Raw genomic sequence first — 57,671 nt, forward strand, 5'->3', positions numbered from 1 at the left:
TTTAATATATCTTCCACCATACTCCCCTCACTTAAATCCAATTGAACAAATTTGGAGACAAATGAAAAGAGAAATAAAACATTATTATCTTGAATCAAAAGAATTTTTACATGAATTAACTATAAAAACCTATGAAGAATCTATTTTAGATACAAAAGTTTATGACAAATGGTTTGAAACATATATACCAAAAGTTTGGTAATTAACTATAATAATATCAAAATAAAAATATATAAATTTTCATAAAATATCCCCAAATAACCATAAAAAGCCTTTTTAACCGAAATAGCAACATTTCAAAATAATATGGTAAAAATTTAACGGAACAAGTCATCAAATTATCAAAAAATGAAAAGCTAAAAACTGTCTCATGCATTAAATGTCCGGATTCTGTTTAGAATGCAATAGTGACAGGTTGCATTGACATTATCCATATGCTTTTCCTTAACCGGACAGAAATACTCCCCATTTATTTCTACAACTTTCAAATTTCCGGGAAATTCGCTTCCAACATGATGTATCGGCTCTTCTGTGATGTATGTTACATATACCATATAATAGTTTATATTAAATAACTGATTTTATGTTACAACAACTTGGCGGATTACAATAATAAGTGAAACTAGCGCATTTAACATTAAAAAAAAGAAAAAATTAACTATTTAAATTTAAATAGTTATTAAATTTTGAATATACATTTTTTTCGAATTTGGCCAGCCTAGATTTAACTTTTAATGCTCTGAATAATAATTCTCTCACCCAATCGACTAAAGAACAGGCAACAAATATTCCCAATCCAATAAGAATGACTCCAATAACCAACGAAATAGGATCCATACTAGCTAAAAATTCAAATCTGCCATCAAAATAGAAATGCGCTAATGACATGTTATTATGTATCAGATAAACACCAAAACAAACTGGAGTAAAGAATTTAATAACAGATATGACTGATGATTTAGTAATATTTATATTCTTGAAGACACAGAAGAGTGCAATACCACCTACAAAGTATAATGCAGATGAATAACAGTTAAATGAATATAAAGCAAAACCCGGTTCTATTAAACCTACTGATTCAAGCACGAATCTAATTGCCCAAGACAATAACATGCACACAATATAAATTAAAGCCCATTTGTAAGTTTTAAACTTTTTAAATATTTCATATTTATGTATAATGCCTCCAGTATAATATAAAACTACAAACCACAAAATACTGTATCCCTGATTGAGATTTAATGCCTGATCCTGATTTAAAATTGTCGGCAATAGTGAAAATATAATAAATAAAGTTAAAAATACTGTCAAATCCTGTTTTTTATCAAAATGTTTTAATCCCAAGTTTACAAATGGGGAAAGTAAAAACATACCTACATATGCGGAGAAGAACCAATATCTACTGAATTGACCTTTAGTGAAAAAGGTAGGAATAATTGATTTCCAATAGTGCTCCAAACCAATTTCATTAGGAACCATGAATTTAAGAGCAATAATAATAATTATTGAATAGAATAAAACTTCCGCCCACAATGTTAATAAGTGATAATATTTAGTTTCCTTACCATAATAAACATAACCCGTAATTAAAACAAAACAATTGACAGCAACCAATAAAAATGACTCTAATAGCCATGCAGATTCATACTGAATAGAAAAAGGAACTGCTGCAGCAAGTATACCTCCCTGACCAAGTATATGAACCATTGGAACCATCAACATAGATACAATTCGCAATAAATCAATCGCATAGTCTCTTTGACTTTTAACAATGTTCAAAATCCAACCTCCTTTTTTAAAAAATATAAAAATTATATTTAAATATTTATATTATTCTATATATGGCCAACCACTTAAATAATTAATATGAAATGTAGAAAAATACTCTGTAAAATAAGAATGATCAACATTAATAGACAGTTAAGAACAACTCACCAAAAATCTGGTGGTACCTATCAAAAACATCCGAAGACCACATTCATTTCCACAGTTCATTTTTGAAAATAGATAATTCATTAAACATTAGGGTTCTGTTTAGCAATGCAATAGTGACAGGTTGCATTGACATTATCCATATGTTTTTCCTTAACCGGACAGAAATACTCCCCATTTATCTCTACAACTTTCAGATTTCCGGGAAATTCGCTTCCAACATGGTGTATCGGCTCTTCTGTGATGTATGTTACATACAATGAAATGACGGCATAAACTAATGGAAATTTATCTCCTTCAAAACCAGGCAATGCCTCTTTTTCAAACATTCTCTCAAGAATTGGAAACGTTTCATCAAAAGACTCTTTATCAATCTCTGAATCATCATAATCCTCTAAAGCTATAAGTTCTTTAATGCGCAATATGAAATTTTTGATATAGATTTCCAGGAAGTGTTCACGATACTCTTCATCGAGATATTCCCCTTCTTTTCGCATGCGTTGTGAAAGTTCCATTAAGTCATAGACGCTAATTGTATTTGCGTATTTTTTAAGTATGTCCATCAATTCACTTTTTTTAATAGTATTCTGTGAGGACAATTCTTTTAACTCTATCAGAATGTCTTCAGATTCCATAGTATTTATATTACTTTTCATTAATTAAAAATATTTTTTGAAAGCATCACTAATTTTCATGGAATACAGTTAAAAGTAGTAATGATTAATGGAACATCGTAATCCGATTCTGTAAAAAATCATGAATTGAATTTTCATTACCGATTTCATAATTATCCCCATTATATTGAATGCACCTATAAAAAAGATTATTCAATATATTGAAAAGTATGGAAAATTATAATTTTAAACTTAAGCAATCCTCTTAAACTGGAAGTTATCTATCAAAAATAGCTAAAGGCTACCATCATTTTGACATTATCTTCAATTACATAACAGGTTTTATGAAATCCTTAGAATAATCAACGAAAGTTACAGTTTTTTCAAATACCTCACGGGCAAGCTCTTCTGTGAAAATATCCAGATTCACTCTGAAAAATTCAGTATGCAGCTCTTTAGTCTTACAGTAGAATCTGAATAACTCCCTATCAAACAAATCAGTATCAACAAAATTGATTTTAAACAGATATATCAGTCCCTCATGAGTTTTGCATTCAATGTTTTTAGATATTAATAATGCTTTAATAACTGAAAACATAGCTAAAAAACAGGAAAGGACAATAAAATCATAATCTTCAATTTCAAAACAAATATCACATACATCCAGATGACTATCCGCTTTTTTAAACCATGCATTGATTATCATAATATCACCAAATTATGTGTGGACTTCCTGATTTTTATAGGCGCTTAAAAGAGGATGTGCCTTTAAGACATATTTCTCACAGCCATCATAACTCGCTCTTTCAAACCAGGTATATTCATCAATGATCAACTGAATATCTTCAAAATTGGAGCTGCCCCATCCATTATCATATTCAACATCCAACTTTTCTTTAACACCTTCAGATGTTATTATTTCCCCCTTAAAAAGAACAGTCACATCATCTAAATCTAAATCATACTTATTTAAAATAGAAATTGTTTCATCCAACAAGTTTTTTGAATTATCAGTTTTAACTAACCACATAATATCACCATGATTAATTAAACCTTAAACTCTAAAAATATACAATTCAAGTAATGGTTAAGGTTTGAATTAATTAATATTCATATTTAAGAGCAAGTACTAAAAAAAATGGGAGAGTTACGTAAAAATCGGCCAAAGTAATTTTAGAACGATTAAACTAATTTTTCAAGATATTCTTTAAGATAAGGAATATCATTTTGAATAGTTTCCCAAACAATCTCATCAATAACTTTTTCATAATGATGAGCATGAATAATTCTCATACCTACGATTTCACTCCATGGAATTTCAGAATGAGCATCTAAAAATTCATCAGATAATCTTTTAACATAATCACCAATTTGCATTATGATAAATGAACATGTATTCTGATAATGAATATTTGACATGAATATTTCTTCATCATTGCCAAAATACTCAACTGTATCCTGCATCATATTACAATATTCAATGAGTTTTTTTAACAGCTTTCTCATCTTTCTTGTTCATATAATAAGACCTCATCATTTCTGATTGATGAAAGAAATTCTTTATTTGAACTGCCCTTACTAATTAAATCGACATGACAACCAAATTCCTTTTCCAAATCATTAACTAATGACACATATTGAATTAAACCATTTAAATTTCCTTTATCCATTACGAAATCCAAATCGCTATCTTCATCAGCAGTACCTTTAGCATAGGAACCAAAAAGGCTAAAACTAATTACTCCATACTCACGAACAATAGGAATAACTCTTTTTTTAATTTCTTCAATTGTATATGTCATTTCAATCAATGATTAAAAAAATTCTTTGGTTAATTAAATATAAAGTGAAGTAATTTATAATATGAAATTAAATATTATTAAATCTTTTGAAAGTGCATAATTGTGAACACACCATTTATATAAAAAAGAAAATAATTAATATTCATGGCCTGTTAAGAGTAACCCACCTTCTGTTTTAACAGCATTCATCTTAGCGAACTACCTTGCCTACAACAGTGATCATCAGCAACTTTGCTCTTGCATCTTATGGGATAGCCGTTTCACCGATTCTTTTAATGTCCTCAATTAAATATCATCGTCAACCATTAAAAGCCGTGTCGTTTCTGCTCCATTGCCATGCTTCTCAGCATACATCTTTCAATGCCATAATCTGTGTGATGGGCGGAGTTTCCTTAGTTAAAATAACCAGCAGCTGTCTTTAACTTGCCATGAAAATTATAATTAAAAGTAGCAGGGCCTAGATTTGAACTAGGGATCTCAGGGTTATGAGCCCTGCGGGATCACCAGACTACCCCACCCTGCTATAAAAACAAATTAACATAAATATTTTGTTTAAGATAATATATAAAACTTTCGATAAAATGAAAAATTGAAGATAAAATCAGATATATTCAACTTTAAGAATATTTGAATTAATGAAATTGAATATTACGAATTAATATTCTGGCCAGCAATTACACAATCCTTACTTAGCCCTAAAAAAATAGTGAAAAAAATAAGAGAATTATTTTTCTAAAGCTTCAATTCTCTTATCGATATCATTAAGTTTTTCTTCAGTAGCTTCTTGGAACTCTTTGGATGATTTTTTAAATTCCTGATAATCTTTATCAAGAGCATCAACGGATTTGGTGGTTTCATTGAATTTTGCTTCAAGGTCTTCCAAATCATTAGTTGTTGCAAGTGACCAATCCTTAATCAATTCATCACTTTTCTCATCCAAGAATGCGTCAAGTTTACTGGAAAAAGCATCGGTATTGATGCCGGACATGTCAATGTCGCTTAATTTGACTTTAATCCTTTTGGTCATTGATTCGGATTCTTTTTCTTTTTCCAAATCGTTGTAGTCATTATTTTTACTTATAACTTCACTCATGTGAGCATCAGCATTTGTAGGAACATAACTTTTAAGTTTGTTCATGGTTGCCGGAGTGTTTAACAAGTAATAATAAACTAAAACCAAAATAGCTATTACCAAGATAATTATTGCAACGATTTCTATAATTTCCATAATAACACCTATTTCTGCTTATTGAGTTTTTTCTCCTTAGCTTCGATTTCTTTAAGCATCTTTTCTAACTTTTTCTGTTCGGTTTGTGCTTCCAATCTTGCTAATCTTTCATTTATCTCACTGTGTAAGTATCCGATTTCGTTTCTTACATCAGTGGTTGATTGTCTGATTGCTTTTAGAGAATCCTGTTGGTCTTGTGGTAAAGGAATAGGATTGTCCATTAATCTTTTGGATTCAATGTCTTTTTCTACCATAGACATTTTTTTAAGTTGGATTTCTTTATCAAGCATTTCAACAGATGTTTTAGCTTGAGCGACTTTTCTCCATTGGAAAACAATGATAATAACAACTAATGCAAGAATAATTACCAAAATTAATATAAACGTTTGATCCGGAATAGTCGGAATAGTCATATCCATAATTTGCCTCCACTTAATCTAATATGATAATATATAAATCTTATTAAATATAACATTTATTATTGATAAGTGATAATTATGATTGATTCTTATATACGAGCCGGAAAAATAGTATCTAAAATTCGCTCAGATGCATCAGAAATGATAAAGGAAGGATGTTTAGTCCTGGATTTGGTAGAATATGTTGAAGGAGAAATTTTAAAACAAGGCGCAGGAATCGCATTTCCCTGCAATGTGTCAATCAATGAAGTTGCAGCACATTATACCTCCCCAATAAACGATAAAACAGTTATACATGCTGGAGATATGGTAAAACTAGATTTGGGAGCAGAAGTTGATGGGTGTATTGCTGACTCTGCAGTGACCATACTTGCCGAAGGAAACATTGATGAAAATTACTCCCAGGATGAGATAAACCTCCATGAGGAAATAATTGAAGCCTCAGCAGCAGGTCTTGAAGCTGCAATAGCGACTGTAAGGGCAGGAGTTGAAGTTGGAAAAATCGGAGCAGCAGTTCATGAAGCAATTCAGGACTTTAACTTAAACCCGATATTCAACCTGACCGGACACAGCCTGGAACAGTACAATCTGCATGCGGGAATTTCAATTCCAAATTACGACAATCATGATCCATACGTTTTAGATGAAGGCCAGGCAATAGCTATTGAACCTTTTGCAACAAACGGTGTAGGTTATGTTAATGATGCACCCGCCCATTACATATTTTCATATATGGCAAATAAACCATTCAGAATGAAATCCACACAAAAGGTACTTAACTATATTCAAAACAACAATCAGTACCTGCCTTTCTCAGGAAGATGGATTACAGAAAAATTCGGAGAAAGACGTGGAAACATTGCTCTAAAACAGTTATCAGAAGCAATGGCAATTTATCCTTATGCCCCTCTGAAAGAGAAAAAGGGTTACTTTGTTTCCCAAAAGGAACACACAGTAATTGTAGAAAAAGAGGGCTGTACAGTTACAACACTTTAAAAAAATCAGTCACCATAGATATTGCATTAGATTGAACCGTGATGAATTCAATCTAAGCTTATATCTAACATTACTCTCATAGAAATTAAAAATTTCACAATTATTTTTATGTTAAAAATAGAATATAAAGCTTTTTGAAAGTGAGCGCTTACATACCCACCATAAATCATTAAAAAAAAGAAAAAAAGGAAAGAAGATTAGTAAATAGTAGGGATACGTACTCCCATTTTAGCTCTTCTTTCACGTTCTGCAGTGTTTTTGTCTTTTTTACCTTTAGCTAATTTTTCAAGTAAAGGAAGACCAGGTTTTACATCATCCATTGGTTTGGTTTCAATTAAACCAGCATCAACAGCTGCTTTAAAGATACTGTCACCGTCATCAGTTCTGGTTAAAACAGTTGACCAACCGTCAGGAGAACCTACAGAACCGGTAGATACGTCAGCCCATTCAGCAACGTAATCTTGACATACGTTACATCCAGCTTGTTCATATCCGTGAGTGTCTTTAATAGCTAATCCTTTGTCTTCACCGTCTTTGGTTAACCAGAATTTACCTTTACCGATGTCCATTTTAGTAGCATCAGTTAAAGAGTCAAATCCTAATTTAGCAGTTGCGAAAGTGTCAAGAGAAGCCATAGGGAAGTTTTCCATACAGTAGATACCGATGATTAAGTTTACTTTATCGGTAACGAATCTTGTGAATGGGTAAGCTTTAGCTTTTCTTAAACCTTGTACTTGACATGGAGTTGCAACTACACCGACTTTTTCAAGACCGTTTTGACGTACAGCGTCTTTTAATGCAGATAAAGTTGGGGACATTGAGTATTTGGTTCCAGCAGCTGCAATAACTTCATCGGAAGAAGTTACAACTGTAGGAATTGGTCTCCAATCTTCATCAGGAGTTCCAGCAACAACAGCACCTTCAATGATTCCTTCATCGATTGCGTAACATAATAATGCTGAAACAATTCCTCCATCTTGTGATACGTCTAATATTTTTTGTTCAGTAGACCTTGCAGAAAATGCTTCTTTGTAAGTACCTAATGGCATATCTATTCCTCCTAAAGTCCTGTTTCCTTTTTAATTCTTCCTTCAGGTAACCAAGATCTAGGACACATTACGTAACAAGTTCCACACTTAATACATCTGTCTCTGTCACAGCTAGGTCTACCTTCGGAATAGCCCATTGCCCTTGTTGGACAAGCTAGACCACAAGTTCCACATCCAGAACATAATCCTTGGCGGACTACGTTGGTTAATACATCACAACCACATCCAGCGTTGCATGCAGCTAAATCCATTGCAGGTTTTAAGTAATCTAAATCGCCTTCGCATATTGCGACAACGGTTTTTGCAATCATTTCAGGAGCTACAGGACAACCAGGAAGTGCAGCATCAACTTTTACTAAAGAGCTGATAGGTAAGAATGATTCATGTTTAGGTTGTGCTTGTTGGCCACCACGTGCGTAGGTTGTGAAACAACCTGTAAGTGCACAGGAACCGAATGCAACAATTAAACCTGATTTTTCTCTTGCTTCTAAGAGTTCGTGAACACTGTGTTCATCTTGTAAACAAACAGATCCTTCAATTAAACATACATCCATTTCTGGCATTTCTTCAGCGAAAGTTCCGTGAATCCATTTATCAACTAAAGTTTGTCCGTAAACAATATCAACCATATCGGTTAAAACGGTTGCTAAAATGTCATAGTTTTCGGTTAATGACATTGCATCACCAGTACAACCACTTAAGTGTATGTAACCGATACGTGGTTTTGCTGAAGCAGCTTTAGTTTCTGCAGGAGCTTCTGCTTTTACTTCTTCTTTAACAGGAGCAGCTTCAACTTTTTTCTCTGCTTTTGGTGCTTCATCTGATCCACCGAAAGCTTTTTTCAATTTATCAAACATTATTTTACCCCAATTTCATTTAAAATAATATCTATAGCTTTAGGAACTGCCTTTTCAACGGGTTCTGTTAAACCCATATCAACATCCGGAGTTGGAATTTCTTTTGGTTTGCATCCCACAACAACAACCTCACATTTTTCAGAAATCTTTTGAAGAGGTTCTTCAACAGTCATTCCGTGAGGATTATCATATTTTGCTATTTGCATTACATTAGGATCAAAGACCTCGATAGTTCCAGGTTCTGCATTAAACTCCACAACATCTATAACTATTAACTTTTTCCAGTCATATTGTTCATATAAAGGAAAGAAGTTAGATGGAGCTGCAGTCCCGCCGTCAACAAATTGAACACCATCAGGTAATGAAATAGCTTCAAATTTTTTCTGAATCTGACTTAATATATCTTTATCGAACTCATCCTCCACATAGGATGTTACGATAGGATCATAATAATCATTTTTGTCATCGAAATATTTTTGCAAAAGATTTATGAGAATAGGACCGAATCCATCGTCCTTAAATAAGATGTTCCCACATCCAACAACAATAATATCCGAATCGTAAGGCATTAAAATTATCCTCCAAACTTAGATTTTCACCATTTCATCTTTAAGAATGGATTTATCTTCATCGTCAACTACCATTACGTGAGTAGCACATGATAAACATGGGTCGTAAGCTCTGATAACATGTGGACCAAACTCGTGGTGGAATCCTTCTGTAGCAGGACCCATTGTTGGAATGTTCCAAGTAGTTGGTACAATTGCTGAGTAGAATGCGGTTTTACCTTCAACAACTTTTGCCATGTGTACATCAGTTCCCCTAGGACCTTCGATAACACCAAATCCAAGTTCACCGGTTCCTCTTTTATCGTAACTGACATTAGCAGGTGCTGCAGGATCGATTGCATCTAATGCTTCTAAACAAGCATTGTAGTTTTTCATCATTTCATCTGCACGTGCAACGTGTTGTGCGACTACACCTTTGTCTTTGAAACCTGCGAATTTTTCCATTCTTGCTCTAGGACCAGTTTCAACATTTACACCTTCCCATAATGGAATTACTGAACATGCTCTGGTACCGATTTCAGCATCATCATACCAAGCTTCTGGTAATACTTCGGAGAATTTGCTCATGTCAAATTCGTTGGTACCGTAGGTTGCATCAGCAGCCATTAATGGTTGATTAACTACACCTAAATCATTAGGTAAACCTGCTTCGAGAACACAGTTTTTGATAAATTCAATGTGTGCTTCGAGTTTTGGTTTGAATGCAGTCATTCTTTCGATTAATCTTTCTTTGGTGAATGGAGTAATGTTTCTTGCCATACCACCAACTCTTATATCAGATGGGTGAATACCTTCACCAGCTATCATATCAACAACATACTGTACAGTTTTTCTTACTTCACTTACACTGTTAACTGCATCTGCGAATTTGTCCTCAGGGACAACGTCAGGTGCAACTAAGAAGTGGTGAATTGCTGCACTGTTAATACCGTGTGCTGCTGCGACAGCTTTTCTTAACAATTTACCTGCTTTAGGAATTTCAATACCTAATGCCATGTCCATTGCTTCAGCAGAAGCCAAAGTGTGTGGAATTGGACATACTCCACAAATTCTTTGACAAAGAACAGGTGCGGTTTCAGGAGCTTTGCTAAGAACCATCTTTTCTAAACCCCTTACAGGAGTTATACTAAAATACATACCTTTTGTAACAATCCCTTCGTCGTCAACTTCCATAACCAATTCGGCATGGCCTTCTTGACGAGTTGTAGGAGATATAACTACTCTATCTGTCAAATATGTCACCTTCTTTCGTATTAAAAATTTGTTAATTGAATTAACGATATATATATTTCTTCGAATGTATTAATAAGTGATACTGTCTGACTTAAATAGTAAAGTATAAATAATAAAAAATCAAAGCCGTCTGCGACGAGTAAAATCATTATAAATCGTGTAGAATATTATTAATTTTAAAAATAGTAGTAAAAATTTTAGGTTATACTAAAATAATATAGAAGTAAACCGATATGGAAAATAAGGAAAAAAAACAACGTTAGTAAAATACTTTAATATCGATAGAAAAATAGTTAAAAAATACTAAAAGTAATAAAAAGTATTAATAAGAAAAACAAAGCAATTATAAAAAGTAATAATTAAAATAAAGTAATAAAAAAAGGTAAAAATAAATGAAAAAAGTAATAACAATTATTTTATTTCATTTAATATTAAACGGACTGTTTCAGGAATCGCTTTTTCAACCTCTTCAGTCAGTCCCATATCAACATCGGGAGTCGGAATCTCACCAGGTTTACATCCCACGATAACAACTTCACACTTTTCAGACAGTTCATGAAGAGGTTCCTCTACAGACCATGTGTGAACATTTTCATATTTGTCCCTAGGCATATCGAATGGAGAAAATGTTTTAACGGTTCCAGGCTCAGCGTCAAACTCAACTACATCAACGACAATAACCTTTTCCCAGTATTCATCAGGAAGTGAAAAGATAAAATGAGTTGCGCCGTTTCCCGCATCAATGAATTTTACCTCACCGGTCAAGTCAACGTCACGGACAATGTCTTCAACTTCATCAAGCACCTCTTTAGAAAAGTCATTTTCAATATATGAAATCACCATGGGATCAAAATCATCTTCAGTCTCATTTTCAAAATATTTTTCAAGTAAATTTACAACAATAGGTCCGAACCCATCATCTTTAAAAAGAATGTTTCCGCAACCAACAACAATAGTTTTAGCATGATAAGGCATGAAAAATCCTCCTAAAAATTATTTCAATATAGTAAATTATTTATAGCATTAATATTAAAATTTTTGTATTAACTTAACATTTAAGTATTTAAATAAACAAATATTCAATTAATTGTAGAAATTAAAAAAAACTATGGAGGTGCACCCATGGACAAAGCAAATTTAATTATTTCTATCATTGTTGTATTATGTATTGCAACAGCAGTTGCAGCTTATGGAATCATAAATAATCAAGATGCAATATTTTCAGACTTAGCCAGTATGGACTCAGGTTCTGGAAGTAACGGAAATGGTATCGGAAATAATACATCCAGTACTTCAAACCCTGCTTCTAGTGGAACTGGTTCAGGTTCTAGCGGATCAGGTTCTGGCTCCGGCTCTGGTTCTGGTTCAGGAAGCGGTGGATCCGGAGGGGGATCTGGCGGAGGATCCGGTGGTGGATCCGGAAGTGGTACTTATCACAGTTCATCCCAAATTAGAGCTATAGCACAAGACCACATTGGAGTATCCGGTTGTTATGCTGGAACACCATACTATTCCAACGGTTATTGGTATGTTACTATTTACAACAGTACTGATGACAGTGTTGTAGATGGTTTAGAAATTAATGATAGAACAGGTGCTGTAGGTAGAGCATAATTTTAAATTTACCTACAATTTTTTATTTTTTATTTTACTTTTTAATGAAACAACAAGAAACTAATTTTTTAGAAAACAATAACTAAAAAATAAATAATAGATTTTTAAAAAATATTACTATGAGTGAAAATAAAAAAAAATACAAAGGGACATACTTTATTTCTTCAATTTCATTAACATCTGCTGTTGTTGAATATGGAATATCCTCAATTTTTATTTTATCTTTACTCTATGTATTACACTTTTCAACACCATTAGCATCACAGACTTATGCTTATTATTATGGATTAGCATACCTTTTACCTATTTTAATAGGATATCTTTCTGATAAATACCTAAGCAAGTCCCGTGCTTTAACAATAGGATTCGTTGTAATGATATTGAGTCAGTTCATCCTATCTTTTTCAACATCCCTATATCAGCCAAGCAATATTGAATATAACAGTTATTTCTTCAGTATTCAAAACGTTACATACTCTTTGGGATTGTTATTCCTTGCAGTGGGAGCAGGATTTACCAATCTTTCAATTACCCACATAATAAATTCGATTAATGACAAGGAATCATCAGTTCATGCATTTTCCCTTTATTACCCTATCCTGAATTTGGGAGTTATGCTTGGAGCAATTCTGATGAGCGTAATTATCGGTGAGGAAAATTATCATATGTATAAATGGACTTATCTGCTGTTCGGAATTATCCTGATAATTGGACTGATTGTATTTCATATGCTTAAAAATAAATATCTGGTTGATAATGAAGGCAAATTAATGAAAGACGAACATTCAAAGAATTCCATATGGAAAGAAAGCAACAAACTCCTTGAAAAAGTATCCTCAAAAAGCATTTTAGAAATTGAAAATCTGAATTTGAAAGAAAGATTTTTACTATTCAATAAATCGTTGGATAAAATAGAAAAAGACAGACTGACCGTATTTTTAATATTTTTATTAATCATTATTTTCTACAGGATTGCATATTCTCAAACCAGCATATCCATGGTCTTTTTCATTGATATCTTTGTTGAAAGGAATCTGTATTACTTTGAAGTGCCTGTCCAATTGTTTTTTATGCTCAACCCATTGTTTATTATGCTTTTAAGTCCGATACTTATAAAATTCAACAATATGATAAATGAAAGAAATATCGAATTCGGATTTATTAACAGGACAATAGTTGCATTGTTGGTTATAGTTTTATGTTTTGGAATGTTAAGTGCCTTAGGATATTATTTAGACATAGGAGGCACAGATAAAATCAGCATAATTTGGATTCCGATTGTTGAGCTCCTAGTTGCAATATCTGAATTGCTCTTTTCAATAGCAGGCTACTCTTTAGTCGGTGATTTGGCGCCTGAAAAATATTATTCACTCTTCTTCGGATTGTTTTTAGCAACACGTTCCATTTCCATGTATCTATCAGGCAAATTATCAATTTTATTCCCGACAAATGTAACTCCAGCATACTACATGAATATTCCTATTAACGGACTGATGAACTATTTCCTCATTATCGTGACCATGACTTTAATTGCAGTCGTGATACTCTTTTCTTTAAGAAAAATGCTTAGAAGAAAAATGCATCTTGACAAGCTCATCCAATAATTTCATCTAATTTTTCCTTATCCAACATCTGAAGCAATATTTTAGCGTATAATTTGGCAAAATTAATTCCTGTATCGCTTGCGAACTTATCCGTTTGTTTTACATGGATTACATAACCGTCGTCCAGATCGTTGATTATGCAGAAAAATTCTGAAAAGGCATCGATAATGTCATCTTTTACAACAGTGACATCTCCAATATTGGATACGTCATTCAAATCAAAATTATATTCGAAGAGCACATCATTGTTTAAAGCAAATTCCTGAGCAATAAATCTATACGGATAAACACTATTCAACATTGAATTTATGGTTAAATCTGAGAAATAGCTTAAATAATCTTTAATATTGTCCTTTTTACAGTCTATTAAAACTGGAATCGTACGGGCATACATTCCCAGAGCTTTTTGAGCGTATGCTTCATGACGTCCATGCTCAACAAAATTGTAGAAAACCTTATCGCTTTCAATGAAACGTGAATATGTGTATGCAAAAACAGCATTAAGGAAAGTTCCAACAGTTATATTGTTATTTGCGACGAATTCCTCAACTTTTCTGCGAACACCGTGGAGAGGAAGTGAAATCATAACACTGGATCCATTCGAATCTTTCGCTAGTGCCCCTGCTTTATTAATATCGGCCAATTTGTCAATATAGAAATCATGTGCTGATTCATAATCAGGCCTGAATTTGGATTCGAAAGAATCACGTCCTGCATATACAAAGCCCAAATCAATATCCAAAGACAAATTGTCTTCAAATGCATCAGCCAAATCATTTTTAATTATGTTGAAGCCTACGGCATCATTAATGACATGATGGATATCATAGAATATGTATCTGGAGTCTTTTTTATCTATGATGAAGAAACGTGCCAAAGATTTTCCCAAATCGAATCTTTTAATAAGCTTTGAATAATCGTCATTATCCTTAACTTCAATCAAAGGATAGGAATCACAAATGAAAATAGGCATGTCCCCATCATCCAATATGCGTCCTTTCAAAACAGGATGCTTAGCGATTAAAGCATGAATTGCGGATTTTATTTCATCGATTGATTTATCCTGAGGACATTTAACACGTTCCCAAGTGGAATAGGCTGTTCCCATATCTTTTTCCTTTTCATTCATATAAACTTCCAATTGAGATTCTGACAAATTACTAATAATTCTGTCATCTTTAAAGCGGAAATTAGCTATGAATTCCAGTTCAGACTTAATGTTTTCAATGAATAAGTTGATTTCATCCCCTATGAATGTATTTTCCGCATAGTCTCCGCCGATGTGATATGAATCGTCAACACGGTCAATATTCAAATCGATACCATACACTTCATCATTATCTTCATCGTTTCTGAGCTTAAGGTCTGCTGATTCAAACAATTCGTTTTTAAATACGAATTCAGTGCTTAAGAAATTGAAAGTGACCGGACAGTGTTTATACTCCAATTCCCCAGTTGTGTATATGAGTGAAGAATAGTTCAAACCCAAATTATTTACGTCTCTAAAAGCAGTTTTAAGTTCATAGACATCCTTCATAAGTGAAATATCATCATGACCGTTACTGATATCGACAGGAACAGGATATTGACTTGTAAACCAGCCTACACTGCGATTTAAATCAGCAATGCTTTCATCACGACCATGGGATTCACGATTAAATATTATGTCTCGGCCGTAAGTCTTTTTATAGGCACGGGCTATTGCCAAAGCCCAGTATTCCTCTTCGCTCAGCATCAGCAAATTATCAGCATCATATTCTGCATCAACCGTGAAATTAAAGCCTTTTCCATTTCCTTTAATTTCTGAATCATCCAACAGTCCATTTACTTCAATCCAATGTGCCTTTTCTTTAGGAGAAATTTCGTTTACAAGTTCTTTTACATCATTTACCCAACGTTTATATGGATAAGATTTGACATTACTTATTTCTTTTCCTTCTTTTAAACTAAGATAAATATTGCTTAAGTCAGAAAGCAGTATATTCCAGCTGACCCCATCTACAATCAGGTGATGGCAGACAAAAAGAATATAATCATTATTATCATGAATAAGGCTTACATCAATCAGCTTATTTTCAATGTTTAATGAAGAAACTGATCTCATGTAGATTGCATTAACCTCGCTTTCAAAATCATCCAAAACATCATATTCATTGATTTCGCAAACACAAGCATTTAGAGGAGAAATACTTTGAACCAGAATGTTTTCACTAAGTTTATAGCTTGCACGCAGCATGTCATGAAGGTTAAGAAGTTCATTTAAAGCTTCCTGCAATATATGGACATCAATATTTTCCGTGGATTTCAATAGGAAATGCTGTGAGTATTCATTTTTGTTAATATAATCAAAGAAATAGCTTTGTATAGGAAGAAGATCCACATCTCCTTCAACGAAATCATAGGCTATGTCGGAAACATTTTCTATATTCTGTGCAATTAAATATGGAGTTTTGTAACTTAATATATCCATAGCGCTGCAGGAAATATCATTTTTCTGAAGCAGTAAAATTAAACGAATGGCCGTTATGGAATTTCCACCCAAACGGACAAAGTCATCATATAATCCAATGCCCTTTTGATTAAATACAACTTCAAAAGCATCCACAATCACCTGTTCAATATCGTTTGTGGCACCTACATAATCAGCCTGTAGGTCACCTGCACCGACAGCAGGCAAAGCTTTCCTGTCTACCTTTGAATTGACAGTTAACGGAATTTCATCCAAAAATATAACTGCTGAAGGCACCATATAATCAAGCTTGTTTTTCCTAACGTAACTGCAGATATTGTCCCCGGTAACATCGCCGTTTACATCATCTGCAACCACATAAGCAACCAACTCATTGTTGCCGTCATTACTGATGACCTGAACAGTAACATCCTTAACGTAATCAAGTTCCCGAATACATGATTCCACTTCAGATAGCTCTACACGATTGCCTCTGATTTTTACTTGACCATCACGGCGTGCCAATATGGCCAAAGTGCCGTCAGGCAATACCCTTACAATGTCTCCTGTCCTATATAGAACACCATAACTTCCATCATCAAATGGGTTGTCAATGAATACATCGGCAGTTTCCTTCTTACGGTTCAAATATCCTTTTGCTACCTGGTAACCCGCAAAATAGAGTTCACCTACAGCGCCAATAGGCACACGCCTGTATTCATTATCAAGAACATAGGCCTTGTTATTATAATTCAATTTTCCGATAGAAGAATCATCAATTTTAGATTTTACATCTATTGAAGTATTGAATGCGAAAGCTTCTGTCGGACCATAAGCATCAACTAAAAGATAATCCTCAGGACTTTCAAATTTACCTAATTTCTCACCTGCAACGGTCAAAACCTTAAGAGAGGTATTTTCAGCACTTGCCATGAAAAGCTTACCTACCTGAGTAGTTATGAATGAATGGGTAACATTATGCTTTATGAAATAACTGTTCAATTCAAGCATGTCCAGCCTAATGTCTTCAGGAACTATTGCCAGAGAGGCACCGGAACACAATACTGCTCCAACGACAAAATTGCTTACATCAAAACCGATTGAAGAAAACAATCCAAAGACGTCATCTTCAGCCAAGACATATGAATCAATATAATAGCTGGATACATTAAGAAGAGCTTTTCTAGTGCTTTCAACACCCTTAGGAACACCAGTAGTTCCGCTGGTATATAGAATACATGCCAAATCATTGTAAACTGCAGGCAAAGCGGACAATGTTTTAATATCTTTTTTGAAAATATCTGATATGTTCAGGACTTTAAAAGCATGATTAAAGCTTTTTACATATTCATAGGTTTCATCACTGACAATTACCACCCTGGATTCGGTATCACCCAAAATGAAATCAATATAATTGTATGGATGAGTATTATCCAAAGGAACATAAACAGCACCTGCAGAAAGTATTCCTAAAATGCTGAAAAGATATAATTCAGACCTTTCAACCAAAAATGCAACATTATCTCCTTTTTCAACTCCCAACTCTTTCAAATCATCAGCTATAGATTTGGCAATGAATGCGCCTTCGCCATAGCTATAACTTACATCATTATAAGAAACCAAAGTGTTATCCTGGTTTTTGGAAAGATTGTCATTAAAAGCATCCAAAACATCATCATACTTCAAAACATGCTCTGTTTGATTATAGCTATCCAATAACTTCAAGTCATCATCTGAAATATAGTCAATATCCGCCAATGTATCCTTATCCAATATTTGAGTTAAAATTCTGGAGTATGCCTCAACAAAACGGATTATATTTTCCCTGGAATATTTATCGCTATGATATACGCTGATTACAAAGTCATCTCCGGAATCATTGAGAACACAGAGGAATTGGGAAATCAAATCGACATACCAGTCATCTACAACAAGATTGTCAACATGAGATACATCATTCATGTCAAAATTATATTCGAAAAGTACATTATTATTTAAATTGAATTCTGATGCAAGCAATCTGAAAGGATAAATGCTGTTTACCATACAATCCAATGCCAAATCAGAGAAATACCTCAAATAATTTTCAATAAGATCATCCTGACAATCCACTAAAATCGGAATTGTACGGGTAAACATTCCTGCAGCATTTTGTGCATAATCCTCATGACGTCCATGTTCAGTGAAATTGAAATAAACCTTTTCACTGCCTGCAAATCGGGAATATGTATAAGCGAAAACTGCAGTTAAAACATTTCCTACAGTAATTCCATTAGAATGTGCAAATTCATCCACACGACTTCTGAGATTAGGAATACGGAATGAAACAACACCACTAGTTCCATTGACATCTCTTGGAAATGCATTGACTTCTTCAAGATCGGCCAGTTCATTGGCATAATATTCATGTGCAGATTCATAACTGTTTTCAAATTGGGATTCATATGAATCCTTAAAAGCATTTATAAAGCCCAAATCAATAGGAGCCTCCAATTTACCTTTCAATGCAGCAATTAAATCCCTTTCAATTAATCTGCGGGAGAAAATATCATTGATTACATGATGCACATCATAAAATATTGCCTTCCTGTCCTTTCTGTCAATGATATAGAAATATGAAAGTGATTTTTCAAAGTCAAATTCCCTTACAAGAGCGGATAAATCATCACTGTCAACCACATCAATGTCCGGATTGGCATCACAGATTAAAAGGGGATGAATGTCATTGTCAACTATTCTTCCTTTTAAAATCGGATGTTTGTCGATTACGGCCAAAATAGCTTCCCGGATTTCACTGACCGGCATGTTCAAATCACATTCAAGAATTTTGCAAGTTGAATAGGCTGTGCCCTTATTGTTGACCTTTTCATCCAAGTAGATACCCAACTGGGATTCGGATAAACCTGTGATAATAGCCTTATCCGAGTGAGATATGAACTCCAATTCGGATTTAATATTATCAATGAATTCGGATAAGTGGTCATCAAGGTATGTGCCATCAGAAGATTTACCGTAAACCATATAACCATCATCTGAATTGAAAATATTCAAATCAATACCGTAATGGATATTTTCAGACAATGCTTCACCGATTTTATCATCACCGGTCGGCAGGTCACGTGATTCGAAAAGTTCATTTTTAAATTTGAATTCTGTGCTTAAAAAGTTGAAAGTGACTGGACAGTGCTTATATTTTAATTCTTCGGTAATATATATTAGAGAGAAGTAATTCAATCCCAAATTATTGACTTGCTTGAATGCATTTTTAAGGTTCAATATATCGATCATTAATGATACATCATCATAATTGCCGCTAACTTTAACAGATACAGGATATTGAGTAGTGAACCATCCGACAGTTCTATTAACATTAGCCAATGTTTCATCACGCCCGTGAGATTCACGGTTGAGGATAATGTCTTCGCCATACGTCTTTTTATATGCTCGAACAATTGCCAATGCCAAGAATTCCTCTTCAGACAACATTAAAGAATTATCCGAATCATAGCTGACATCATTTATATTAAAGTTAAAGCGTTTAAATTTACCCTCTATTTCTGAATCGTCCAATAATCCATTCAATTCAATCCAATGCTGCTTTTCATCATCTGAAATATCTTCTACAAAATTCCTGACATCCCTCACCCATGACTTATAAGGATAAGGTCTGATAATGCCAATTTCCCTACCCATAATCAATTGATTGTAGATATAGGTTAAATCATCCAACAATACTGACCAGCTGATTCCGTCAATGATTAAATGGTGAACAACAAATACAAGATATGATTTACCTTCATGGCGGGTGAGACTAACATCCATCAGCCTATCGAAAACATCAAGAGAGTCATTTCCATCGAGAATAATCTTTTCAATGCATTCATCAAAATCGCCGGAAATTTTAATTTCATTTATTTCACAAATTCTTGAGTCCAACGGTAATATTTCCTGTACGGGCTCTCCATTTTCCATTTTAAATGATGCTCTCATCATGTCATGAACATTCGTCAATTCGTCAAAAGCCTTCTGCAGAATATTGATATCCAGATCGCTTTTAGATTCAAGGATGAACTCCTGAGTGTAATTGTTTCTCTTAATCTCATCAAAGTAATATTTCTGAATAGGAAGGAAATCCACTTTGCCTTCAACAGCAGGATAGGAAATCTCATCCACGTCCTTAACATTTTTAGCTATTAAATAAGGAGTTTTATAGTTTAAAATATCTTTTGGATTGCAAATGATACCTTCATTTTGAAGCAATGAAACGATACGAATAGCTTTAATCGAATCTCCGCCCAGATGATAGAAATTATCGTTTATTCCAATACGCCTGACATCCAAGACATCCTCCCAGATTTTAACTATTGACTTTTCAATGTCATTGCTAGGAGGCCTATATTTATTTTTGCTCACTTTAGGCATCGGCAATTTTTTAGTATCGATTTTTCCGTTACTGTTAATTGGAATATAATCGACCTGCATTATTGATGCCGGAATCATGTATGAAATCAGGGAAAGTTCCAAATCATTCAGCAATTTGTCTATATCAATGATCTTATCGGAGACTATGTAAGAGTACAATTGCGTCTTGTTTGGATTAGGTATGGTTACTGCATGATTGATGTCTTTATTTTTTTCAATCTGCTTGTTGACCTCATCAACTTCCACTCTCTGACCGTTAAGTTTAATCTGTGAGTCTATTCTTCCAAGGAAATGTACGTCCCCATCCTTTCCGAGAAATGCCAAATCTCCCGTACAGTACAGTTTGCCTTCACCAAAGGGATTGTCAATGAACACTTTGTCTGTCCGGTCAGGTTTTTTAAGATATCCATCAGATACCTGTTTTCCACCAATGCAAAGTTCTCCAGGAATGCCTATTGGAGACAACTGCCTTTCATTATTTAAGATATAAATTTGAGTATTAACGTTGGCTTTTCCAATAGTGACTTCATCTGAAGGAGGTATTTCCTTAAGACTGACAAATACCGTTGCTTCACAAGGGCCGTAAGCGTTGTACATGATTGGATGATAATTCTGACGAAGTTCCTTTACGAAGTTCTCTGTCAAAATCTCACCGATGAGTATTAACTGGCCCAGACTTTTCATTACCCTGTCAAAGTTAACAAGACCTAAAAACATCTTTAATTTGGCTGGAACAATGTTCAACATTGATTTTTGCCTTATAATGTTTTCAGGGATTTTTGTAAAGTCATAGTTTTCATTAATGACATAGAGATGCATTCCATACAATAAAGGGAAGAGCACTTCAAACAATGATGTGTCAAAGCCAATATTGGTTGTATGATAAAAGACTTCACAGCCCTTGCCTCCGAATCTGTCTTCGGCCGTGACCAGGAAGTTTTCCATGTTCCAATGGGTAATCTGCACCCCTTTAGGAACCCCTGTGGTACCGGAAGTGTGAAGTATGCATAAATAATCATCATGAGTGGATTCAATATCGCCATTATCGTAATCATATATGGATTCCTGCTCCATATTAACAATATCAACATCCTCTACGTCCAGTTCAATGTTGGTAAGAATTACCTTTGCATTGACCTGTTCAATGATATGATTTATCCTTTCTTTAGGAGAAAATGGGCTGACCGGAACATAAACGGCATTTAATTTAATAATACTCAAGAGGCCCACAACCGATTCTATGCTACGGTTGGCAATCAGTACGATATTGTCCTGTTTTTTAACACCACACTTATCTTTCAGGTAATTCGCAAGACTGTTAGTCCTTAAGTTCAGGTCAGTATAGGTCAGAGAGGTCTCGTCACTGGACAAAATGACTTTTTCAGGATATTTTTCCACTTGCTTTTTAAATGAAACAACTATAGGTTCATGTATGACATCCCTGTTGAAACCTGCCATTTTCATTATCATTTCTTCATGTGCAGGAGACAATATTTTTATATCCTTTACTTTTTTATCTATATTTCCACCAATGTTGTCGATTAAATAGATAAAATGTTCTAATACTTCGTTTATCTTATCGAAAGCATAAATGTCCTTATTGTAATCAAATTCAATTGTCAGGTCAGATTCACTGTTCTTTAATTTACATGTCAAATCGAATTTGGATTCGTCCCATTCCACTTCGTTTTCAAATCCATCAGCAGTATTCTGCAGGAATACAATATTGAACAATGGATTGTGGGAACTGCTTGTTGATACATTATGGTCTGCAATAATCTGGTCTATCGTATAATTCTGATTGGCAAATAAGCTTGATAATTCATCTTCAGTTTTAATTAGAGTTTCCTTTAAGGTATCTTCGCTGGATACTGACTGAATGAACGGCAAAGTATTTACAAACATTCCCATAGTACTTTGAACATCAGGGTGGGTTCTTCCGCTTGTTACAGTCCCAATCTGCACATTATCCTCATTGGTGTATTTATGGAGCAATATTACAAACTGGGAAAGGAGCAACTTGTAAATGGTCGTGTTGTTGTCCATGGCAAGCTTTTCTATGGCTTTTTTATCAAGACTGTAAGATATTTTCTCACCATTGAAAGTCTGAACCAACGGCCTGTTGAAATCAGCATAAATCATGCTTCCCGTATCTGAAACCACTTTGTTTTTCCAGTAATCAGCTTCAATAGCCTGCTGTTTTTTAACCCAGAATGTATAGTCCTTATATTGGATTCTTTCCGGATAGATTGGCCTGCCATAATAAGCGTCCCTGATTTTATTGTACAATATGTCATTACTGATTTGGTCTCCCAGAATATGGTGCATATCCCTGAATACATAACATTCCCCTTTGTATTCCAGAACCTTTATTCTAAGGAGAGGTTCATCTTCAAGATTAAACGGGCAAACATAACTGTAGAGCACTTCATCAATATCTGCATCATCATCCAGTTTAACAAAATCTACCTTAATGTCTCTTCTTTCATGGATTTTTTGGATGTATTCTCCATTTTCCACATGCAATGAGGTTCTGAGTATCTCCTCAATGGCAATCACTTTGTTGATTGCATTTTCCAGCCGGTCAACATCCACAGGCTTTTTGAATTTGCGAAGATTCGGCAGATTGTAGTTGGTTAAAGTCGGATCTTTACGATAAAGAACATATAATCTCTTCTGTTGGGAGGACATTGGATACTTATTGGAGCTTACAGGTTTAATTTTTTCTATTTCACTGACTGGAGAGTTATTTTCCAGTAATGATGAAATTTCCCTTATTGTAGGATGATCCATCAAATCAGTGTGCTTCAGCAATACATCGAACTTATGGTAGATGTCCGAATTCAGTTTCATCAACGTTAAAGATGTAAACCCCAATTTAAACAGATTATCCGTAACACCAAAATCCCTGAAGTCCAGAATATCACAGCAGAAATCATACAGAGTTTTTTCGAAATCATTTGCAGGATTTACATTTTCTGTTTCGAATTTTGGTTTAGGGAAACGTTTTCTATCAATTTTACCGCTGGTGGTTTCGGGAAATTCATCCAGCTGGATAAAAAACGTCGGAACCATATATGACGAAAGTATGTTGGCCAGGTAATTTCTCAAGTCTTCGATATCTATTTCTGACTTGGCAGTGAAATATGCGCACAAATGCTTTTCGCTGTTCAATTCCTGAATCATGACAACAACATTCTTGATATCATCATATTTCAGGATAACCTGTTCGATTTCCTCAGGTTCTACCCTTTGGCCCCTTAACTTAATTTGATTGTCAATTCTTCCCTTAATGACTATTTCATTTGACGGAAGCTGAATAGCATTGTCTCCAGACTTATAATAAGGTACGCCATTGATTGTGACAAATACCTCTTTTGTTTTCTCATCCATCTTATAGTAACCTTTACTGACACCAAGTCCTCCGATATAGAGTTCCCCAATAACTCCATAAGGCAGTAATTTAGCGTCAATGTCACGAACATCAGTGATAAAATTCAGCAGCGGCTTTCCGTTGGTAATGTAGTCAGGATTGATAATCTTTTTTGAATTTGAAGTCAGGCTTGTTTCCAAAGGCCCGTAACCGTTATAGACAACTATATCCGCATTCTTTTTAATTGAATCATAGACATTCCTTGTAAATGGCTCTCCTCCACAGCCAACACCGACGAACCTGTTCAGTGCCTGGCAGAATTCAGGAACCTGTAGGTATGACAGAAGCCTTGAAGGAGTCAGGTTAACGAATTCAGGTTCAGTATCTTCAATTAAACGGGCCAGCAATACAATATCCTGGATTTCATCATCATTTGCAAATATTAATTCCATGTCATTGGTCAAAGCAACCAGAATATCCTCTTCTGAAATGTCAAAGGCAATTGAAGAGATTGACAGTAGTTTTTTATAATTTGTCTTGATGTGGACGGTTGTCAAGTTAGATATTCCGCAGTGAGTTGAAATAACACCCTTAGGCTTACCTGTAGATCCTGATGTGTATAAAAGGAATATAGGGGCATCCGGCTTTAAGTCAACCTCCGGAAAACTGGCATCCCCTTCACTTATTAAATCATCGGGATTTATTGCATCCTCAATATCCTCATATGTGACGATATATTTCGAATCACTGTTTTCCTTAATGTAACTCATTTTTTCGTCAGTAAAATTAGCATCCAAAGGAATTGCAACACAACCCGCCTTAATAATTCCTAAAAATGTTGTGATGAGAGTTTTATTACGTTCAAGCAGAAATGCAATTGAACTTCCTTCCTTGAATCCTCTCTTAATTAATGCATTGGCAATTCTATTTGCCTCATCGTTAATCTCCTTAAATGTATATTTTTTACCGCAATTTATTAAAGCAATCTTATCAGGAGTCTTATTGGCCTGTTTTTCCAGCAATTCATTGATTAGAGGATTTCTTTTCAGTTTGAACTTAGGGACAGGCTCTTCTTTCCTGAGCGCAATATCACTGATTTTAAGCTTATCAATTCCACAATCAGCGAATTGAGTGATAACCTTATTGATGCTTCTTAAAAATGACCTCATATAGGAAGTGGTGTATTTGTTTGAATCGAACCTTATTTTTAATGAATTTTCACCAACGAATAAATTGACACCTTCTTCCCCAGCATCAGCATCATCGAAATGGATGTTGAAAAAAGTTTCTCCATCAGCGATATCTGGCTGATTTAAGTATTTCCGGACAGTAACAATATACTCCGACACGGTTTTATCCCTATCTTCATCATTGAACATTAAAAGAGAATCATCAACTCCAATGAAAATTTCCGTAGAGTTGACATACTTCGTCAATGTTATGCATGCTGCGGCCATAATTATCAAATCAAAATCGTTATCAGCACACAATTCATCAATTAAGTGTTTATTTAACGGTATGCTTTCATAAACAATATTCACATCATCATTATTTTTATTAAATGGCAAAAAAGTTGGTTCAAATTCATTCATATTAGTAGTTTTATCCTATGCATTAATAAAATATTACATTTTAAAAAAAATTGAAAGATTAACATACAAAACAGAAATTAAAAACAAAGACAACTAAAAAGATAATGACACCAAATTTTCGTGCAAAAATAATTAAGTATATATAACAAGAAAAACAAAATAATTAAATGATATTTATGAGGGCCCGTAGCCTAGCTGGATAGGGCGTCGGACTTCTAATCCGAAGACCCCGGGTTCAAATCCCGGCGGGTCCGCTTTCATAAAAACTACTTTTTTTAATGAAATTTTCAGAATAATAAATACTTTATGGGCTTGTAGCCTAGTCTGGAAGGGCGTAAGACTCCTAATCTTAAGATCGAGGGTTCAAATCCCTCCAAGTCCGTTTAAAAATTATCCAAAGTTACGACTTTGGGCTTTTTTTCTTCTATTTTTGGCAAATCAAATTTGATTTCACCATATTTGCCGCCCCCACCAGGTATGATATCAATGGTGTTATCTCTAAAAGCTTCGATTGCCTTTGACACCTTCAAGTCAAATTTCTCGATTTCACTGATATCTGAATTGATCAATACATTAATCTCATTGCCGAAAGCGTCAATTAACTTTTGCCAGATGTTTTGAACAGTCTTTGTTGTAACTCCCTTATCATAAACAGTTGAAATCAGTTCTGCTAAAGGCATCAGATGAACGTATGGCGGTCTGAAGTCCGGATGATGAGCTTTATCAAAATCAGAAATTTCAGAGATTCTAAAGTCAACACCCTTTTTAATTCTTCCTCCGCACTCGCATTTCATTTTGTTATTCTTGGCAATTTCGGGATTGACCAACTTGAAGCATTTGGTACATGCAGTCATGTGATATTTTCCCAGGTTCGGAACAAGACCATAGTTTGCTTTAATATTCGAATGTTTAATCGCATGTTTTATGGATGAAAATGAAATATCTTGAAGCTCAATTTGATTAAATTCACGACCCAATCTATGGGGCCATGGGGAATGTGCATCTGAATTTGACAAAAATGTAAAGCCCTTCAGTTCATCGACCGTATCAGCCATATTCGTGTCTGCAGATAAACCCAGCTCAACAAAGTCAACCTTCTTTTCATAGCAGTCGTAAATGCTGTCAAAGGATTTATACATTCCCGTCCATGGAGTAAATGCATGGGCCGGACCTATTAAGCAGTCATATTGGCGAACCAATTCTAATATTTCAGCTCCGTTTAAATTGGTCTTTGGTCTTCCATCCACATTCTTATTTTTTGAGGGTAATTTTTGAGATATTTCTCTTGCAATATCGATATCCGGAATGATGATTAAGTGATGAATCTTGTTTTTTCCTTCAATTTCTGTTGTTATGACAAAATCGGCATCATCTGTTGAATAGATTCCATCACCTGAATTAACAGTATTTTCTTCAATAATATCCAACCATTTGGGATGAAGCCCATCACCAGTACCTAAAAGGCTTAAACCCTTAAGTTTGGCCTTAGGAGCAATATTGTTAATAAGCATATCTTTTGATGATGCCATTGAAAAACAGCTGTGAATATGAAAATCTGCATTGACCAACATAATAGTTAATATTAAATTGATTCATTAAAAATTTTTTCAAAGTCATGTAGTGACACTTTTTCATTATCCTTTTTTAAATCAGCGTTTAAATCATCACCGATTGAAGGGTCAAAATCCTTTAAAAAGAGATTAACCTTTGAAATCAAATCAATTATCTCCTCACGGGTGGTCGGATAGGCCAGTTTCAAAACAGGGATATCCATTTGACTTACAATACTTACTGCAAGTGAATGGGCATTATTGCAGCCGTTACCGCAAAATAAGATCAGCTCATTTAAAACATCATACATTCGAGTATAATTGGCCGATCTTCTGCCCAAAATAATTGCAGCATCAGCCTTATCAAGCAAGGGTGCCAAAAGAGAAATCCTACCCCTAACGCCTGAAGGAGTTTCACTGGACATATTAACCTTGAAATCCGGATTTAAATTGACTTCATTATCATATCGGGAAAAATTAGTCGGAGACAAATAAGTATGTCCGTTTTTTTCAATAAAGGGCACAACAATCATTGCACCATCGGGAATAACAATAATATTCATAAAAAAAATAAAAATTGGATAATTATCCAATATATCTTAAATCATCTGCGTTTCCTGCATTAGCACGATTAATTAAATCCTGTTCCATTTGTTGAGCTTTAGCCAACATTTGTCTGGTTTCTTCAGCTCTTTCATCAAGTTTTTCTGTGTTAATTTCGAAATTAAGTAATTCAGCTAATTTCAATAAAACGCCTTCTGCAGATTCTGCATCAATAAAGTAACCTGGGGTTTCACCCATTAGACAAGCCCCATATATTCCTTTACGCATACCTAAACCTAAAAACAAACCGGAAGCACCGACAATTCCACCATCGTTGGATCTCATCTCAACTCCGACTTCTTTTAAAAGTTCTATGTGAGCTTCATCACTGGCTGCTCCTAAAACTCTTGGATTTTCAATAGGCTGACCTGTAGGCACACCACCTAAAGTGAAAATTCTAGAGATGTTGTAAGGTTCTAAAAATTCCAGGATTTCACTGCAAACAATATACTGGCCGTCCGGAGATAATGATTGAGTATTTCCTCCGATTATAATTACATCCTGATTTTCTTCACCCAAATCACGGATATAATATAACTCATTAATCATGTTTTCAATCATACCGTCCTCACCGACCAAAACCTGTGGCGGGAAGGTTGGAGAATAGATTTCAGCAAATTTTGTTGCACCAAGCTCATCAATCATATGATCTGCAACTAATTTACCCACATGACCAACACCAGGTAATGCTTCAATAAAAATAGGATTATCTAATTCTACTTCTTCTAAAATAGTAATTTCAGCGGCTTTCATTTTTACCCCTTAATTCTTTTTTTAATATACGGCGATACTTACCGTATTTATCCTCAATAGAAAATTTTGGAGGATAAATAACTTTAAGTTCCCCTTCACATTTAGGGCATTTATCCTCTAAAGTATAAATTCCACAATCTGGACATTTATGCATTTTCATACTCATAAGAATCTAATCATCTAACTCTCTTAAAAATGAACCGTTTCCTTCAGATTCTTCGACAATAGCAATACATCTGTCAGCAGCAGCTTTAAGTGCTTTTTCAGCAAGCAAATAATCTGTTGATTTGACAGTGATTCTGTATCTTGGAGCACCGACACATTGGACCTTGATTTCTTCTTCTTCATCACCATTATCTTCAGCAGCCTTGAGGGCATCGATAATGATTTCAACTCCATTAGGAACGAAAGTTTCTATATCAACGTAACCGTTAATGTGAACTTCAGGAGGGGTGATATTTTTTTGAGCTATTTCTGTAATAGCATCAGCCCAATCTTGAGGTATTCCTTCTTCAGTTAAAGATTCAGCTCCTTCATCAGCAGCGGTTTCAAAAGCACCGTAGATATCACCGAAGATATCCATGAGCTCATAACCGACTTCATCGTAAGCTTCATCCAAATCTTTATCTAAGGATTTAGCAGACAATTCCAAGAATTTTTCTGCTTTCTGTTCAATTTTCCAATGTTGGATTTTTTTAGTTCTTTGATCTTCACGGATTCTTTTTAAAGAAGCATCAACATGTCCTTTTTTAGGGTTTACTCTGAGAACACGACATACAATCTTTTGATTTTCTCTAACGTGATCCCTAATATTTTTTACCCAACCAGCAGAAACTTCAGAAATATGAATGAAAGCTTCTTTGCCCGGATATTCTTCTAATTTAGCGAATGCACCATAATTAAGAACTTTGTAAACGGTACCTACAATAAGTTCTCCTTCATCTGGCCATTCTTGACTTTTTCTTACCATGAAAATCACCCCAAAAACAAGTAAAATTTAAAAAATAGTTAAAAATAAGTTAAAAACTAAAAAATTTAGTTTAAAACTTTTTCGATGTGTGCTGTAATTTTAGCTTTAGCACCACGAGATTTAACAAGAGTTTTACCACAAATAATACATTTAACGTCAGAAGCTGCACGATCAAAGATTATTTGTTCATTGTCACAATCTAAACATTTAACTTTTAAAAAGTTTCCTCTACCTTTACTAACCATGTTAACCACCTATTTTGCTACAAATTCAGGTTTTCCTGTTCTGAAAGATTGTTTAATGTGAGATTTACCACATTCTTTACATTTAGCTCTTAAGTCTAATTTTTTAACTGGTTTGTTTCCAGCAGGTAAAGGCCTTGGATAACCTCTGTAACCAGCAGTAACACGTCTGAATTGTCTTTGTCCCCAAGTTAACTCACTAGCTTTTCTTTTTTTAGCTGTGTGGAGTTCATGAATTGTATGTTTTTTACAATGTGGACAATATGTTCTTTTTTCTTTTGGTATTTTCATTTTTCCACCATTATTTCCTTTATTTTTTTATTTTAATACGCACTGAAAAGTGCTTAATTAAATAGTCATTATAAATCTAATTGCAAATTTATCTAAGCTCGATTATTATCAAAAGACGTTAGAGATAAAAACTGCATAGTAACCGTTTATGTCTACAAACAGCAAAAATCCAAATTATAATAAATAATTTTTTAATATTACAAATAGATATGAGATATAGTTATATTATTAAGAGTATTTAAAGTTATGCTATATTTTAACAAAACGGGCTTTTCTATTTTTTACAAAAATATTTGCATTAATTTTTGGCAGGGTCACAATGTCCTGTGATCTGAACGGACCATAGACTTTTTCATCAATGCCTATAATGGAATCAACCTCATCCAAAACCAGAATAGTGACGATTTCAGATTCCCTAGTCCTTTTTGGAACATCCAAATCAATGAACTGGTCATCATTGTCCAAGATTTCAATATCATCGAAATCACCAGTCTTGTTTGAAATGTCTTTTTTGACTTCGGGAGCTTTTGGCTTGGAAATCTGCTTTTCGATAGGTTCCCTTTTCTCATCTGTGATAACTTTGGCTTTAGATATTTCATCAATCCTGTCTAAAACCTCATCACCGGATTTTACAGAAGCATCATCACTTGGTTTTTCTTCATCAGAACCTAAAGACTCATCAGCCTTGTCCAAAATATCATCAACAGCTTTATTATCATCCATTGCAGCATCAGCAATGTCGCTTAGGGAGTTGGAAGTAACTTCTGGAGTTTCCTCCTCATCAATGTCTTCAACATCATCGGAAGGTGCTTTAGTTATTTCCTGACCTGAAAGGTTTAATCTGTGGTTTTTCAGCGTTTCGATTATTGAAAAATAGAAAGTTTCCTCTTCCGGAGTCAGGTTAAGGGGCATTGAATCGACCAAGTCAAATTCCTGCTTTCCTGAAAAAAGATGATATGACCTGTTCATGTTCAAGACGGCAGCATTTGTAATTTTATGCTCACGTCTTTCGCAAATTTCAGTTGCTATTCTTCTAGCCTCGTTTAAAGTATTGTAAACATCAGAAAATGGATCATCAATAGCGGATTGTTTCAATTCATTAATATACTTGTGAATATCATCATAAAAAGTTTCTTCAACATGAGCTAATGTACCATTATCACGTTCTTTTTTCTGAATTTTACGTAACTGTTGATATAAATCCACTTATTATCATCTCTGATGGTTTTTAAAAAGAAAAATAAGAAAAAACAAATGAGTTTAATCATCTGTTTCTAATCTTGGAGCAAGCAAGAAACTAAGCTTACCATCACCGGTAACCATCGTTAAAGTTAAACTTAATGGCATGTCAGTACCTAAACTAATTTCAGCTTCCTCTGAAAATTTATCTGCTTTGAGCATTTCTCTGATTTTATCTAAAGAGAACAATGCTTTTTCATGCTCAGTAATGTTTTCGCCATGGAGATATTTGATACTTGCATCACCGAATTCACCATCTGCAGATGCAATGAAGTAATCTTCATCAACTTCCAAAGCAATTTTATCTGAGAATATTTCTATATCGTTGATTGAATCTTTTAAGATAGAGAAACGAACTTTAAATGAAGTTGGATGATTAATTTGAGGAGGAGTAGGATTATCATACTCAATATCAATTAATCTTATTTTGAATGTCCTTGTTGCATCTCCTTCGAAAGTAATGATGAAATTACCTTCATCAACAGACATTAAAACTCTATCTTGAGATTTAGCCCTTTTAAGAACCCTCATAAATTCATCAGTATCTATGTTGATTTTTTCAGGAACATCACAAATATATTCATCAAATAAACTAGATTTGAGCTCTAAATGAACAAATGTTATGTGACTACGGTCTAAGGCATCTAATCTCATACCTTCACTGTCAGTTTGTATTTGAACTTCATCAACGATTGATGAAATTGCATCAAAACTGGTTTTTAAAATACTAGAATCACTTAATTCAGCTTTAAACATAAATAATCCTCTAATTTTTAATCATTAAAAATTTCGAATAATATTAAATATTATGTCAATAATGTATTATAAATATTTCTTATCCCATGCATGCATTTTTCATATCGGACACATATTTCTTTAATTCATCCGAAGCATCCTCACCATATTTTTCAATGATTTTAACTATTGCACTTCCAACAATTACACCATCGGATATTTTAGAGATGTCTGATGCCTGTTCAGGTGTGTTAATACCAAATCCAACAGCAACCGGCAAATCAGTGACGTCACGAATATCGGATATTATTGCATTTAAATCCGTTTTTATTTCTGAACGCATTCCGGTTACACCCAATGATGAAACGACATAAATAAATCCTGTTGCATCAGCTGCAATCTTTTGAATTCTTTCTTTTGAGGTAGGTGCAATAAGTGAAATTACGTCAACGTCATTTCGAGCTGCAATATCTGCAATTTCTCCCTTTTCTTCGTAAGGCAAGTCCGGTGAGATGATTCCGTCAATACCATATTCACTGCATTTTTTAAAGAATTTTTCATACCCATAGAAAAATACGGGATTGATATAAGTCAAAAAGACCAATGGAATGTCAGTTTTTTGGCGAACCTCTTTAACGATTTCAAAAACATCATCGGTTGTTGTATTGTGCTTTAATGCACGTACATTGGCATCCTGAATAACAACGCCTTCAGCCATAGGATCAGAAAATGGTATTCCAATTTCTATCAAATCACAGCCTGCCTCTTCCATAGCTAAAATATATTCTACAGTTTTTTCAATAGTCGGATCCCCTGCAGTTAAAAATCCGATAAATGCTGTTCCGTTTTTAAATGCGTTTGGTATTCTACTCACCTAAATCAACTCCCCTATAGTCAGCTATAGATTTAACATCTTTATCTCCTCTTCCAGATAAACAGACAATTATAATATCGTCCTTATCCATTTCAGGTGCGATTTTCATTGCATGGGCCACTGCATGAGCACTCTCAATAGCGGGAATGATACCTTCCATTTTTGAGAGGTATTCAAATGCTTCCACCGCTTCCTCATCGTTGATTGGAACATATTTGGCTCTGCCGGAATCTCTTAAATATGCATGTTCCGGTCCAACGCCCGGATAATCAAGACCTGCAGATATTGAATAAACCGGAGCAATCTGGCCGTATTCTCCTTGATTGAATATTGATTTCATACCATGAAATATACCAATTTGTCCATTGGTTAATGCTGCAGCATTATATGGAGTATCAACTCCTTTTCCCCCAGCTTCACATCCAATCAATTCAACCTCTTCATCATCGATGAAATTGAAGAATGCCCCCATAGCATTACTTCCACCACCGACACAGGCAACTACAGCCGTCGGCAGTTTTCCTTCTTTTTCAAGGATTTGCTGACGTGCTTCAGCACTTATTACAGCCTGGAAATCCCTTACAATTTGCGGGAATGGATGAGGTCCCATTGTTGAACCGATAACATAATTTGTAGTATGAACATTAGCAATCCAATCTCTGAATGCGTCATTAACTGCATCCTTTAGAGTTTTTGTTCCGGATTTGACTGAGTGCACTTTTGCTCCCAGCAATTCCATCCTATAAACATTTAAAGCCTGTCTTTTTGTGTCGACTTCTCCCATAAAGACTTCACATTCTATATCCAAAAGGGCTGCTGCGGTTGCAGTTGCCACCCCATGCTGTCCAGCACCAGTTTCTGCAATCACTCTGGTTTTACCCATTTTTTTAGCAAGCAATACCTGCCCTAAAACATTATTTATTTTATGTGCACCAGTATGGTTTAAATCTTCACGTTTTAAATATATCTTTGCTCCGCCCAAATCTTCAGTCATTCTTTTTGCATAATATAATAATGATGGCCTTCCTGCATATTCTTTCAATAACGTATTCAATTCATCAACGAAATCCGGATCGTTCATGAAATGCTTGTACTGCTCTTCCAAGTAAATCAGTTCGTTCATTAGAGTTTCTGATATGTATTGACCACCATATTCACCATATCTTCCATTAGTCATTTATTGCCTCCATGACTTTTTTAATTTTTAATTCATCTTTATAACCGTCAGTTTCTACGCTGCTGCTTAAATCAACAGCATAAGGGTCGAATTCATGAATGGCCTGGGAAATATTTTGAGAATTTAATCCTCCAGCCAAAAAGAATTCTTTTTTTAAATCTTTTCTTATCAGTCGCCAGTCAAAGGTTTTTCCACTGCCTTTTCCACTGTCAAGCAACAGATAATCTGCAGCCGAATTGTCATATTCCAACAAGTCCTTTTCGCTGTCCATTTCAATTGCATTAATGATTTTTAGTTGATAGTCAGATTTCTGCTTCAATTTCTCTATATATTCTTCACTTTCATTGCCGTGGAGTTGTGCAATGTCAATTATTCCCAAATCATATGATTCAAGAATTTCATCAATATCAGCATCGACAAAAACACCTACAGATTGAATAGAAGAATCCAAATTTTGCCTCATTTGTTTTGCCAAATCATAACTGACCTTTCTTTTAGATTCTGCAAATACAAATCCAATATAATCAGGCTTATATTTATTTACTATTTCTATATCTTCCAATCTTTTCAGTCCGCAGATTTTGATTTTAGCCATTTTTCAACTCCGAAATCATAGCTTTTTTATCATCACTTTTCATTAAAGTTTCGCCTATTAAAACTGCATCAACATTATTTTCTTTTAATCTGGCGATATCTTCTTTTGTTTTAATGCCACTTTCTGAAATAAAAACAATATCCTCACCGACACATCTACGTAGGTTAATACTATTTTCTATATCCACACTAAAATCAGTCAGGTCACGATTGTTAACGCCGATGATTTCAGCGCCGACACTCAATGCCTTCATGATTTCTGTTGAATCATGGACTTCAACAATTGCAGACAAACCTAAAGAATGGGCCAAGTCCAGATATTTCTTTAAATCCACAATGTCCAATATTGCAACAATCAATAGAACTGCTGAAGCGCCCAAATATTTGGCCTGATAAATCATGTATTCATCAACAACAAAATCCTTTCTTAAAATAGGTAAGGAAACATTTTTAGCTATTTCTTTTAGATAATCATCATCGCCCTTAAAAAAATAAGGTTCGGTTAAAACGGATATCGCTGATGCACCTGCTTCCTCATAGTCCTTTGCAATCTGGAGGTAATCAAAATCCTCACTGATTAAGCCTTTTGAAGGAGAAGCTTTTTTTACCTCTGCAATAATAGAGATATCATCACCTTGAAGGGCTTTTTTAAATGGAAACTCCTCATCAATTTCCAAATATGATATTTCTCTTTTCAAATCATCAAGAGGAATAATGGATTTTTCCAAATCAATTCTTTCTTTCGTTCTTTCAACTATTTCATCCAACATAAAAATCAACTGTTTGTAAATTCAATAAATTTTTCAAGCTGTTTAAGAGCCTTACCGGAATCTATTATTTCCTCAGCCAGTTTAACACCATCATTAAATGATTCAACGGCACCTGCAACAAATAATCCTGCGGCAGAATTTAAAACAACAGCATTTCTTTTAGGTCCTTTCTGACCATTGAGAATATCAAGGGTGATTTGAGCATTTTCTTTTGGATCGCCTCCAACCAAATCTTCTTTCAAGCATTTTTCAAAACCGAAATCACTTGGATCAATTTCATAGGATTTGGTTTTTCCATCCCTAATTTCACAGACGAATGTTTTATCACTTGCAGATATTTCGTCCATTCCATCCTCACCATAAACGGATAATGCTGATTTAACACCGAGATTATTTAATACTTTTGCCAAAGGTTCTACTAATTCTTTATCATAAACTCCCAAGACCTGCATTGTTGCACCGGCAGGATTGGTTAAAGGACCCAGAATATTAAATATGGTTCTTATTGCAAGCTCTTTTCTGACACTGGCAACATATTTCATTGCAATATGATAATTTTGAGCAAAGAGGAAGCAAATATTATTTTCCTTTAAGCATCGAAGGCTTTTTTCAGGTTCAATCTGTATATTGACGCCCAGTTCCTCCAATACGTCAGCAGCCCCACATTTGCTTGATGCGGACCGGTTTCCATGTTTTGCAACAGGGACACCTGCAGCTGAAATGACAATTGAAGAAGTGGTTGAAATATTGAATGTATTGGATCCGTCACCACCGGTTCCAACGATTTCCAGAGCTTCAACATCATTTAATAACCTTACACAGTGATTTCTCATGGCTTCAGCAGAAGCGGTGATTTCATCAATCGTTTCACCTTTCATAGACATTGCAGTCAAATAGGAACTCATCTGGACTTCACTTGCCTCACCGCTCATTATTTCATCCATTGTCTGATATGCCTCATCATATGTTAAGTCTTCCTTTCTTGAAACTTTCAAAATAGCTTCCCTAATCATTTAAATACCCTCACAAAAATTCTTGATAATTGTTAAACCGTCCGGCGTTAAAATTGATTCCGGATGGAATTGTAATCCATAAACATCATATTTTTTATGTTTAACGGCCATTATCTCATTATCATCACATGCCTTTGAAATAACCTCCAGTTCATCAGGCAAGGTTGATTCAACCAGACTTAAAGAATGATAACGGCCTACAGTAATTTTAGAATCCAGCCCTTTAAAGAGTCTGTTGTCTGAAACATCAATTATGGATGATTTGCCATGCATTAATCTATTTGCATGAGATACAACACCTCCAAAGGCAACACAAATTGATTGATGGCCCAAACATACTCCCAAAATTGGAATTTTACCTGCAAATTCACGGACAACGTCAATGCAAATTCCAGCATTTTCAGGCTTTCCCGGACCCGGAGATAAAACAATCGCTTGCGGATTCAAGGATTTGATTTCATCCAAAGTAATCTTATCATTTCTAAAAACCTCAATATCAGGATTTATCTCACCAATCAACTGATATAAATTATATGCAAAACTGTCATAGTTATCTATTAAAAGAATCATTCCAATCCCCCATCTGCAATTTTTAATGCATTAATGACTGCTGCGGCCTTATTCATGCATTCATCAAACTCATTATCCGGAACGCTATCGGCAACTATTCCTGCACCTGAACGGATAAATACCTTGTTGTTACGTGCAAAAGCTATTCTTATTGAAATGCAGGTATCCAAATTTCCACTCAAGTCAATATAGCCAATGGCTCCACCATAAATACCTCTTTTATTGTTTTCAAGTTCATTAATAATCTCACAGGCTCTGATTTTTGGAGCTCCGGATAGGGTTCCTGCAGGTAAAATTGAATCAAGGGCAACCAAGGAATCCAAGTCGCTTCTAAGAATTCCGCTTACGGTAGATCCAATATGCATCACATGAGAAAACCTTTCAATTGATAGATATTTATCAACGGAGACAGAACCTATTTCAGCAATTCTTCCAATGTCATTTCGTCCCAAATCAACAAGCATGTTATGTTCGGCCAGCTCCTTTTCATCAGCCAACAAATCATTTTCCAATTCCAAATCCTCTTTTTCTGTTTTTCCACGAGGTCTTGTTCCTGCAAGTGGAAAAGTGTATAATTTTTTATCGTTTACCTTTACAAGAGTTTCAGGAGAGGCTCCTGCAATTTCAATGTCATTGCTTGAAAAATAAAACATGTAAGGGGACGGATTGGTTGTTCTTAAAACCCTATATGTATCAAAGAGGCTTCCTTCGATTTCAGCTTCAATCCTATTGGACAAAACGACCTGAAATATGTCTCCCTGGCGAATATACTCTTTGGCCCTGACAACCATATCACCATATTCTTCACGGGAAAATGCGGGCTTAAAATCAGATTTTAATTTTAACGGCATGATTTCTGATTTTTCACCGTTAATGATTAAATCGGCAATTTCTTTTAACTCTTTACATGCATTTTTGTAGTTATTTTCAATGTCATCCATTTTCATGTTAACGATGATAATGATTTTCTGGCGAAAATTGTCGAATGCGATTACCTTATCAAAAAGCATTATGTCAATGTCTTTAAACTGATCCTGGTTTTCAGCATCCAAATTCAGAGAGCTTTCAGCATATTTAATGTAATCATAAGCAAAATAACCTACAAAACCCCCAGTAAATGGAGGTAAATTATCCAATTTTGGAGATTTATTCTTTTTTATCAGGCCCCTGATTATTTCACTGGGATTATCCGTATTTAATGTAACGACATCGTCAGTTAATTTTGTAAAATTGCAATCACCTTTGATTTGGACGACACCGTCCTGACAGGTAAATTCCAATAACGGATTGAAACCTAAAAAGCTGTATCTTCCCCAATTTTCAGAATCCTCAATACTTTCAAGCATGTAACAGTGTTTACTTATTCCTTTTAAAATTCTCAATACCTCTATGGGCGTAGCTATATCTGAAAATAACTCATAAGCTACAGGTATTCTTTTATATTCATCATTTTTAGAAATTTCTTTTATGTCTTTTAAACTTGGGGAAAACATTTTATCACAATTATATTTTTTTGTATATAATTATTAGATTAATGTACTATTTAAAACCTTGTAGTACATTTTTGTACATTATAAAATAATTCAAAAAATAAAGAAAAGATTAATTAATCTTATCCTGTTCACGATTAAAGTCGATGACTATCTTTTTAATCTCACGGGATTCAAGATAAGGGAGATTTTCCTTTAATTCAGATTCCAAACTCTTATTCATTTCAAGTCTTTTTTGAGCATATTCCTCCTCGGACAATGAGGATTTATACTCCCTATTCAAATTTGAATATTTTGTAATTAACGGCTGTATAATAGTTACAATATCCTTATCCAGCTGGTCATTAATCTCTTTTCTTTTTTTAACATCTTCTATAAAACCAACTAACGTTATAAAAAATCCCAAAACCGTGACTGTTAATGCAGGGACAAGATATGTCTTATCACCAATGAAAAATACGGATAAGAAAATCCCGACAAATATTAATAAAATCCCTATTTTTTTTAAATTCATGAATATCTACCTTTTATTGATATATTTCCATTCCTGACGTATTGATATAATTATTAAATAAAGTGATACAATAGCTAAAATAGAAAATAAGACTATGAAAATGTCATTTGTAAAAATTAAATTTCCTGTATCTATATGGACCAAAATTTCCGCAAGCAAATTATTGAGGAAATGTGCGAAAATGCAGGTTAAAATATTTTTGGTTTTAAGATAAATTATACACATGCACACACCAAATACAAAAGCGGAAATAACGCTGCCGTAACCGTGAAGCGCTCCAAACAATATTGAAGTGATTACAATTGCAAATGAGGTTGGAACAAGATATTTAAGCCTGTTTAAAAACACACCCCTAAACGTCAGTTCCTCACATACAGGTGAAATTATCACTGTTGAAATTAAAGCTCCGGCACCTGCAAGAGAATTGACTCCTACAATTGAAAATAGGGGAGCGTAAATAAATTGTTTAAATCCCGGAATAGCGTCCAGTGCAAATATTGATAAGTATAACATCCCATAAGAAAAGAAAACATTGACAAGAACTATTATAAAAATTGATTTAAATGACATTTTTGAAAAAATATTATTCAAATCATGCTTAAATTCATCACCGAAAAACCTTAACCTATATACAAAATATAATATAAGTCCAACATATATCCAATCTTTACTAACAGGATAGCCCAATATGTCAAAAAGTAAAACTACACCTATTAAAGCAAGTGAAACTATTAACACTTCAAAAATAGTAATTTTTCTAAGACTATCATGTATGGAAGACATATTAAATGATATGAATATATTAATATAAAAAATAATAAGATGGAAGTAAAAAATAATTAACTTCCTATTGTATAAATTAATCCTTGACAACGGTCTTTGAACAATGATATATAAGGAGCTACTAAAAAGAACATCACAAAGTTAAAAATAATAGTTCCAATTAAACTGACCACACCGACACCGCTTCCAGAAATGCTTAATGTTGCAACACCCAATATGCCGAAAATGAAACTAATTACCAATGTTGCTACAAAAACAATTGCCAGCGAAATCAATGCTATCCCAATATAAGTTAAAATGAATCTGAGATATCCGATTGAACCCATGATATCAATTATATCTGAAAATGCAAATGCCGCAGATATAGAATCATCATTTGCAGCCATATTAGGTACAGCCAAATAAGCAACCAACATACAAATTATCATCAAAATGATGCCTATTATTAGCAATATCCAATTAACTGATCCATTCATTGCTGAAATAGCTATAATAATAAACGGAATAATCAAATAAGCCAAATAAACTACAATATATCTTAAACCATCGATAAACATCTTTTTAAATTCGCCAAATTCCGGAGGCTCATCTTCTCCATTAATCATGCTTTGAGTAGACATTTTAATAACCCTATAACCATATCCATAAACAAAGATTAATGGAATTATTAAAATGCTGAAAAGAGATAAAACTCCCAGTATCAGAAGAATAGTAATCTTTTTTGATGCAAATTCAAAAGAATCTTTATATAAATCTAAAATCATTCTTCATTGCCCCCATCTATAATAAAAACATCTTCAATACTTTCCTGACCCAATATTTTTGTAATTCGATAGGCCAATAATAAAGAAGGATTATATCTAGCATTTTCCAAAGCATTAATGGTTTGACGAGTGACTCCGGCCTCATCGGCCAATTCCTGTTGAGTTAAGCCTTTTAAATGGCGAAATTCACGAATTTTTGTTTCCAAATTATCACCCATTGTATCCATTAACAACTAAATGTTAACCTTTAATATAATATATTTTTGATATGTATATAAATATTATTACAGAATATTAAATTTGATAGTGACAATCGAAAAAAAATTTAAAAAAAGTAAACATTGTTGAAATTTGAATTTAATTATATGATACATTAAACTATTATAATAGACCTTTCAAAATATATTAGTATATAATAAATTAATGAGATGATAAAAAATGGCTATACACCCAATTGAATTTAGGTATGGTACTCCCGAAATGAAAAAGATTTGGGAAGAAGAAAATAAATTACAGAGAATGTTAGACATTGAATCAGCACTTGCACAGGCAGAAGGAGAATTAGGAATAATCCCTCAGGAAGTGGCTGATGAAATCGCAAGGAAAGCCAATACAGATTACGTTAAATTAGAAAGAGTTAAAGCTATAGAAGCTGAGACCAACCACGATATTGCAGCATTATCAAAAGGAATTACTGAAGTTTGTGAAAATGGTGCTGGAGAATATGTTCACTTCGGTGCAACATCCAATGATATCGTAGACAGTTCAAACTCATTACTTATCCGTGACTCAATTGATGTTTTGGAAGAAAAATTAGAAAGATTAACCAAAATAATGCTTGACTTGGCCAGTGAAAATAAAATGAAAGTTTGTATTGGACGTACACACGGACAGCATGCACTTCCAACAACCTACGGAATGAAATTTGCTCTATGGGCAGATGAACTTCACAGACAATACGACAGACTGGAACATGCAAGGGCAAACGTTTGTGTTGCAATGATGGACGGAGCAGTTGGAACAACTGCAGCATTAGGAACAGACGGATGGAAAATCCACAAAACCGTTGCACGCATCCTTGATTTACCTGCTGCAAAAATTACAAACCAGGTTGTTCAAAGAGACAATCACGTAGAATTCATTTCAACATTGGCAAACATCGCTTCAACATTGGATAAAATAGCTTTAGAAATCAGAAGCCTTCAAAGAACAGAAATAATGGAAGTTGGAGAATACTTCGATCCTGAAAAACAGGTCGGAAGCAGTACAATGCCACATAAAATGAATCCGATAACTGCTGAGAGAATCTGTGGTGTTGCAAGAATTGTAAAATCATACGTCAATGCAGCCCTTGACAACAACCCACTATGGCACGAAAGGGACTTGACAAACTCTTCCTGTGAAAGAATAATGTTTCCGGAAAGCTGTATTTTAACAGACTACATCTTAAACTTAACAATTAAATTAATGAGCAATTTAGTATTCTATGATGAAAATATTGAAAGAAACTTAAACTTTACAAACGGTTTAATCATGGCTGAAAGATTAATGGCCGAACTTACAAGAGCAGGAATGGGAAAACAAACCGCATATGGAATTGTAAGAAAAAATGCCATTAAAGCAAATAAGGAAAAATTATTGCTCGGCGAACTCATCCTAGAAGACAGTGAAGTTCAAAAATACTTGACTGAAGAAGACGTCGAAAAGATTATGGATCCTCACACTTACACCGGTTCAATAGAAATTATCATTGATGAACTATTGGAAGACTCCAAAACTTGGTTTTAAGTGATAACATGGCAACAAAAGAACTAAAATCTATTGATATTGCATCATATACCATAATATCAACAGGAATAGCCACATTAATTTCAATTTTAATATCCATAATTATCGTAGGAATATTTGCAGCAAGCGTTCCAAACAGTATCGGAGTTATGATGTATATAATTCCCACAATTGTTTTTGGAACCATGATATGCAGTATTTTCCTATATTTCTCACAGGGATATTTATATAATGTGCTGTCCAAAAAATTAGGATTTATTAAACTGGATATTGAAGGAGATTATATTAAACAGGTTTCAGCAAAAGAGACCGGATTGATTTTTGGTGTAATAACTTTAATATTGATTCTTGTAATCTATTTGGCACTGTCCCTAATTATTCCATTGTTTATAAGTTCATTAATGACATTATTGATGTATGCTTCACAAACTGATGTTGCAACATTTGTTTATCAGTTAATGTTTGTAATATCCAATCCGATAAGTATTGCAGTTGGAATAATCGGTTCTACAATCATTGTTTCAGTGTTTACATTACTTGGAGTCTACATTTACAATGTTTTAGCCAACAGTGAAAGAGGAATACTTGTAAAATTATCAGAAGCAAACGGGTTTACACAGCTTGATTTATTACCTCCCGTAAATTTTGCAATAGCTATGGGTGCTATTAGTCTCATTTTAAATATTATTATAGCAATAGTTTTGATAATCAGTGGAGTTCAAATATTTAATGCATTGATAGACGTTTTACTCGGATTTTTTATCGTGTTTATCGCATCATTACTAGTTGCTGCATTTTACAATTTCCTTGCTCCAAAAATCGGAAAATTGAAAGTTGAACTTGAATAAGAAATCATTTGATTTCTTTTTTATTTTTTTTGAGAAAACACCTCATACAGGATAACTTCTTTTGAATTTTTTTAAAACCAATAAAACACGATTAATCCATGTAAAAAGTAAAATATATGAATTTTTATTTTAGAAATTAGATATAACATATTAATATTAACCCATTAAACAAAAAGAAATAAAATAAAATCTTAATCGCAAATTAATTAGATTAATTGGATTAAATTTATATAACACTAATAATATACTTAATAGTAACTCATAGAGTTAATAAAATTTTAAAAGGTGAAAATTATATGAATATAATAGAAATCATAAGTGATGCGTTAGAATACCCATTACATAATATTCCTTCATTAATATTATTCCTGATTTTAGGAATAGTTGCCGCAATTATCGGAGGAAGTACTGCAGTCAGCATTATTGTTGGTTTAAAATCAACCGGATTAGCCAGTGGTGCTTTTACAGGAATGGGAGTTATCGGATTAATTGTTTTCATAATTATACTATTTTTAGTTGAAGGCTATGCTTTAGACATTATTAAATATGGTATTGAAAGAAGAACAGACAGCCCAGGAATTGAATTTGAAAGACAAATTTCAAATGCTTTTAAATTAATTGTTGTCGATATTGTTTATTACCTTGTCCCAGTAATCATCGTTTTTGTTTTAGGATTCTTCCTCAAAAACTGGTTAATTAGTATAATTTCAATAATCTTATTTATCATATTTGCTTTAGCAAACTTTATGGCTAAATGTAGATTAGCAAAAACTGATGATTTAGGTGCTGCTTTAGTTATTGGAGAAGCAATTGGAGACATATCCAGAGTAGGTATCGTTAAACTTATTGCAGTTGCTGCTCTTGTTTTCGTTATAGCATTTATCATCGTATTAATTGTCGCAGCTATTGCTTCACTCAACGATCTTATCGGAGACATTTTATTCGGTATTGCATTAGTTTACATAATATTCTTCTACCACAGAGCTATCGGTTTATTATACTCTGAAGTATAAATAAACCCTCTTTTTTCTTTTTTTATCAAAAAACAGTTTTTTAATTAATTTAATATCTAATTTTAAAAAAAAAGTTAAAAAAGTTTATAAAAATAAACTTAATCTTTTGGACAATCCGGCAAGTAAGGTATTAAAGATTGAGCCAGTTTGGATAATGGCATGGTTTGTATCCATACTTTTCCAGGACCAGTTACTCTTGAAAAGTACAATCCTTCACCAAACAATATGTTTTTAGCTCCCTTAACTCTTTCAATGTCGAAACTAACACTTTCTTCCATTGCAGCAATATGTCCTGGATCTAAAAGCAATGACTCACCAGGTGCCAAGTCCTTTTCAATTACTTCGCCGTCAATTTCTAAAAATACTATACCATTTCCTGAGAATTTCTGAAGAATGAATCCTTCTCCACCAAAAATTCCGGTTCCAAGCTTATTTCTGAAGTATATGTCAACATCAACACTATCTTCTGCTGCCAAAAATGCATTTTTCTGACCAATGATTGTATTTGACCCGTCCAATCTTACAGGTATGATTTTACCCGGAGTGCATGATGAAAATCCAATTTGCTGGTTGTCTTCCTGTGCAGTGAAGAAATTCAAAAATATTGTATCGCCAGATAATGCTCTTCCAATACCTTTTAAAAGACCACCGCCAGTACTAGTATCCATTTTCATGCCTTTTGTCATGAATGCCATTGCACCTGTTTCATTTTTCATGGTTTCTCCGCTTTGTAGAGTACATACCACAGTAGGAAATGATCCACCAGTTATTTCATATTCCATTATATCACCAATATTTTATTATTATATAGTATTGTATTGATTGAAAATCCCATATAAAAATTGATATTTGAATTTGAAACAAAAAAATTAAAAAAAGAATTGATTAATTTTTTACTCTTTTTATAGGTGGCACATAACGTTTAAGCAACAATGACAATGAAATTACTGTAACGGAACTTAATGCCATTGCCAAACCTGCCAGTTCAGGTTTAAACATTATTCCAAAGCCAGGATATAACACTCCGGCAGCAACGGGAATTAATATCGTATTGTATGCAAATGCCCAGAATATATTTTCCTTAATTCTTCGCATTACCTTTTTGGAGAACTGAACTGCAGCCACAACATTTTCCAAATCCCCTTCCATCACTACAACATCACCGCTTTCCATTGCAATATCGGTTCCGTTACCCATTGCAACACCAATATCAGCCTGAGTTAATGCAGGCGCATCGTTAATACCGTCTCCAGTGAACAATACCTTTTTGGAATTATTTGACTGGATATCCTTTACAATATCAAGTTTGTTTTCAGGTAAAATTCCTGCCCTGACATTATCAATGCCAACATCCTTTGCAACAGATAGTGCTGTGCTTTCATTGTCGCCCGTTAACATGTATGTTTCAACGCCCATCTTATGTAATTCTTCAATGGTTCTTTTAGAATTTGGCTTGACCTTATCGGATAAACTTAAAATTCCACGAACAGACATGTCAACCGCCAAAAGAATTATGGTTTTGCTTTGATTTTCCAATTCAGTGAAAGCAGATAACACTTCATCAGATATTTCAATACCTTCACTTTCCATTAATGCCCTGTTTCCGGCAAGTACGGTTTTTTCATCAATATTTGCCTTAATACCTTTACCTGTAACGTTTTCAAAGTCCACCGTATTTAACAGTTCCAGGCCGTCAGCCTTTCTGACAATGGCTTTTGCAATAGGATGGTTTGAATTTTGTTCAACGGAAGCCGCAAGAGTTATCAGTTCATCTTCGGAAATGCCATAAGTTATTATATCGTCGACTTCAGGTTTTCCTTCAGTGATAGTTCCGGTTTTATCAAAAGCCGCAACGTCAATTTGTCCGGCATTTTCCAGAGTATCCCCATTTTTAATTAAGATACCGAATTCAGCTGCCCTTCCAACACCTACAGTAACGGCCGTCGGAGTCGCCAAACCCAATGCACAAGGACATGCAACAACCAAAATAGATATTAAACAGGTTAAAGAGAACAATAATGTTGCTCCCAATAGGAAATACCAAATGCAGAATACCACAATGGCTATTGTTAAAATAACCGGAATAAAGTAAGTGACAATCGTATTTGCAAATTTCTGAACAGGAGGTCTTGAAGACTGTGCCTTTTCAACCAAACGAATGATGTTTGACAATACTGTTTCGGAACCTATTTTTAAAGCAGATATGATTAATACACCGTCCTGGTTAATGGTTCCAGCAAACACTTCTTCCCCATCCTTTTTAACCTTAGGAATAGGTTCACCGTTAATCATTGATTCATCAACATATGACTCTCCGCCGATAACTTTTCCGTCAACAGGTATTTTATCTCCAGGTTTAACCAGAAGCTTGTCTTCCAAATTGATTTCAGCAATCTGAACTTCTTTTTGAGATATCACTTCATTGTTTTCATCAACTTCGACCAATGTGGCGACAGTTGGCTGAAGTCCAATTAATTCACGGATGGAATCTGAAGTTTTCTTTTTAGCCTTAGCTTCGAGATATCTTCCAATCATTAAAAATGAAGGAAGCATAACTGCAGATTCATAAAACATGAAAGAATGGTCCAAAACAATGCCGAATGTTCCCAAAATACTTGATCCATAGGCCACAACTATACCCATTGAATACATCACATCCATATTCAGGTTCTTATGCATTAATCCATTGATTCCTGCTTTTAAAATCGGGAGTGAAACATATAAAAATGGAAAAATACTTATGAGTAGCGATAACAATCCCATTGAGGAAATGTCAATTCCCGTACTCTGATGCAGCTGATGCGTTAGTCCCATTAATGAATCCCACATACTATACATCAAAATCATCAATATGGCTGAAAAAAACAGCCCAACGATGATACGGTTTCTTTTACTTTTTAAATCCTGCCTGTAAAGCTCTTCTTCATCAATTTCAGTTTGTCCATCAATTCCTAAAAGTTCAAAGCCTAAATTTTTAATTACCTCTTCCATATCATCAATGCTAACTTTGCTTTTATCATAACGGACAAAGGCAGTTCCTGAAGTCAAATCTGCCTTAACATCGAAAATACCATCCAGACGTATTAAGAAGTTTTCTACATTCATTGTACATGAAGCACAATGCATTCCATCAATCCTCAAGGTTACCTCATCGGAATGCAGTTCAAAACCTAAATTTCTGACTATTGAATCCATTTCATCATAGGTCATCTTTTTAGGATTGACTGTGATGTGAAGTTTATTTGAAGCCAAATCTGCATCAACTGCTTCAACCCCCTCTTCACGTTCAAATGTCTTATTAACACTTAAAACACAAGAAGCACAATGCATTCCTTCTATTGGCACATCCATATCTTTAAGTTTAGCCATAGTATCACATCTATAAAAATATTATATTAAACCAATATAATAAAATTTAGGTTTACATAAATTTTATATTAATCTCATCATGGGGAACAGTTCTTCTAAATCTTTTTTTAGGATATCCAATTACAAAAGAAGAGTACATATGTTTGGATTTATCAATTTCAGGGAAAAATTCCATTAATTTGTCATGATTAATCTCATCTGCCTTTAAAATAAACAAAGAATAAAATCCTCCCAAACCAAGAGAATAGGCCAATAACTCCAGACGAGTATTAGCTATTACTGCACATGTCTTATCGGTTGAAAATGTTAAAATAAGCTGTGAACCTTCCCAAAGCAATGGATGAAATTTTTTAGAGGATTTATCTTTTAAATAATCTCCAAATTCCTTAATTCTGAAAAACTCATCTTCCTGAATTTTAATTATATCATACACCAATTCCATGAACTCATCCAGTTTTTCATCGAGAACTATAAATTCCACATCCTGCATGTTTTGAGCCGAAGGTGAATAATAAGCCCCCATGAAAAGCTTTTCAAAGGTTTCTTTATCAATTTTCTTGTTTTTAAACCAGCGGATGGATCGTCTTTGCTTTAAAAACTGCAATAAATCATCATAATCAACAGGAATTTTACGGACATCATATTCTTCAATCATATCGGATTGATTTTCATATTTAATAAGAGTAACTGCCCCTTCAGGACAAACCGCCATACAGTGACCGCAATCAAAACAGTTGCTTTCCAATTCGTATGCAGTCTCATCAATTTCAATATTATTTCTGATACATACGGATTTGCAGAGCCCGCACCCGCTACATAACTCCGTATTGATTTTTAACTTCTTTACCATCCTGAATAACCTTTACAATATTATTTGGGTCAGTCAACATTTCAATATCAATTAACGGATTCTTTTCTACGAAAATCATGTCAGCGCATTTTCCTTCAAAAATAGATCCGATATCATCACGCCCCATGAATTCTGCAGCCTTGGTAGTTGCTGAAGCGATGGCCTGTTTTGGAGACATGCCCAACTCAACCAGATTAAGCAGTTCCTTTAAGTTGTGACCATGAGGAATAACACCACTGTCAGTTCCCATGACGATATTTACACCCGCTTCGTAAGCGGTTTTAATATTTTCCTTGTGAACTTTAACGATTTCTTTTAATTTAGCCAACTTTTCATCAGCATAAGTGTCCCATGACGGAAATCCGTTTTCATAGAGATACTGATGTACCAGCAATGTAGGAACCAAGGTAACATTATTTTCAGCCATTTTCTTGGATGTTTTTGAATCGATAAAAGTACCGTGCTCGATAGATGAAAATCCTGCATCAATACATTTATTTATTCCCTCCAGACTATGACAGTGAGCTGAAACTTTTGAATTGGTGACTTTAGCTTCACCAACAATCGTTTTAAGTTCATCAATGCTGAATTGAGAAAATTCCGGAGAAGTGTTTGCAGTTAAAACACCCCCACTGCACATTACCTTTATAAAATCAGCACCTGCCCTTTTGACTTCACGGGTTTTCTTTAAAACTTCAAAATTACCGTCACATCTCCCTTTAGGAAATCCGGGATACATTATTTCCATATCAAAACCTGAAGGCATCATCAAATCAAAATGCCCGCCAGTCATTACCAATGGAGTGACACAGATTTCCAATTTTGGAGCCGTGAATAATCCTCTTTGCTGTGCCAGTTTAACGCCCAAATCTGCAGATCCGCAATCTCTAACTGTTGTAACCCCTGCATTAATGGTCTGTTTTCCATGAGGAACTCCATTATAAAAATGAATAGCTAACGGATTAGCCATGTTCTCCTCTTTATGGAATCCTTTGGCCAAAATATGAGTATGACAATCAATAAATCCCGGCAAAACATAATTATTTTTACCGTCAATGATTTTAACATTTTCTTTAGTGTTAATTTTTGATGAGGAAATCTCTTTAATGTATTTGCCTTCAATCAAAATGTTCTGTTTGTCTTTAAACTCATCATTAGGGTTGATAATATTCACATTTTCAATTAGGGTCTGCATTTAAATCACTTACAAAATTGTAATAATTCCATTATCCCCGTCCACTTCAACTAAAGCGCCGTTAACCAAATCTTCAGTTTCTGAAGGTGAATCGACCATCGGAATATCAGACATTATGGCACCTGTAGCTATAATAGGTTCTGCATTAAGACAAATTATAGCTTTAGGAGCAGTATTATTTTTCATCATCTGAAAAATTACATAAGAACCAACGGTAGAACCTTTACCACCAGGAATGAATAAAACTTTATCTTTAATAGATTGACCTTTTAATTCATGGTTAGGGTCTATCACTACCCCATTTTCTGGATTTACTCCGCCTAAAAAACTAATTGGCTCTGAACTAACAATCAATTCCCCTTTTCCTTTTCCTTTTGCAATATTTCTACATTCAATCATTATGAAATAATATGTTAAAACAAGTATTTAAAATTGAATTTTTGAAAATTACTTTCTGAGATAAATATTGATTTAAAGAGGTTATATTGTAAAAAAAATAAATTTATACAACATCTTTTTTCATTACTTCACGCAATACTGCTGTTGCATAAGATCCCTTATTAATTGAAAATTCAGCCAAAACACCATCATCGGTAGCTTTAGCAGAAGCATCCCATACCTGGAAACGTAGGGATCGTCTAAGACCATGGCTTCCTAAACGAGGCATTTTAGGAACTTCAAAATCACTTTTTTCAAGACCATAACTTTCCAAAACGCTTTTTTCCATTTCACCGACTTCTCCACCGGCAAAAGGAACTTTAGTACCATATAACGGAACTGTCGGATTAACTTCAAAATTATCAATTAATTCCTGATATTCCTCTGGAGTCTTGTCTCGGATGATATGTTCACCGTTATCTATAATGATGTCTCCTTCAATGAATTTATTGATTCCCATCTCCACACGACGGCTTACAACATCATTGAATAAATAGGATTGGTAAGCATGGACAAACATCCTCTGTAATGGCTTTGGAAGGGCATGAATAGCATTCATATATGCTTTATCATCCAATTCACCTTTTTTAGAATCCTTAATTAATTGGCGAACCATCATTTTCTCATAACGCATTCCTTTACCCATCAATTCCAAGGATTTTTCCAAATCCCCATCATCATAAGCCTGCCTTGCCTTTTGATTTTCCAAGCTTTCCTCTTCTGAAGGGTTGCCAACATATCTTCTAACCGCTTCAGCCAAATCATTTTGAACTAAAGCTTCCCCAACCAAATGAGTATTGGTTCTAGGTTTACCGAAACGCTGCCAGCCATAATAATTAGGAACTCCCGTAACTTCAAGTTCTTTTAGAACCTCATTTGCAATATCGGCGCTTTTTTCAATGTCATCCAAATCACGGATAAGGATTCTGAATTTATTTCCTTTAAGCTGACCCATTCTGAGCTTTTTACGGCCACGAGTAATCTCTAAAAAATCAGTTTTATAAATGTCCAAGTTTTCAACTTGCTTGAATTGTTCTTCTGAGTCCATATTAGCAATGCAAATCCATTGACGAGTGAGGGCTTTTTTGTCTTTCATTCCGGCAAAGCCCATTCTTTTTCTGTCAATATGCAAGTCACGAGCAATGTCTAAAACAACATCTAAAGTTGTCCTTCCAATCTTTTCAATCCAAATCCAAACATTGGGACCTTCGCCTGTTGGAAGCATTTCAGGAATTTCTTCAACATAAAAATCTTCGTATTGGTTTCTAATAGATCCACCAATACCTTCTTGACTCGTAACATAAGTATTAGCATTTAACATAGTATCACAGAAATAAAAATGCCCCGACCGGGATTTGAACCCGGGGAATGGGATCCGCAGTCCCATGTGTTATCCAAACTACACCATCGGGGCGAGACAAAATAAGATATCACAATAATATAAGTTTTTCATACTATTTAATGTTTTTTTAAAATAGGGGAAATATTATATATATTGAAGAATAAAATTTTTAACGTGCATTAGTACTGGTGGGGAATCACCACCACAAAACCCAATTCTCTGCTAGTATGGTGCATATTTGGGTATGCAAAGGCTGGCATATTCACCACCAAAACACGTATAATGCTAGTCTATTGCATACAATTATAATCATTACCAGACATACAATGTATATGAATAACCATCAAAATTGCGTGTAGCAACAGAAACACTATCTGCTTTTGTAAAATCACCAGAACTTGCTAAAACCTTTGAATTCAAATGATTTGATTCGATGAAACGATAATTATCAATCTTAAATTCAGCGAATTTATCATCACAGATTTGAGATACTTCCTGAACTGATTTTTTTGAATTCTTATTCTCTTTTAAAATATGTGTAATGTAGTTTAAAAAAGTCTTATCTTCAAAATCGACTTTTCCACTTAAAATCTCCATAATGTCTTGAGCATTTTTGGAGTCATGTGAAATATCAGAATATGTCGGATTTGGAAGTGAAACTAAGGAATTTAACATCAACATAGCTATGAATAGGATACCCAATGCAATCATTGCATCTGCAATATATAAATTTCCTTTCTCATCAATCATAAAAAGAGATTTACTTCCATAGTATTTAAGAAATATGGAAGTGCGAAAAAATTAATTTTTATTTATATACTTTATAACCTTATCCTTTTTAGCAATTGCATCTTCGCATGCTTTTTGGACTTTTTCCTGCATTAATTCAAAGTCCTCCGGCGTGGTATCACCGACTAACTTTTTAATTTTTGTGTATGCAGCTTCTCTGAATAGAGGAACAAGTTTTTCTGTAGATGAATCCTCCTTAATCAAGATTGGTTCACCGCTGTCTGTGACCTGACCGATTTCTGAGATGTCAACACCAGCTGAAGATACGGTCTTTTTAACATCTTCTGCAATATCTTCAGGCACTACAAGCATTAATGAATCAGTAGAAACTCCCAAAGGATCAATATTTAATGTTTCGAGCATATTCAATACATTCGGAGCGACCATATTCCTAATATCCTTTTCATAGAACTCCAAACCTACGCCAGTGGTATTGGATATTTCATGTGCATCTCCCCTGAGACCTCCATTGGTTACATCAGTCATTGCATGAATGTCTTTGACCAAATCGGCTTCAAAAAGAGATTGTGATGCCTGAACAAAATTAACGTTCATCGTATCCCATACAACATCGAAAAAGCCGTTGTAAATAGCTGTTGTTGTAATGGTTCCTCCGCCGGATCCTTCAGTTAATAAAATAACATCCCCTTTTGTTGCGCCTTTACGTGCAGTTGGAGGATAATCAGAAACCCCTACGCTTCCAACTGCGGAAACGAATCTGTCACCTAAAACCATGTCTCCACCGACTCTTAAAGTACTTCCGGCAACAATAGGAACATTGACGAGCTCTGAAACCGCAGCAACACCCGCAGTAAAGTCAAATATCTTACCTACATCACCGTCATCCGCCAGGTGAACATCACTTAAAATAGCTACAGGATCTGCTCCCATTACACAGACATCCCTTAAAGTTGCCCTTGTAACGTGAAAACCTCCTAAAAAGGGATATTCACTTAATCTTGAATGAATACCGTCAACGGCAGTGGTGATATAAACATCATCATTTTTAGCTTTTGAACGTACAACTCCACCGTCATCCTGTTCTGTTGGATTTACAAGAGATGCAGTATTGGTTGATGCCACAATATCGGCAATTCTTCTGTGGACGAAAAAGTCTCCCGCTCCACGGGAACCGACACCCATTTCACCCATTCCAACTCCGGATTTGGTGATTTCAGTTATTTCCTTTAAAAATTCATCATCACTTTCTTTTAATTTTAAAGTGGTTGAAACTTCATCTATTACCGCTTCAGCCATTTTTATTGAATTTTCATCTGAAATATCCTTATATTCCTTTATTCTTTCAGCTAAAAGTACAGATAAATCTTCGTAAGTATAATCGTCGATTCTTGCTCTAACAAATCCTTCAATATCCATATTAACTACTCCTTAATATTAACAAAATTTTTTAAAATCTTAAGTCCGGCTTTTCCACTCTTTTCCGGGTGAAACTGTGTTGAAAATAAGTTATTCTGACTTAAAGATGCGACAACATCAATTCCATAATCACAAACTCCCGCAACTATTGCATCATCTTCGGGAATTACATGATAAGAGTGTACAAAGTAAAAATACTCCCCATCTACGCCGTCCAAAATTGGGGAATCCTTAACCACATTCAGTTTATTCCATCCCATATGAGGTACTTTAACTCCTTCGGGCAAGTATTCACAATGTCCTTTGAATAAATTAAGTCCGTTAACATTCGGACTTTCTTCGCTTTTACCCATCAATACCTGCTGGCCTAAACAGACTCCCAAAAATGGCTTATCATCATTGACATGCTCATATATGACATCCCTGAAAGGTTCCAGATTTTCCATTGCAGAACCGAAGGCTCCAACACCAGGCAATACAAGATGTTTGGCATCACTAATCAATTCTATGTCATCAGTTATTAGAAAATCCTCACCGATTTTTTTAAATCCGTTTGAAATGCTTTTTAAATTACCGCTTTTATAATCAATTATCGTTATCATATTATTCCATCCAGTCAATAGCTGATCTAATCATTAAACCAAAGTCGGAATCAACAATTTCATCTGTTCCCAATGTTTTGGAATGTGCATCAAGTTCAGCAACAACATTGTCATAACCCAGTTCACGCAAAGGCTCTACCAAACGAGGTCCGTCTGTAACTGCAACAGATTTGACATCCATTTTTTCGATAGGAAATGCATGGGGAACACCAAATACAACAATCAAATCCAAATCCCTATCTTTTAAATAATCGTATGCATTGTCGGCAGTTATCGGATATTCATCCAATCCTCCAGTAATGAAATCAATATCCATCGGGAGTTCATTTTTGATATTCGTTGCATGACCTCTGATTCTTTCCAAACCAATGTTTTCATCCAAATTAGCGACAATTACTGGTTTATTTTGAGGATTAATTTGAGCATAATCAAAATTAATAATATCTGCAAATAAATAAGCAGTCTCTTTTTTAGCATTCAATACAAATGCAACTTTTTTATCATCTTTTAAAGCCTGAACAATATCTTTTGCTACAATTTCTTTTGAATCACCGAAATTGGGCTTGATGTATTTACCCTGAGCCATACCTCGAGTTTTTTCTACTTCAGTCGCTTTTTCAAGCATTTCAATTTGTCTGTCTGCTTCCTCCCTAGGAATAACACCGCATTCAACAGCTGATTCTAAAACCATGATTGCTCCAACGGTATTGTCTCCTTCACCTGAACCCCCATGGGATTCAACCGGAATAACAGTGCAATCCAAATCAGCATTAGCTATTGCCTCTTTTAAATCTTCACCAATAATCATACTTGCACATGTTCCAACAACTCCCATCAATTCTGGTTCGAACATGTCATAAGCCTTAATTAAAGTTTCTTCCAATTTATCTCCAGCACCTAAAATAAAATCGTTTTCTGCCATTGCAGTTGTTAAAACACGGACACCATCACTCTCTAAAAGCCTGCCTGTTCTAAAACAGCAGCCATTAGGACCATGCATGATAATAACATCAACATTCATATCCCTCAATGTATAAAGGGATGCTGCAATTGGACTTGGTCTCGGATGCATAATTTTCACCTATAATAAAAAATTAATATGGTTAATTATTTAAAAATTATAATATATAATACATATTATAGATGGGGTAGAGTTTTATGGAACTTGACAAAAAAATATTGGAAGAAAAAATAAGGGAGTACAGAACCTTTAAAAGTTGTTCAGAGTCAACTTTAATGGGTTTATGTGAAACTGCAGAATATCCAATAAGTCAAAGTGAAATGTGTAAATTAGCCTGCGGATTTGCAGGAGGAATGGGCGGAACCTTTGACGAAGGAACATGTGGGGCACTGACCGGTGCGTTAATGGCAAACGGACTTTTGGTTGACGATGAAGTGAAAATTAAAGCCAATGCAAAAGAACTCTTTAACACGTTTAAGGAAGAATACGGCACTGTTCGCTGCGACAAAATAAGTGATTATGGAAAAGACAAATCCCCCTGTGTTGACTGCTGCGTATTTATTGGAAACAAAGAAGCTGATTTATTGAAATAATGAAGTGATTATATGAATATCGATACAACAACTGAAGAAAAAATCATAAATGCAACATTTAGAATTCTTCAAAAAGAAGGCGTTAAAAAAGCTACAACAAAAAAAATAGCTGCTGAAGCTGGAGTAAATGAAATAACAATTTTTAGAAAGTTTAAAAATAAGAAAAATTTAATAGAAACTGTTAAAGAACATCATATGCAAATATTTCTTGATAAAATTGAAAAGATATTCGAATTTGATGAAGACGAAGAAATCGATGCATATCTAAAAAACAACTTCAATGAACTCTCAGCACTTTCAGATGAAGATTTCAGCATAATGAAAATAGCTATGGAAGAAGTTCGAGAAATTCCTGAAAGAAAACTTATACTTTCAAGAATCACCGATCTTATTTTAGGAAAATTGGAGGAATTCTTTAAACTGCAAAATGAAAAGGGTAAAATCAGAGACGTTAATCCAAGAATATTGGCCATTATGTGTTTCAGTATAACCTTCCAATCAGTTGTCCTGTGGAAAGTATACAATAAAGATCCGAATGTTGAAGTAAATGAATACAGTGATGAATTCCTTAACATCCTCTTTAATGGAATCAATCCTTAATTCCATTCATCTTTCATTTACAAAAAATTTAGATTAGAGTATAAATTCCAAATAGAATTATCAGCAAAATAACATTCAAAACAGTGAATATTATCAAATATTTAATTTTAAAATCAGCGTATTCACGTATGAGAATCTTATAGGAAATTAGATTTGCCATAGAGGCTATAAGAGTTCCAAAACCTCCAATGTTAATTCCAACAATAATGGCTTCATAGTTAGTGCTGAAACCACTGAGCAAAATTGCTGCTGGAACATTGGAAATTATTTGTGAAGCAAAAATACCCCAAAGAACTTCATTGCCTGCAATCCATTTGCTAAATAATTCCTTGAAAAAGGCAATGTTTTCCAAATTGCCTATTAATATAAAAAGAGCAATGAAAGTTAAAAGCAAAAAGTAATCAACACCTAAAAAAACACGCTTAAAGAAATTTTTTCTATCAACGTCTATTTTTTTCATTTTTGGCAAGACAATATCATCTTTCGGGATAAAAAACAATGCCATTATTAAAAATACCAAAGATACAAGAACATATGGCAATAATATAAAGAAAAATGATTCAAATGAAATGTTTGAAACCGTATACATCACAATATTATGTGGAGCTCCGATAGGAAGAATCATACATCCGACATTGGCGGCAATAGTCTGTAGGGATACAGTGATTATTGTTAAATCAATTCTATCGACTTTTTTTAAAGCCAAAATAGTGAATGGCACGAATATAATTAAAGAAACATCATTTGTTATAAATATTGAACTAAAAAAGCAGATAAAAACCAAGACTAAAACAAGACCTCTGGCATTTCCTATCCTGGGCAATAATTTACGAACCAGAATCTCAAAAACAGCCAGATTCTTAAGAATCTCGACAATCACCATTATAACGAAAAGAAGTATTATCGTATCCCAATTGATATAATTAAAATAATTAAAAGTTGGTTTTACGAAAAGACAAGATATTAAAGCCAATATTAATGAAATGGAAAATACTATTTCCCTTTTAAAAAAATCCAAACTTTTATCAAATAAATTAACCATAATATCTCTTTAAAAATTAATCTGCATCCTCATCCATTGTTTCAAGCAAAAAACTTACCGGACGAAAACCGTCATTGCATGACAACATTGCTGATTTTTTATTTTTCATCCAACCGTCATAAAAATCACTGGCCCCATTAGCTAAAGCCAATACGAATGGAGAAAGAGTTTCCCATGCG

General features: G+C 34.2%; 57 protein-coding genes, 4 tRNA genes and 1 other RNA gene (1 of these 62 running past the window's edge). 12 read left to right on the forward strand and 50 right to left on the reverse strand.

Annotated features, from left to right (window positions below; translation table 11 throughout):
• Positions 1-202, forward strand: a 202-nt coding sequence (locus ACKI44_RS00755) for a transposase (protein ID WP_407420809.1), incomplete at its 5' end; no start/stop codon positions are given.
• Between the two features lie 166 nt (positions 203-368).
• On the opposite strand, the gene ACKI44_RS00760 is transcribed toward ACKI44_RS00755, so the two are convergent.
• Together ACKI44_RS00760 and ACKI44_RS00765 are read right to left on the reverse strand one after the other, a co-directional pair.
• Positions 369-554 carry a DUF2115 family protein gene (locus tag ACKI44_RS00760; protein ID WP_407420810.1) on the reverse strand — a complete coding sequence of 62 codons (186 nt, stop codon included), beginning with the start codon at positions 552-554 and terminating at the stop codon, positions 369-371.
• 100 nt (positions 555-654) lie between these two features.
• Entirely contained in the window at positions 655-1,779 is a 1,125-nt protein-coding gene (locus ACKI44_RS00765) for an acyltransferase (RefSeq protein ID WP_407420811.1), read from the reverse strand.
• 87 nt (positions 1,780-1,866) lie between these two features.
• On the opposite strand from ACKI44_RS00765, the gene ACKI44_RS00770 reads away from it, so the two are divergent.
• The gene (locus ACKI44_RS00770; RefSeq protein ID WP_407420812.1) at positions 1,867-2,001 is read left to right on the forward strand and encodes a hypothetical protein; all 135 of its coding nucleotides are present in this window, start codon (positions 1,867-1,869) and stop codon (positions 1,999-2,001) included.
• A 14-nt stretch (positions 2,002-2,015) separates the two neighbouring features.
• On the opposite strand, the gene ACKI44_RS00775 is transcribed toward ACKI44_RS00770, so the two are convergent.
• The 9 genes from ACKI44_RS00775 to ACKI44_RS00815 form a co-directional block, all read right to left on the reverse strand.
• Complete coding sequence (locus tag ACKI44_RS00775; protein ID WP_407420813.1) at positions 2,016-2,588, reverse strand: DUF2115 family protein; 573 nt, start codon at positions 2,586-2,588, stop codon at positions 2,016-2,018.
• A 286-nt stretch (positions 2,589-2,874) separates the two neighbouring features.
• The gene (locus tag ACKI44_RS00780; RefSeq protein ID WP_407420814.1) at positions 2,875-3,252 is read right to left on the reverse strand and encodes a HEPN domain-containing protein; all 378 of its coding nucleotides are present in this window, start codon (positions 3,250-3,252) and stop codon (positions 2,875-2,877) included.
• A gap of 12 nt (positions 3,253-3,264) precedes the next feature.
• Entirely contained in the window at positions 3,265-3,576 is a 312-nt protein-coding gene (locus tag ACKI44_RS00785) for a hypothetical protein (RefSeq protein ID WP_407420815.1), read from the reverse strand.
• A 152-nt stretch (positions 3,577-3,728) separates the two neighbouring features.
• A complete protein-coding gene (locus tag ACKI44_RS00790; RefSeq protein ID WP_407420816.1) occupies positions 3,729-4,013 on the reverse strand; it encodes a DUF86 domain-containing protein in 285 nt (94 codons plus the stop codon).
• A gap of 35 nt (positions 4,014-4,048) precedes the next feature.
• A complete protein-coding gene (locus ACKI44_RS00795) occupies positions 4,049-4,348 on the reverse strand; it encodes a nucleotidyltransferase family protein (RefSeq protein ID WP_407420817.1) in 300 nt (99 codons plus the stop codon).
• Between the two features lie 147 nt (positions 4,349-4,495).
• An RNA gene (gene rnpB / locus ACKI44_RS00800) (RNase P RNA component) lies at positions 4,496-4,775 on the reverse strand.
• A gap of 21 nt (positions 4,776-4,796) precedes the next feature.
• Positions 4,797-4,871 (reverse strand) — tRNA-Met (locus ACKI44_RS00805).
• 201 nt (positions 4,872-5,072) lie between these two features.
• On the reverse strand, positions 5,073-5,576 hold the full coding sequence (locus ACKI44_RS00810; RefSeq protein ID WP_407420818.1) for a hypothetical protein: 504 nt from the start codon (positions 5,574-5,576) through the stop codon (positions 5,073-5,075).
• Between the two features lie 8 nt (positions 5,577-5,584).
• The gene (locus ACKI44_RS00815; RefSeq protein WP_407420877.1) at positions 5,585-5,989 is read right to left on the reverse strand and encodes a hypothetical protein; all 405 of its coding nucleotides are present in this window, start codon (positions 5,987-5,989) and stop codon (positions 5,585-5,587) included.
• An 84-nt stretch (positions 5,990-6,073) separates the two neighbouring features.
• On the opposite strand from ACKI44_RS00815, the gene map reads away from it, so the two are divergent.
• Positions 6,074-6,991: a type II methionyl aminopeptidase gene (map, locus tag ACKI44_RS00820; RefSeq protein WP_407420819.1), complete on the forward strand. Its 918-nt coding sequence runs from the start codon at positions 6,074-6,076 to the stop codon at positions 6,989-6,991.
• Positions 6,992-7,188: 197 nt separating this feature from the next.
• Here the strand turns inward: map and frhB are convergent, their stop codons facing one another.
• The 5 genes from frhB to frhD (ACKI44_RS00845) all read right to left on the reverse strand — a co-directional run bounded on the left by frhB (position 7,189) and on the right by frhD (ACKI44_RS00845) (position 11,674).
• Complete coding sequence (frhB, locus tag ACKI44_RS00825; RefSeq protein WP_407420820.1) at positions 7,189-8,040, reverse strand: coenzyme F420 hydrogenase subunit beta; 852 nt, start codon at positions 8,038-8,040, stop codon at positions 7,189-7,191.
• An 11-nt stretch (positions 8,041-8,051) separates the two neighbouring features.
• Positions 8,052-8,897, reverse strand: coding sequence for a coenzyme F420 hydrogenase subunit gamma (gene frhG, locus ACKI44_RS00830; RefSeq protein ID WP_407420821.1), 846 nt, complete (start codon positions 8,895-8,897; stop codon positions 8,052-8,054).
• Positions 8,897-9,466, reverse strand: coding sequence for a coenzyme F420-reducing hydrogenase, FrhD protein (gene frhD / locus ACKI44_RS00835; protein ID WP_407420822.1), 570 nt, complete (start codon positions 9,464-9,466; stop codon positions 8,897-8,899). The genes frhG and frhD (ACKI44_RS00835) overlap by 1 nt, the downstream gene beginning before the upstream one ends.
• Before the next feature lie 18 nt (positions 9,467-9,484).
• Complete coding sequence (gene frhA, locus ACKI44_RS00840) at positions 9,485-10,699, reverse strand: coenzyme F420 hydrogenase subunit alpha (RefSeq protein WP_407420823.1); 1,215 nt, start codon at positions 10,697-10,699, stop codon at positions 9,485-9,487.
• A gap of 411 nt (positions 10,700-11,110) precedes the next feature.
• The gene (gene frhD / locus ACKI44_RS00845; RefSeq protein WP_407420824.1) at positions 11,111-11,674 is read right to left on the reverse strand and encodes a coenzyme F420-reducing hydrogenase, FrhD protein; all 564 of its coding nucleotides are present in this window, start codon (positions 11,672-11,674) and stop codon (positions 11,111-11,113) included.
• Positions 11,675-11,821: 147 nt separating this feature from the next.
• Between frhD (ACKI44_RS00845) and ACKI44_RS00850 the strand changes: the two genes are divergently transcribed.
• Positions 11,822-12,313, forward strand: coding sequence for an endoglucanase (locus ACKI44_RS00850; protein WP_407420825.1), 492 nt, complete (start codon positions 11,822-11,824; stop codon positions 12,311-12,313).
• A 119-nt stretch (positions 12,314-12,432) separates the two neighbouring features.
• Positions 12,433-13,917 (forward strand): MFS transporter, encoded by a 1,485-nt coding sequence (locus ACKI44_RS00855; RefSeq protein WP_407420826.1) that lies wholly within the window; start codon positions 12,433-12,435, stop codon positions 13,915-13,917.
• Here the strand turns inward: ACKI44_RS00855 and ACKI44_RS00860 are convergent.
• On the reverse strand, positions 13,907-25,753 hold the full coding sequence (locus ACKI44_RS00860; protein WP_407420827.1) for an amino acid adenylation domain-containing protein: 11,847 nt from the start codon (positions 25,751-25,753) through the stop codon (positions 13,907-13,909). The two genes, ACKI44_RS00855 and ACKI44_RS00860, sit on opposite strands and share 11 nt — an antisense overlap.
• A 180-nt stretch (positions 25,754-25,933) precedes the next feature.
• On the opposite strand from ACKI44_RS00860, the gene ACKI44_RS00865 reads away from it, so the two are divergent.
• Positions 25,934-26,007, forward strand: a tRNA-Arg gene (locus ACKI44_RS00865).
• A 54-nt stretch (positions 26,008-26,061) separates the two neighbouring features.
• A tRNA-Arg gene (locus ACKI44_RS00870) sits at positions 26,062-26,135 on the forward strand.
• Position 26,136: 1 nt separating this feature from the next.
• On the opposite strand, the gene ACKI44_RS00875 is transcribed toward ACKI44_RS00870, so the two are convergent.
• The 20 genes from ACKI44_RS00875 to ACKI44_RS00970 form a co-directional block, all read right to left on the reverse strand.
• Positions 26,137-27,324 (reverse strand): TIGR00375 family protein, encoded by a 1,188-nt coding sequence (locus ACKI44_RS00875; RefSeq protein WP_407420828.1) that lies wholly within the window; start codon positions 27,322-27,324, stop codon positions 26,137-26,139.
• An 11-nt stretch (positions 27,325-27,335) separates the two neighbouring features.
• Positions 27,336-27,866, reverse strand: coding sequence for a DUF2112 family protein (locus tag ACKI44_RS00880; RefSeq protein WP_407420829.1), 531 nt, complete (start codon positions 27,864-27,866; stop codon positions 27,336-27,338).
• Positions 27,867-27,888: 22 nt separating this feature from the next.
• Positions 27,889-28,659: a proteasome assembly chaperone family protein gene (locus ACKI44_RS00885; protein WP_407420830.1), complete on the reverse strand. Its 771-nt coding sequence runs from the start codon at positions 28,657-28,659 to the stop codon at positions 27,889-27,891.
• Positions 28,646-28,825, reverse strand: coding sequence for an RNA-protein complex protein Nop10 (locus ACKI44_RS00890; protein ID WP_303736839.1), 180 nt, complete (start codon positions 28,823-28,825; stop codon positions 28,646-28,648). The genes ACKI44_RS00885 and ACKI44_RS00890 overlap by 14 nt, the downstream gene beginning before the upstream one ends.
• A 6-nt stretch (positions 28,826-28,831) precedes the next feature.
• On the reverse strand, positions 28,832-29,629 hold the full coding sequence (locus tag ACKI44_RS00895) for a translation initiation factor IF-2 subunit alpha (RefSeq protein WP_407420831.1): 798 nt from the start codon (positions 29,627-29,629) through the stop codon (positions 28,832-28,834).
• A gap of 65 nt (positions 29,630-29,694) precedes the next feature.
• Positions 29,695-29,874 (reverse strand): 30S ribosomal protein S27e, encoded by a 180-nt coding sequence (locus tag ACKI44_RS00900; RefSeq protein WP_042691937.1) that lies wholly within the window; start codon positions 29,872-29,874, stop codon positions 29,695-29,697.
• Between the two features lie 9 nt (positions 29,875-29,883).
• On the reverse strand, positions 29,884-30,162 hold the full coding sequence (locus tag ACKI44_RS00905; RefSeq protein WP_296794498.1) for a 50S ribosomal protein L44e: 279 nt from the start codon (positions 30,160-30,162) through the stop codon (positions 29,884-29,886).
• A 249-nt stretch (positions 30,163-30,411) separates the two neighbouring features.
• Entirely contained in the window at positions 30,412-31,368 is a 957-nt protein-coding gene (locus tag ACKI44_RS00910; RefSeq protein WP_407420832.1) for a hypothetical protein, read from the reverse strand.
• A gap of 54 nt (positions 31,369-31,422) precedes the next feature.
• Positions 31,423-32,157, reverse strand: coding sequence for a proliferating cell nuclear antigen (pcna) (pcn, locus tag ACKI44_RS00915; protein WP_303736843.1), 735 nt, complete (start codon positions 32,155-32,157; stop codon positions 31,423-31,425).
• Between the two features lie 79 nt (positions 32,158-32,236).
• The gene (gene trpA, locus ACKI44_RS00920) at positions 32,237-33,010 is read right to left on the reverse strand and encodes a tryptophan synthase subunit alpha (RefSeq protein WP_407420833.1); all 774 of its coding nucleotides are present in this window, start codon (positions 33,008-33,010) and stop codon (positions 32,237-32,239) included.
• Positions 33,003-34,187 (reverse strand): tryptophan synthase subunit beta, encoded by a 1,185-nt coding sequence (gene trpB, locus ACKI44_RS00925; RefSeq protein WP_407420834.1) that lies wholly within the window; start codon positions 34,185-34,187, stop codon positions 33,003-33,005. Before trpB ends, trpA begins: the two co-directional genes overlap by 8 nt.
• Entirely contained in the window at positions 34,180-34,782 is a 603-nt protein-coding gene (locus ACKI44_RS00930; protein WP_407420835.1) for a phosphoribosylanthranilate isomerase, read from the reverse strand. The genes trpB and ACKI44_RS00930 overlap by 8 nt, the downstream gene beginning before the upstream one ends.
• The gene (trpC, locus tag ACKI44_RS00935; protein WP_407420836.1) at positions 34,775-35,551 is read right to left on the reverse strand and encodes an indole-3-glycerol phosphate synthase TrpC; all 777 of its coding nucleotides are present in this window, start codon (positions 35,549-35,551) and stop codon (positions 34,775-34,777) included. Before trpC ends, ACKI44_RS00930 begins: the two co-directional genes overlap by 8 nt.
• 5 nt (positions 35,552-35,556) lie before the next feature.
• Complete coding sequence (gene trpD / locus ACKI44_RS00940; RefSeq protein ID WP_407420837.1) at positions 35,557-36,564, reverse strand: anthranilate phosphoribosyltransferase; 1,008 nt, start codon at positions 36,562-36,564, stop codon at positions 35,557-35,559.
• Entirely contained in the window at positions 36,565-37,134 is a 570-nt protein-coding gene (locus tag ACKI44_RS00945) for an anthranilate synthase component II (RefSeq protein ID WP_407420838.1), read from the reverse strand.
• Positions 37,131-38,627, reverse strand: coding sequence for an anthranilate synthase component I (gene trpE / locus ACKI44_RS00950; protein ID WP_407420839.1), 1,497 nt, complete (start codon positions 38,625-38,627; stop codon positions 37,131-37,133). Before trpE ends, ACKI44_RS00945 begins: the two co-directional genes overlap by 4 nt.
• Before the next feature lie 109 nt (positions 38,628-38,736).
• Complete coding sequence (locus ACKI44_RS00955; RefSeq protein WP_407420840.1) at positions 38,737-39,138, reverse strand: hypothetical protein; 402 nt, start codon at positions 39,136-39,138, stop codon at positions 38,737-38,739.
• Positions 39,139-39,144: 6 nt separating this feature from the next.
• Positions 39,145-39,921 (reverse strand): CPBP family intramembrane glutamic endopeptidase, encoded by a 777-nt coding sequence (locus ACKI44_RS00960; protein WP_407420841.1) that lies wholly within the window; start codon positions 39,919-39,921, stop codon positions 39,145-39,147.
• Positions 39,922-39,977: 56 nt separating this feature from the next.
• Positions 39,978-40,685, reverse strand: a complete 708-nt coding sequence (locus tag ACKI44_RS00965; protein WP_407420842.1) for a DUF4013 domain-containing protein — start codon at positions 40,683-40,685, stop codon at positions 39,978-39,980.
• Positions 40,682-40,891, reverse strand: a complete 210-nt coding sequence (locus tag ACKI44_RS00970) for a helix-turn-helix transcriptional regulator (protein ID WP_407420878.1) — start codon at positions 40,889-40,891, stop codon at positions 40,682-40,684. Before ACKI44_RS00970 ends, ACKI44_RS00965 begins: the two co-directional genes overlap by 4 nt.
• 232 nt (positions 40,892-41,123) lie before the next feature.
• Here ACKI44_RS00970 and purB point away from each other — a divergent pair, with 232 nt between their 5' ends.
• The 3 genes from purB (at position 41,124) to ACKI44_RS00985 (ending at position 44,334) form a co-directional block, all read left to right on the forward strand.
• Positions 41,124-42,473, forward strand: coding sequence for an adenylosuccinate lyase (gene purB / locus ACKI44_RS00975; protein ID WP_407420843.1), 1,350 nt, complete (start codon positions 41,124-41,126; stop codon positions 42,471-42,473).
• Positions 42,474-42,481: 8 nt separating this feature from the next.
• On the forward strand, positions 42,482-43,321 hold the full coding sequence (locus tag ACKI44_RS00980; RefSeq protein WP_407420844.1) for a hypothetical protein: 840 nt from the start codon (positions 42,482-42,484) through the stop codon (positions 43,319-43,321).
• A 296-nt stretch (positions 43,322-43,617) separates the two neighbouring features.
• Positions 43,618-44,334 (forward strand): DUF4013 domain-containing protein, encoded by a 717-nt coding sequence (locus tag ACKI44_RS00985; protein ID WP_407420845.1) that lies wholly within the window; start codon positions 43,618-43,620, stop codon positions 44,332-44,334.
• Positions 44,335-44,432: 98 nt separating this feature from the next.
• On the opposite strand, the gene ACKI44_RS00990 is transcribed toward ACKI44_RS00985, so the two are convergent.
• From ACKI44_RS00990 to cfbD, 11 genes are all read right to left on the reverse strand, one after another.
• A complete protein-coding gene (locus ACKI44_RS00990; protein WP_407420846.1) occupies positions 44,433-45,116 on the reverse strand; it encodes a TIGR00266 family protein in 684 nt (227 codons plus the stop codon).
• Between the two features lie 103 nt (positions 45,117-45,219).
• Positions 45,220-47,703, reverse strand: a complete 2,484-nt coding sequence (locus tag ACKI44_RS00995) for a heavy metal translocating P-type ATPase (RefSeq protein ID WP_407420847.1) — start codon at positions 47,701-47,703, stop codon at positions 45,220-45,222.
• Between the two features lie 52 nt (positions 47,704-47,755).
• A complete protein-coding gene (locus tag ACKI44_RS01000; protein WP_407420848.1) occupies positions 47,756-48,553 on the reverse strand; it encodes a nitroreductase family protein in 798 nt (265 codons plus the stop codon).
• Positions 48,516-49,748 (reverse strand): amidohydrolase family protein, encoded by a 1,233-nt coding sequence (locus ACKI44_RS01005; protein WP_407420849.1) that lies wholly within the window; start codon positions 49,746-49,748, stop codon positions 48,516-48,518. Before ACKI44_RS01005 ends, ACKI44_RS01000 begins: the two co-directional genes overlap by 38 nt.
• 9 nt (positions 49,749-49,757) lie before the next feature.
• Complete coding sequence (locus tag ACKI44_RS01010; protein WP_407420850.1) at positions 49,758-50,147, reverse strand: DUF126 domain-containing protein; 390 nt, start codon at positions 50,145-50,147, stop codon at positions 49,758-49,760.
• Between the two features lie 103 nt (positions 50,148-50,250).
• On the reverse strand, positions 50,251-51,507 hold the full coding sequence (truD, locus tag ACKI44_RS01015; RefSeq protein WP_407420851.1) for a tRNA pseudouridine(13) synthase TruD: 1,257 nt from the start codon (positions 51,505-51,507) through the stop codon (positions 50,251-50,253).
• Positions 51,508-51,526: 19 nt separating this feature from the next.
• Positions 51,527-51,600: transfer RNA gene (locus ACKI44_RS01020), tRNA-Arg, on the reverse strand.
• Positions 51,601-51,840: 240 nt separating this feature from the next.
• On the reverse strand, positions 51,841-52,278 hold the full coding sequence (locus ACKI44_RS01025; protein ID WP_407420852.1) for a hypothetical protein: 438 nt from the start codon (positions 52,276-52,278) through the stop codon (positions 51,841-51,843).
• Between the two features lie 51 nt (positions 52,279-52,329).
• Positions 52,330-53,694: an AIR synthase-related protein gene (locus ACKI44_RS01030; RefSeq protein WP_407420853.1), complete on the reverse strand. Its 1,365-nt coding sequence runs from the start codon at positions 53,692-53,694 to the stop codon at positions 52,330-52,332.
• 5 nt (positions 53,695-53,699) lie between these two features.
• Entirely contained in the window at positions 53,700-54,296 is a 597-nt protein-coding gene (gene hisH / locus ACKI44_RS01035; RefSeq protein ID WP_407420854.1) for an imidazole glycerol phosphate synthase subunit HisH, read from the reverse strand.
• 1 nt (position 54,297) lies between these two features.
• Positions 54,298-55,368, reverse strand: coding sequence for a Ni-sirohydrochlorin a,c-diamide reductive cyclase catalytic subunit (gene cfbD, locus ACKI44_RS01040; protein WP_407420855.1), 1,071 nt, complete (start codon positions 55,366-55,368; stop codon positions 54,298-54,300).
• 86 nt (positions 55,369-55,454) lie between these two features.
• On the opposite strand from cfbD, the gene ACKI44_RS01045 reads away from it, so the two are divergent.
• Positions 55,455-55,850 carry a C-GCAxxG-C-C family protein gene (locus tag ACKI44_RS01045; RefSeq protein ID WP_407420856.1) on the forward strand — a complete coding sequence of 132 codons (396 nt, stop codon included), beginning with the start codon at positions 55,455-55,457 and terminating at the stop codon, positions 55,848-55,850.
• A 12-nt stretch (positions 55,851-55,862) separates the two neighbouring features.
• Positions 55,863-56,450, forward strand: a complete 588-nt coding sequence (locus tag ACKI44_RS01050; protein WP_407420857.1) for a TetR/AcrR family transcriptional regulator — start codon at positions 55,863-55,865, stop codon at positions 56,448-56,450.
• A 28-nt stretch (positions 56,451-56,478) separates the two neighbouring features.
• On the opposite strand, the gene ACKI44_RS01055 is transcribed toward ACKI44_RS01050, so the two are convergent.
• Positions 56,479-57,492 (reverse strand): SLC13 family permease, encoded by a 1,014-nt coding sequence (locus ACKI44_RS01055; protein WP_407420858.1) that lies wholly within the window; start codon positions 57,490-57,492, stop codon positions 56,479-56,481.
• A 16-nt stretch (positions 57,493-57,508) separates the two neighbouring features.
• Positions 57,509-57,671, reverse strand: the 3' portion of a protein-coding gene (locus ACKI44_RS01060) for a TIGR04076 family protein (RefSeq protein WP_303736870.1). The gene runs 152 nt beyond the window's last position; only the last 163 of its 315 coding nucleotides appear in the window; the start codon falls outside the window, past its right edge; it ends in the stop codon at positions 57,509-57,511.

It is taken from the genome of Methanobrevibacter sp. (assembly GCF_045646205.1).
In the GTDB taxonomy this organism is placed as follows: Archaea; Methanobacteriota; Methanobacteria; order Methanobacteriales; family Methanobacteriaceae; genus Methanocatella.

Coding starts and splice junctions, on each gene's coding strand:
- ACKI44_RS00760 (WP_407420810.1), bottom strand. CDS start 554: ATGGTATATGTAACATACATCACAGAAGAGCCGATACATCATGTTGGA.
- ACKI44_RS00770 (WP_407420812.1), top strand. CDS start 1,867: ATGAAATGTAGAAAAATACTCTGTAAAATAAGAATGATCAACATTAAT.
- ACKI44_RS00775 (WP_407420813.1), bottom strand. CDS start 2,588: ATGAAAAGTAATATAAATACTATGGAATCTGAAGACATTCTGATAGAG.
- ACKI44_RS00780 (WP_407420814.1), bottom strand. CDS start 3,252: ATGATAATCAATGCATGGTTTAAAAAAGCGGATAGTCATCTGGATGTA.
- ACKI44_RS00785 (WP_407420815.1), bottom strand. CDS start 3,576: ATGTGGTTAGTTAAAACTGATAATTCAAAAAACTTGTTGGATGAAACA.
- ACKI44_RS00790 (WP_407420816.1), bottom strand. CDS start 4,013: ATGATGCAGGATACAGTTGAGTATTTTGGCAATGATGAAGAAATATTC.
- ACKI44_RS00795 (WP_407420817.1), bottom strand. CDS start 4,348: ATGACATATACAATTGAAGAAATTAAAAAAAGAGTTATTCCTATTGTT.
- ACKI44_RS00810 (WP_407420818.1), bottom strand. CDS start 5,576: ATGGAAATTATAGAAATCGTTGCAATAATTATCTTGGTAATAGCTATT.
- ACKI44_RS00815 (WP_407420877.1), bottom strand. CDS start 5,989: ATGACTATTCCGACTATTCCGGATCAAACGTTTATATTAATTTTGGTA.
- map (WP_407420819.1), top strand. CDS start 6,074: ATGATTGATTCTTATATACGAGCCGGAAAAATAGTATCTAAAATTCGC.
- frhB (WP_407420820.1), bottom strand. CDS start 8,040: ATGCCATTAGGTACTTACAAAGAAGCATTTTCTGCAAGGTCTACTGAA.
- frhG (WP_407420821.1), bottom strand. CDS start 8,897: ATGTTTGATAAATTGAAAAAAGCTTTCGGTGGATCAGATGAAGCACCA.
- frhD (WP_407420822.1), bottom strand. CDS start 9,466: ATGCCTTACGATTCGGATATTATTGTTGTTGGATGTGGGAACATCTTA.
- frhD (WP_407420824.1), bottom strand. CDS start 11,674: ATGCCTTATCATGCTAAAACTATTGTTGTTGGTTGCGGAAACATTCTT.
- ACKI44_RS00850 (WP_407420825.1), top strand. CDS start 11,822: ATGGACAAAGCAAATTTAATTATTTCTATCATTGTTGTATTATGTATT.
- ACKI44_RS00855 (WP_407420826.1), top strand. CDS start 12,433: ATGAGTGAAAATAAAAAAAAATACAAAGGGACATACTTTATTTCTTCA.
- ACKI44_RS00860 (WP_407420827.1), bottom strand. CDS start 25,753: ATGAATGAATTTGAACCAACTTTTTTGCCATTTAATAAAAATAATGAT.
- ACKI44_RS00875 (WP_407420828.1), bottom strand. CDS start 27,324: ATGTTGGTCAATGCAGATTTTCATATTCACAGCTGTTTTTCAATGGCA.
- ACKI44_RS00880 (WP_407420829.1), bottom strand. CDS start 27,866: ATGAATATTATTGTTATTCCCGATGGTGCAATGATTGTTGTGCCCTTT.
- ACKI44_RS00885 (WP_407420830.1), bottom strand. CDS start 28,659: ATGAAAGCCGCTGAAATTACTATTTTAGAAGAAGTAGAATTAGATAAT.
- ACKI44_RS00890 (WP_303736839.1), bottom strand. CDS start 28,825: ATGAGTATGAAAATGCATAAATGTCCAGATTGTGGAATTTATACTTTA.
- ACKI44_RS00895 (WP_407420831.1), bottom strand. CDS start 29,629: ATGGTAAGAAAAAGTCAAGAATGGCCAGATGAAGGAGAACTTATTGTA.
- ACKI44_RS00900 (WP_042691937.1), bottom strand. CDS start 29,874: ATGGTTAGTAAAGGTAGAGGAAACTTTTTAAAAGTTAAATGTTTAGAT.
- ACKI44_RS00905 (WP_296794498.1), bottom strand. CDS start 30,162: ATGAAAATACCAAAAGAAAAAAGAACATATTGTCCACATTGTAAAAAA.
- pcn (WP_303736843.1), bottom strand. CDS start 32,157: ATGTTTAAAGCTGAATTAAGTGATTCTAGTATTTTAAAAACCAGTTTT.
- trpB (WP_407420834.1), bottom strand. CDS start 34,187: ATGACTAATGGAAGATATGGTGAATATGGTGGTCAATACATATCAGAA.
- ACKI44_RS00930 (WP_407420835.1), bottom strand. CDS start 34,782: ATGGCTAAAATCAAAATCTGCGGACTGAAAAGATTGGAAGATATAGAA.
- trpC (WP_407420836.1), bottom strand. CDS start 35,551: ATGTTGGATGAAATAGTTGAAAGAACGAAAGAAAGAATTGATTTGGAA.
- trpD (WP_407420837.1), bottom strand. CDS start 36,564: ATGATTAGGGAAGCTATTTTGAAAGTTTCAAGAAAGGAAGACTTAACA.
- ACKI44_RS00945 (WP_407420838.1), bottom strand. CDS start 37,134: ATGATTCTTTTAATAGATAACTATGACAGTTTTGCATATAATTTATAT.
- trpE (WP_407420839.1), bottom strand. CDS start 38,627: ATGTTTTCCCCAAGTTTAAAAGACATAAAAGAAATTTCTAAAAATGAT.
- ACKI44_RS00955 (WP_407420840.1), bottom strand. CDS start 39,138: ATGAATTTAAAAAAAATAGGGATTTTATTAATATTTGTCGGGATTTTC.
- ACKI44_RS00960 (WP_407420841.1), bottom strand. CDS start 39,921: ATGTCTTCCATACATGATAGTCTTAGAAAAATTACTATTTTTGAAGTG.
- ACKI44_RS00965 (WP_407420842.1), bottom strand. CDS start 40,685: ATGATTTTAGATTTATATAAAGATTCTTTTGAATTTGCATCAAAAAAG.
- purB (WP_407420843.1), top strand. CDS start 41,124: ATGGCTATACACCCAATTGAATTTAGGTATGGTACTCCCGAAATGAAA.
- ACKI44_RS00980 (WP_407420844.1), top strand. CDS start 42,482: ATGGCAACAAAAGAACTAAAATCTATTGATATTGCATCATATACCATA.
- ACKI44_RS00985 (WP_407420845.1), top strand. CDS start 43,618: ATGAATATAATAGAAATCATAAGTGATGCGTTAGAATACCCATTACAT.
- ACKI44_RS00990 (WP_407420846.1), bottom strand. CDS start 45,116: ATGGAATATGAAATAACTGGTGGATCATTTCCTACTGTGGTATGTACT.
- ACKI44_RS00995 (WP_407420847.1), bottom strand. CDS start 47,703: ATGGCTAAACTTAAAGATATGGATGTGCCAATAGAAGGAATGCATTGT.
- ACKI44_RS01000 (WP_407420848.1), bottom strand. CDS start 48,553: ATGGTAAAGAAGTTAAAAATCAATACGGAGTTATGTAGCGGGTGCGGG.
- ACKI44_RS01005 (WP_407420849.1), bottom strand. CDS start 49,748: ATGCAGACCCTAATTGAAAATGTGAATATTATCAACCCTAATGATGAG.
- ACKI44_RS01010 (WP_407420850.1), bottom strand. CDS start 50,147: ATGATTGAATGTAGAAATATTGCAAAAGGAAAAGGAAAAGGGGAATTG.
- truD (WP_407420851.1), bottom strand. CDS start 51,507: ATGTTAAATGCTAATACTTATGTTACGAGTCAAGAAGGTATTGGTGGA.
- ACKI44_RS01025 (WP_407420852.1), bottom strand. CDS start 52,278: ATGATTGATGAGAAAGGAAATTTATATATTGCAGATGCAATGATTGCA.
- ACKI44_RS01030 (WP_407420853.1), bottom strand. CDS start 53,694: ATGGATATTGAAGGATTTGTTAGAGCAAGAATCGACGATTATACTTAC.
- hisH (WP_407420854.1), bottom strand. CDS start 54,296: ATGATAACGATAATTGATTATAAAAGCGGTAATTTAAAAAGCATTTCA.
- cfbD (WP_407420855.1), bottom strand. CDS start 55,368: ATGCATCCGAGACCAAGTCCAATTGCAGCATCCCTTTATACATTGAGG.
- ACKI44_RS01045 (WP_407420856.1), top strand. CDS start 55,455: ATGGAACTTGACAAAAAAATATTGGAAGAAAAAATAAGGGAGTACAGA.
- ACKI44_RS01050 (WP_407420857.1), top strand. CDS start 55,863: ATGAATATCGATACAACAACTGAAGAAAAAATCATAAATGCAACATTT.
- ACKI44_RS01055 (WP_407420858.1), bottom strand. CDS start 57,492: ATGGTTAATTTATTTGATAAAAGTTTGGATTTTTTTAAAAGGGAAATA.